General features: G+C 67.5%; 51 protein-coding genes (2 of these 51 only partly in view). 23 read left to right on the top strand and 28 right to left on the bottom strand.

All coding sequences use genetic code 11. The annotated features are described in order from the left end of the window. The 4 genes from C0J29_RS12850 to C0J29_RS12835 form a co-directional block, all read left to right on the top strand. A protein-coding gene (locus tag C0J29_RS12850) for an ABC transporter ATP-binding protein (protein ID WP_120792544.1) crosses the window boundary here: on the top strand, positions 1–810 show its 3' portion. Its footprint begins 132 nt before the window's first position; the window shows 810 of its 942 coding nt (coding positions 133–942); the start codon falls outside the window, past its left edge; the stop codon is at positions 808–810. Between the two features lie 59 nt (positions 811–869). Continuing rightward, a complete protein-coding gene (locus C0J29_RS12845) occupies positions 870–1,580 on the top strand; it encodes an ABC transporter permease (protein ID WP_120794707.1) in 711 nt (236 codons plus the stop codon). Between the two features lie 112 nt (positions 1,581–1,692). Then, entirely contained in the window at positions 1,693–2,568 is an 876-nt protein-coding gene (locus C0J29_RS12840) for a DUF559 domain-containing protein (RefSeq protein WP_120792543.1), read from the top strand. A gap of 146 nt (positions 2,569–2,714) precedes the next feature. Further along, positions 2,715–3,650, top strand: a complete 936-nt coding sequence (locus C0J29_RS12835) for a COX15/CtaA family protein (RefSeq protein ID WP_082978185.1) — start codon at positions 2,715–2,717, stop codon at positions 3,648–3,650. Here the strand turns inward: C0J29_RS12835 and C0J29_RS12830 are convergent. Then, entirely contained in the window at positions 3,600–4,415 is an 816-nt protein-coding gene (locus tag C0J29_RS12830; RefSeq protein ID WP_120792542.1) for a hypothetical protein, read from the bottom strand. The two genes, C0J29_RS12835 and C0J29_RS12830, sit on opposite strands and share 51 nt — an antisense overlap. Before the next feature lie 19 nt (positions 4,416–4,434). On the opposite strand from C0J29_RS12830, the gene C0J29_RS12825 reads away from it, so the two are divergent. Beyond that, a complete protein-coding gene (locus tag C0J29_RS12825; protein WP_120792541.1) occupies positions 4,435–5,412 on the top strand; it encodes a quinone oxidoreductase family protein in 978 nt (325 codons plus the stop codon). Here the strand turns inward: C0J29_RS12825 and C0J29_RS12820 are convergent. Together C0J29_RS12820 and C0J29_RS12815 are read right to left on the bottom strand one after the other, a co-directional pair. Continuing rightward, the gene (locus C0J29_RS12820) at positions 5,409–6,941 is read right to left on the bottom strand and encodes a PPE family protein (protein ID WP_120794706.1); all 1,533 of its coding nucleotides are present in this window, start codon (positions 6,939–6,941) and stop codon (positions 5,409–5,411) included. The two genes, C0J29_RS12825 and C0J29_RS12820, sit on opposite strands and share 4 nt — an antisense overlap. A 429-nt stretch (positions 6,942–7,370) precedes the next feature. Then, positions 7,371–8,318, bottom strand: a complete 948-nt coding sequence (locus tag C0J29_RS12815; RefSeq protein WP_370530851.1) for a heme o synthase — start codon at positions 8,316–8,318, stop codon at positions 7,371–7,373. A 269-nt stretch (positions 8,319–8,587) separates the two neighbouring features. Here C0J29_RS12815 and tkt point away from each other — a divergent pair, with 269 nt between their 5' ends. The 8 genes from tkt (at position 8,588) to C0J29_RS12775 (ending at position 17,730) form a co-directional block, all read left to right on the top strand. Next, positions 8,588–10,681 (top strand): transketolase, encoded by a 2,094-nt coding sequence (gene tkt / locus C0J29_RS12810; protein WP_120792540.1) that lies wholly within the window; start codon positions 8,588–8,590, stop codon positions 10,679–10,681. A 14-nt stretch (positions 10,682–10,695) separates the two neighbouring features. Next, positions 10,696–11,814, top strand: a complete 1,119-nt coding sequence (gene tal / locus C0J29_RS12805) for a transaldolase (protein ID WP_120792539.1) — start codon at positions 10,696–10,698, stop codon at positions 11,812–11,814. 97 nt (positions 11,815–11,911) lie between these two features. Continuing rightward, complete coding sequence (gene zwf / locus C0J29_RS12800; RefSeq protein ID WP_065046763.1) at positions 11,912–13,453, top strand: glucose-6-phosphate dehydrogenase; 1,542 nt, start codon at positions 11,912–11,914, stop codon at positions 13,451–13,453. 35 nt (positions 13,454–13,488) lie between these two features. Continuing rightward, positions 13,489–14,400 (top strand): glucose-6-phosphate dehydrogenase assembly protein OpcA, encoded by a 912-nt coding sequence (opcA, locus tag C0J29_RS12795; RefSeq protein ID WP_065046765.1) that lies wholly within the window; start codon positions 13,489–13,491, stop codon positions 14,398–14,400. Continuing rightward, a complete protein-coding gene (gene pgl / locus C0J29_RS12790; protein ID WP_065162560.1) occupies positions 14,397–15,134 on the top strand; it encodes a 6-phosphogluconolactonase in 738 nt (245 codons plus the stop codon). The genes opcA and pgl overlap by 4 nt, the downstream gene beginning before the upstream one ends. Positions 15,135–15,184: 50 nt before the next feature. Further along, positions 15,185–15,586 (top strand): ATPase, encoded by a 402-nt coding sequence (locus C0J29_RS12785; protein ID WP_065162559.1) that lies wholly within the window; start codon positions 15,185–15,187, stop codon positions 15,584–15,586. A gap of 4 nt (positions 15,587–15,590) precedes the next feature. Beyond that, entirely contained in the window at positions 15,591–16,874 is a 1,284-nt protein-coding gene (locus tag C0J29_RS12780) for a cytochrome P450 (RefSeq protein WP_231513202.1), read from the top strand. A gap of 70 nt (positions 16,875–16,944) precedes the next feature. Then, positions 16,945–17,730, top strand: a complete 786-nt coding sequence (locus C0J29_RS12775; protein ID WP_120792537.1) for a PIG-L deacetylase family protein — start codon at positions 16,945–16,947, stop codon at positions 17,728–17,730. A 6-nt stretch (positions 17,731–17,736) separates the two neighbouring features. Here C0J29_RS12775 and C0J29_RS12770 read toward each other — a convergent pair whose 3' ends face one another. Further along, complete coding sequence (locus tag C0J29_RS12770; RefSeq protein ID WP_120792536.1) at positions 17,737–18,558, bottom strand: DUF1206 domain-containing protein; 822 nt, start codon at positions 18,556–18,558, stop codon at positions 17,737–17,739. 30 nt (positions 18,559–18,588) lie between these two features. Further along, positions 18,589–21,408, bottom strand: a complete 2,820-nt coding sequence (ppc, locus tag C0J29_RS12765; protein ID WP_120792535.1) for a phosphoenolpyruvate carboxylase — start codon at positions 21,406–21,408, stop codon at positions 18,589–18,591. 151 nt (positions 21,409–21,559) lie between these two features. Here ppc and secG point away from each other — a divergent pair, with 151 nt between their 5' ends. After that, positions 21,560–21,793 (top strand): preprotein translocase subunit SecG, encoded by a 234-nt coding sequence (secG, locus tag C0J29_RS12760; RefSeq protein WP_055579472.1) that lies wholly within the window; start codon positions 21,560–21,562, stop codon positions 21,791–21,793. A 7-nt stretch (positions 21,794–21,800) separates the two neighbouring features. Beyond that, positions 21,801–22,229: a hypothetical protein gene (locus tag C0J29_RS12755; RefSeq protein WP_231513201.1), complete on the top strand. Its 429-nt coding sequence runs from the start codon at positions 21,801–21,803 to the stop codon at positions 22,227–22,229. Positions 22,230–22,265: 36 nt separating this feature from the next. Here the strand turns inward: C0J29_RS12755 and tpiA are convergent, their stop codons facing one another. Genes tpiA through gap form a run of 3 tightly spaced genes read right to left on the bottom strand, consistent with a single transcriptional unit; the run spans position 22,266 to position 25,308 of the window. Continuing rightward, a complete protein-coding gene (gene tpiA / locus C0J29_RS12750) occupies positions 22,266–23,051 on the bottom strand; it encodes a triose-phosphate isomerase (protein WP_120792534.1) in 786 nt (261 codons plus the stop codon). Further along, the gene (locus C0J29_RS12745; RefSeq protein WP_065162554.1) at positions 23,048–24,286 is read right to left on the bottom strand and encodes a phosphoglycerate kinase; all 1,239 of its coding nucleotides are present in this window, start codon (positions 24,284–24,286) and stop codon (positions 23,048–23,050) included. The genes tpiA and C0J29_RS12745 overlap by 4 nt, the downstream gene beginning before the upstream one ends. A gap of 2 nt (positions 24,287–24,288) precedes the next feature. Further along, positions 24,289–25,308 carry a type I glyceraldehyde-3-phosphate dehydrogenase gene (gene gap, locus C0J29_RS12740; protein ID WP_065162553.1) on the bottom strand — a complete coding sequence of 340 codons (1,020 nt, stop codon included), beginning with the start codon at positions 25,306–25,308 and terminating at the stop codon, positions 24,289–24,291. 399 nt (positions 25,309–25,707) lie between these two features. On the opposite strand from gap, the gene C0J29_RS12735 reads away from it, so the two are divergent. Next, a complete protein-coding gene (locus tag C0J29_RS12735) occupies positions 25,708–26,448 on the top strand; it encodes a beta-xylosidase (RefSeq protein ID WP_420872768.1) in 741 nt (246 codons plus the stop codon). A gap of 33 nt (positions 26,449–26,481) precedes the next feature. Here C0J29_RS12735 and C0J29_RS12730 read toward each other — a convergent pair whose 3' ends face one another. The 4 genes from C0J29_RS12730 to C0J29_RS12715 form a co-directional block, all read right to left on the bottom strand. Then, on the bottom strand, positions 26,482–27,900 hold the full coding sequence (locus C0J29_RS12730) for a phytoene desaturase family protein (protein WP_120792532.1): 1,419 nt from the start codon (positions 27,898–27,900) through the stop codon (positions 26,482–26,484). Then, positions 27,897–29,654, bottom strand: coding sequence for a DUF3556 domain-containing protein (locus tag C0J29_RS12725; protein WP_120792531.1), 1,758 nt, complete (start codon positions 29,652–29,654; stop codon positions 27,897–27,899). The genes C0J29_RS12730 and C0J29_RS12725 overlap by 4 nt, the downstream gene beginning before the upstream one ends. 136 nt (positions 29,655–29,790) lie before the next feature. Next, complete coding sequence (locus C0J29_RS12720) at positions 29,791–30,216, bottom strand: hypothetical protein (RefSeq protein ID WP_065162549.1); 426 nt, start codon at positions 30,214–30,216, stop codon at positions 29,791–29,793. Positions 30,217–30,305: 89 nt separating this feature from the next. Continuing rightward, positions 30,306–31,511, bottom strand: a complete 1,206-nt coding sequence (locus C0J29_RS12715; protein ID WP_371872488.1) for a PucR family transcriptional regulator — start codon at positions 31,509–31,511, stop codon at positions 30,306–30,308. 267 nt (positions 31,512–31,778) lie between these two features. On the opposite strand from C0J29_RS12715, the gene C0J29_RS12710 reads away from it, so the two are divergent. From C0J29_RS12710 to C0J29_RS12700, 3 genes are read left to right on the top strand one after another with little or no spacing between them, the layout of a single operon-like run. Beyond that, positions 31,779–32,534, top strand: a complete 756-nt coding sequence (locus tag C0J29_RS12710) for a 1-acyl-sn-glycerol-3-phosphate acyltransferase (RefSeq protein WP_065162573.1) — start codon at positions 31,779–31,781, stop codon at positions 32,532–32,534. 36 nt (positions 32,535–32,570) lie between these two features. After that, the gene (fadD12, locus tag C0J29_RS12705; RefSeq protein ID WP_174814895.1) at positions 32,571–34,172 is read left to right on the top strand and encodes an acyl-CoA ligase FadD12; all 1,602 of its coding nucleotides are present in this window, start codon (positions 32,571–32,573) and stop codon (positions 34,170–34,172) included. Further along, positions 34,169–35,437 (top strand): alpha/beta hydrolase, encoded by a 1,269-nt coding sequence (locus C0J29_RS12700; protein WP_065042593.1) that lies wholly within the window; start codon positions 34,169–34,171, stop codon positions 35,435–35,437. Before fadD12 ends, C0J29_RS12700 begins: the two co-directional genes overlap by 4 nt. Before the next feature lie 3 nt (positions 35,438–35,440). Here C0J29_RS12700 and C0J29_RS12695 read toward each other — a convergent pair whose 3' ends face one another. The 5 genes from C0J29_RS12695 to uvrC form a co-directional block, all read right to left on the bottom strand. Then, entirely contained in the window at positions 35,441–36,823 is a 1,383-nt protein-coding gene (locus tag C0J29_RS12695) for a WS/DGAT/MGAT family O-acyltransferase (RefSeq protein WP_065042594.1), read from the bottom strand. 163 nt (positions 36,824–36,986) lie between these two features. Beyond that, entirely contained in the window at positions 36,987–37,964 is a 978-nt protein-coding gene (whiA, locus tag C0J29_RS12690) for a DNA-binding protein WhiA (RefSeq protein ID WP_082977736.1), read from the bottom strand. Continuing rightward, complete coding sequence (yvcK, locus tag C0J29_RS12685; protein WP_065042596.1) at positions 37,961–38,989, bottom strand: uridine diphosphate-N-acetylglucosamine-binding protein YvcK; 1,029 nt, start codon at positions 38,987–38,989, stop codon at positions 37,961–37,963. The genes whiA and yvcK overlap by 4 nt, the downstream gene beginning before the upstream one ends. Then, a complete protein-coding gene (gene rapZ, locus C0J29_RS12680) occupies positions 38,986–39,870 on the bottom strand; it encodes an RNase adapter RapZ (RefSeq protein ID WP_065042597.1) in 885 nt (294 codons plus the stop codon). Before rapZ ends, yvcK begins: the two co-directional genes overlap by 4 nt. Continuing rightward, the gene (gene uvrC, locus C0J29_RS12675; protein WP_065042598.1) at positions 39,867–41,810 is read right to left on the bottom strand and encodes an excinuclease ABC subunit UvrC; all 1,944 of its coding nucleotides are present in this window, start codon (positions 41,808–41,810) and stop codon (positions 39,867–39,869) included. The genes rapZ and uvrC overlap by 4 nt, the downstream gene beginning before the upstream one ends. 186 nt (positions 41,811–41,996) lie before the next feature. Here uvrC and C0J29_RS12670 point away from each other — a divergent pair, with 186 nt between their 5' ends. Further along, on the top strand, positions 41,997–43,700 hold the full coding sequence (locus C0J29_RS12670; RefSeq protein ID WP_120792529.1) for a PecA family PE domain-processing aspartic protease: 1,704 nt from the start codon (positions 41,997–41,999) through the stop codon (positions 43,698–43,700). On the opposite strand, the gene C0J29_RS12665 is transcribed toward C0J29_RS12670, so the two are convergent. The 5 genes from C0J29_RS12665 to C0J29_RS12645 all read right to left on the bottom strand — a co-directional run bounded on the left by C0J29_RS12665 (position 43,697) and on the right by C0J29_RS12645 (position 47,272). Continuing rightward, positions 43,697–44,353, bottom strand: a complete 657-nt coding sequence (locus tag C0J29_RS12665) for a hypothetical protein (RefSeq protein WP_242460421.1) — start codon at positions 44,351–44,353, stop codon at positions 43,697–43,699. The two genes, C0J29_RS12670 and C0J29_RS12665, sit on opposite strands and share 4 nt — an antisense overlap. Further along, positions 44,353–44,763, bottom strand: a complete 411-nt coding sequence (locus tag C0J29_RS12660) for a PH domain-containing protein (protein ID WP_065042687.1) — start codon at positions 44,761–44,763, stop codon at positions 44,353–44,355. Before C0J29_RS12660 ends, C0J29_RS12665 begins: the two co-directional genes overlap by 1 nt. Positions 44,764–44,816: 53 nt before the next feature. Further along, complete coding sequence (ribH, locus tag C0J29_RS12655; RefSeq protein WP_065042600.1) at positions 44,817–45,299, bottom strand: 6,7-dimethyl-8-ribityllumazine synthase; 483 nt, start codon at positions 45,297–45,299, stop codon at positions 44,817–44,819. Continuing rightward, positions 45,296–46,573 carry a bifunctional 3,4-dihydroxy-2-butanone-4-phosphate synthase/GTP cyclohydrolase II gene (locus C0J29_RS12650; protein WP_065042601.1) on the bottom strand — a complete coding sequence of 426 codons (1,278 nt, stop codon included), beginning with the start codon at positions 46,571–46,573 and terminating at the stop codon, positions 45,296–45,298. The genes ribH and C0J29_RS12650 overlap by 4 nt, the downstream gene beginning before the upstream one ends. A 93-nt stretch (positions 46,574–46,666) precedes the next feature. Beyond that, on the bottom strand, positions 46,667–47,272 hold the full coding sequence (locus C0J29_RS12645; RefSeq protein ID WP_120792528.1) for a riboflavin synthase: 606 nt from the start codon (positions 47,270–47,272) through the stop codon (positions 46,667–46,669). Positions 47,273–47,347: 75 nt separating this feature from the next. Between C0J29_RS12645 and C0J29_RS12640 the strand changes: the two genes are divergently transcribed. Both C0J29_RS12640 and C0J29_RS12635 read left to right on the top strand, forming a co-directional pair. Continuing rightward, the gene (locus tag C0J29_RS12640; protein WP_082994103.1) at positions 47,348–48,067 is read left to right on the top strand and encodes an LppX_LprAFG lipoprotein; all 720 of its coding nucleotides are present in this window, start codon (positions 47,348–47,350) and stop codon (positions 48,065–48,067) included. 5 nt (positions 48,068–48,072) lie between these two features. After that, on the top strand, positions 48,073–49,710 hold the full coding sequence (locus tag C0J29_RS12635) for an MFS transporter (protein ID WP_120794702.1): 1,638 nt from the start codon (positions 48,073–48,075) through the stop codon (positions 49,708–49,710). On the opposite strand, the gene ribD is transcribed toward C0J29_RS12635, so the two are convergent. The 4 genes from ribD to fmt are packed head-to-tail and all read right to left on the bottom strand — an operon-like array spanning position 49,691 to position 53,778. After that, entirely contained in the window at positions 49,691–50,722 is a 1,032-nt protein-coding gene (gene ribD, locus C0J29_RS12630) for a bifunctional diaminohydroxyphosphoribosylaminopyrimidine deaminase/5-amino-6-(5-phosphoribosylamino)uracil reductase RibD (RefSeq protein WP_065162544.1), read from the bottom strand. The two genes, C0J29_RS12635 and ribD, sit on opposite strands and share 20 nt — an antisense overlap. Beyond that, positions 50,719–51,420, bottom strand: coding sequence for a ribulose-phosphate 3-epimerase (rpe, locus tag C0J29_RS12625; protein ID WP_120792527.1), 702 nt, complete (start codon positions 51,418–51,420; stop codon positions 50,719–50,721). The genes ribD and rpe overlap by 4 nt, the downstream gene beginning before the upstream one ends. A gap of 4 nt (positions 51,421–51,424) precedes the next feature. Next, positions 51,425–52,849, bottom strand: a complete 1,425-nt coding sequence (locus C0J29_RS12620; protein WP_120792526.1) for an RsmB/NOP family class I SAM-dependent RNA methyltransferase — start codon at positions 52,847–52,849, stop codon at positions 51,425–51,427. Next, a complete protein-coding gene (gene fmt, locus C0J29_RS12615) occupies positions 52,846–53,778 on the bottom strand; it encodes a methionyl-tRNA formyltransferase (RefSeq protein ID WP_120794701.1) in 933 nt (310 codons plus the stop codon). Before fmt ends, C0J29_RS12620 begins: the two co-directional genes overlap by 4 nt. A 139-nt stretch (positions 53,779–53,917) precedes the next feature. Here fmt and C0J29_RS12610 point away from each other — a divergent pair, with 139 nt between their 5' ends. Next, on the top strand, positions 53,918–54,742 hold the full coding sequence (locus C0J29_RS12610; protein ID WP_065164072.1) for a class I SAM-dependent methyltransferase: 825 nt from the start codon (positions 53,918–53,920) through the stop codon (positions 54,740–54,742). 20 nt (positions 54,743–54,762) lie between these two features. Here the strand turns inward: C0J29_RS12610 and C0J29_RS12605 are convergent, their stop codons facing one another. Further along, entirely contained in the window at positions 54,763–55,242 is a 480-nt protein-coding gene (locus tag C0J29_RS12605; RefSeq protein WP_065164071.1) for a MarR family transcriptional regulator, read from the bottom strand. A 172-nt stretch (positions 55,243–55,414) separates the two neighbouring features. Then, positions 55,415–56,709 carry the 3' portion of a primosomal protein N' gene (locus tag C0J29_RS12600; protein ID WP_065164078.1) on the bottom strand. 649 nt of this gene lie beyond the right edge of the window, so 1,295 of the gene's 1,944 nt are visible here — the last part of the coding sequence; its start codon lies off the right edge, out of view; its stop codon occupies positions 55,415–55,417.

Below are 56,709 nucleotides of genomic sequence, written 5' to 3'. Positions count from 1 at the left end.
CCCAACGGCGCCGGCAAGACGACCACGGTCGAAATGTGCGAGGGCTTCATCCGCCCCGATGCCGGCAGCATCGAGGTGCTGGGGCTGGACCCGATCGCCGACAACGCGCGCCTGCGCCCGCGCATCGGCGTGATGTTGCAGGGCGGCGGCGGCTACCCGGCGGCCCGCGCCGGCGAGATGCTCAACCTGGTTGCTTCCTACGCCGCCGATCCGCTGGACCCGAAGTGGCTGCTGGAAACCCTCGGCCTGACTGAGGCCGCGCGAACGACCTACCGCCGGCTCTCCGGTGGCCAGCAGCAACGGCTCGCGCTGGCATGTGCGCTGGTCGGGCGGCCGGAGCTGGTATTCCTCGACGAACCCACCGCGGGCATGGACGCCCACGCCCGGCTGCTGGTCTGGGAGCTGATCGATGCGCTGCGCCGCGACGGCGTCACGGTGGTGCTGACCACCCACCAACTCAAAGAGGCCGAGGAACTGGCCGACCGGCTGGTGATCATCGACCACGGGACGACGGTCGCGGCGGGCACGCCCGCGGAGTTGATGCGCAGCGGCGCCAAGGATCAGCTGCGGTTCAGCGCGCCACCTCGCCTGGATCTTTCGTTACTGACCGCTGCATTACCCGAGGGCTACCGGGCCAGCGAGTTGTCACCTGGCGAGTATCTGGTCGAGGGTGCGGTAGGCCCGCAGGTGCTGGCAACGGTGACGGCTTGGTGTGCCCGCATCGACGTGCTGGCTACCGACCTGCGCGTCGAACAACGCAGCCTGGAGGACGTCTTCCTCGATCTGACCGGCAGGAGCCTGCGATCGTGAGCGACGTCTTCCCGGCCGGAACCTTCACCCCGGACCCGCGTCCGAGTGCCGTGTCCCGGATGCTGGCCGCGCAGTTCAGCCTGGAGGCCAAGCTGCTGCTGCGCAACGGAGAGCAGCTGCTGCTGACGATGTTCATCCCGATCACCCTGTTGATCGGGCTCACGTTGCTTCCGTTCGGATCCTTCGGCGAGCATCGGGCGGCGGTGTTCACGCCCGCGATCATGTCCCTGGCGGTGATCTCCACGGCCTTCACCGGGCAGGCCATCGCGGTCGCCTTCGATCGTCGCTACGGCGCGCTTAAGCGACTCGGGGCGACTCCGCTGCCGGTGTGGGGAATCATCGCCGGCAAGGCACTGGCGGTGGTGTTCACTGTCTTCCTGCAGTCAATTGTCTTGGGCGGCATAGGTTTTGCGCTGGGCTGGCGGCCGCCGCTGGCGGCGCTGGCCCTGGGCGGCGCGGTGATCGCTTTGGGGACGGCAGGATTTGCGGCGCTCGGTCTGTTGCTTGGCGGGACACTGCGGGCCGAGATCGTGCTGGCGCTGGCCAACCTGTTGTGGTTCGCATTCGCCGGGTTCGGCGCGCTGACGCTGGAGTCGGGCATGATCCCGGCGGGCGTCAAATGGGCGGCGCGACTGACGCCGTCCGGCGCATTGACCGAGTCGCTGTCGCAGGCCATGAGCTTGTCGGTGGACTGGTTCGGGCTGGCGGTCCTCGCGGCGTGGGGCTTCGTGGGCGCGCTGGCGGCGCGGCGCTTCTTCCGCTTCACCTGACTTATCGCCGCGACACTGACACCAGGCACACGACGCGCCGTCGCGGCTGTGCGTAGCTTCAATCTCGTGGAACCGGTGCGCTATTCGGCCCATCCAAGCCCGGGTGGACAGAATGTGCATCGGCAGCGTGGCGTTGGAGCAGGGACGAGTCAGCCGGTACCAGCTACGAACTCAGTACCGAGCGATCTACCCCGACGTATACCTGCCGAACGACACGCAACTGTCGTTACGGGTTCGCTCAGAGGCCGCATGGTTGTGGACGGGTCGCCGCGGCATACTGGCCGGGCTCGCCGCCGCGGCCTTGCACGGCTCGGACTGGATCGACGATGACGAAGTCGTTGAATTGATGTGGCGCAATCCCCGGCCGCCCGCCGGAATCATCACCCGCAATTGCCAGTTGGGCATCGACGAAGTCACCCGGGTTGCCGGGCTGCCCGTGACCACAGCTGCCCGGACGGCTTTCGACCTGGGGCGGCAACTGGCCGCCGCCGATGCGATGCCACGCCTCGACGCATTGATGCGGGCTACGCCGTTTTCTACCGAGACAACGTTGATGTTGGCGACGCGATACGCCGGAGCCCGAGGGGTACGGCAGCTCAGGACGCTGCTCCCCAGGATCGACCCGGGCGCTGCATCTCCGAGGGAGACATGGCTTCGGATGCTGCTGATTGACGCTGGACTGCCAACACCGGAGACCCAGATTCCCGTTGTGGTCCATTACCGAACAGTGGCCCTGCTGGACATGGGTTGGGAGCGGTTCAAGGTCGCCGCCGAATACGACGGCGACCAGCACCGAACGAACCGGCGCCAATACGTGCGCGACCTGCGTCGATCGAAGGAGCTGGCCGAGCTCGGCTGGATCGTCATCCGTGTCGTCGCCGAGGATCGACCCGACCAGATTGTGCGGCAGGTATCAGAGGCACTGGGGCGTCGCGGCCACCGCGACATTGACACCACGCACACGACACGCCGTCGTGGCTGTGCGTAGCGCCAATCTCGCCGCAGGTAGCGGGAGGCCCGCTCGCCCAATAGATGAGGGCGAGGGCAGCTCCGCGCAGAGTCAACGCAAAACCCGGTTCTACTACGTGACGTAGTGGTCGTTACCATCGGGCGGTGGCCGTCGGACGAGCGCTGATGCGGTTGGTGGATCTGCTCCCCAACCCCAGCCTGCGTGTCCAGCGCGTCATTGCCGCCCTCGTCATCCTCACCCAGGGCGGGATCGCGGTCACCGGGGCCATCGTGCGCGTCACCGCCTCCGGCCTGGGCTGCCCCACCTGGCCCCAGTGCTTCCCGGGCAGCTTCACCCCGGTCGCGGTGTCCGAAGTGCCACGCATCCACCAGGCCGTCGAATTCGGCAACCGGATGATCACCTTCGCGGTGGTCATCACCGCCGCGATGGCCGTGCTGGCGGTGACCCGGGCACGCCGGCGCAGAGAGGTGTTGATCTACGCCTGGCTGATGCCCGCCTCGACCGTCGTGCAGGCCGTCATCGGCGGCATCACGGTGCGCACGGGGCTGCTGTGGTGGACGGTGGCGATTCACCTGCTGGCGTCGATGACGATGGTGTGGCTGTCTGTGCTGCTCTTCGTCAAGGTCGGCGAGCCCGACGACGGCGAGGTGCACCAAAGGGTCGCCAGGCCGTTGCGCTTGTTGACCGCTCTGAGCGCGATGAACCTGGCCGTGCTGCTGGTTACCGGCACGCTGGTGACCGCGGCCGGGCCACACGCCGGCGACAAGAGCCCGAGCCGGACGGTGCCGCGGCTCAAGGTCGAGATCAACACCCTGGTGCACGCGCACTCGTCGCTGCTGGTCTCCTACCTGTCGCTGCTGATCGGCCTGGGCTTCGGGCTGTGGGCGGTCCGGGCGCAAAGCGCGGTGATGCGGCGGCTGGGCGTGCTGGTCGCCCTCGTCATCGCCCAGGCCGGCGTCGGCACCGCTCAGTACTACACCGGGGTGCCCGCCGTGCTGGTCGCGCTGCACGTCGCCGGGGCGGCGGCCTGCACCGCGGCCACCGCAGCGCTATGGGCGTCGATGCGAGAACGGGCCGAGCCCGAGGCGCTCCAGAGCTGACTCGACGGCCAGCGCGAACTCGCGCTGAGCCGAGCCACGGGTTTCGGCGTCCAGTCGCAGCCACCCCAGCGACGGATCCACCAACTGCAATTCCAGCAGGCGCGCCCCGGCCAGGTGGGCCCGCGCATAGAGCGACTCACCAGGGACAACGTGCAGCGCGGCCGCTCCCACATCCCAGAGCTCGAAATCCGCCTCGCCCTGGTGGAGGCCGCCGTCCTGCACGGTGAACGCGTGCGACGGTTTGCCGCCGATGAAGATGAGCACGGTTTCTGGCGCGGAGTCGGACTGGATGAAGACGCTCTCGCGGCGCTCCTTGATGTACGCCTGCGCGTCCAACCGGTCGGTGAACCGCCTCAGGCCGGCGCCGCGGATGGCGCCGACGTAGACGGGGCCGTCAGACGGTAGCCGGACGGACTCCCCCGGCTCGCAGACCTGGCCCGGCACGGTGGGTATCCCCTGCTGTGCCAACTCGTCCAGGTAACCGCGCTCGGCGTTCCAGGCGATGACGGGCGCAGGGTTGAGCAGATTTTGCACGCGGCCGGTCCACGTCAGAAATTCGTCGAGTCGCCCCGCGTAGTCGCCGGCGTCGCGCAGAATCACCAGGTGCGCGTCGGAAGTGCCCGGGTCGTCCCAGGGCAACCAGCGTGCGTGCAGACCGCGGGTGCGCAGAGCGGCCACCAGCCCGGCGTCGTCGCCCGCGGCATGCTGCGCACCACCCGCCAATACGATGCGCGGATGGAAGGTGTCCGGTCGGGCTAACTTCATGCCCGGGCATGATATCGGCATGCATGCGATCGAAGTCAGCGAAACCGGCGGCCCCGAAGTCCTGAGCTACAACGACGTTTCCCAACCCGAGCCGGGCCCCGGCGAGCTGCTGATCCGTTCCGAAGCCATCGGCGTCAACTTCATCGACACTTACTTCCGCTCCGGGCAGTACCCTCGCCCGCTTCCGTTCGTCCTGGGTTCCGAGGTGTGCGGGACGGTGAGCGCGGTAGGCCCGGACACCGGGGGCGACATCAACGTCGGCGACCGGGTGGTGAGTGCCTCAGCCAACGGCTCCTATGCCGAATTTTGCACTGCGCCCGCATTTTTGACCGCCAAGGTGCCCGACGACATCAGCTCGGAGGTGGCCGCGTCGGCGCTGCTGAAAGGTTTGACGGCGCAGTATCTGTTGAAGTCGGTGTATCCGGTGCGAAGCGGAGACGCTGTGCTGGTGCATGCCGGCGCCGGGGGCGTCGGTCTGATTCTGACGCAGTGGGCAACGCACCTGGGGGCGCGGGTTATCACCACGGTGTCGACACCGGAGAAGGAGCGGCTGTCCAGGGAGGCGGGCGCCGCCGAGGTGCTTCCTTACCCCGCTGATGCTTACCAGTTCGGCCAGCAGATTCGCGGGCTTACCGACGGCGCCGGAGTTGCCGTGGTGTACGACGGGGTTGGCGCCAGCACCTTCGCCGCCAGCTTGGCCAGCCTGGCCAACCACGGGACGCTGGCCCTGTTCGGCGCGGCCAGCGGACCGGTTCCGCCGTTCGATCCGCAGCAGCTGAACTACGCCGGATCGGTGTACCTCACCCGCCCGTCGCTGGCTCACTTCATCCGCACCGGCGAGGAGTTCAGCTCGCGCGCCGCCGAGCTGTTCGACGTGATCGGCAGCGGGGCCGTCCGCGTCGAGGTCGGCCGCAGTTATCCGCTGGCCGAAGCCACCCGCGCCCACACCGACCTGGAGGGCCGTAAGACCACCGGCTCCGTCGTATTGCTGCCCTAAAGCTCCTCGGGCTGATCGGCGTCCCACGTGGTCGGGATCATCGGCAGTGTCGGTCCGCCACCGAACGGGTCGCCGGCCAGGGTGATCAGTCCGGCGGGTTGAGCCGTGGCTTGCGGGACGGTCCCGGCGAATCCGAGTGATCCGGCGCCCCGATCGGACGCTCCGATTTCCGGGCCGGAATCTGTTGCTATATCGGCGAATTCATCGGCATAGCCGCGCTGCGGTTCGCCCTGCTGCCGCCGTCTGCGTGCCTGTCTGCGTGCCCCTGCCGCTGCCGCTGCCGCCGCGCTGTCCGGCTCGGGCGCCTTGGCGCGGGCGCTTGCATTGCCGGTGCCGCGGTGCACCGGCCCGACGCCGGGGCCGGAGCCGGGGCCCATGGCGTAGGGCAGAAACGCGTGACCGGCCGGAGCGGGCGGTGATGGTGGCGGTGCACTCACCGTGCTCACCGTCGTCACGGGGGCACCGGCCGGTACTGCCGGTGACACCGAACCGGCCAGCGCCGGGGCGAAACCTGCCGGGACCGCGGTTGCGGCGGCGACCGGCGCGAGGACCGGCGCGACGACGGGCGCGGGGGCGGGTATGGCGGCCAGCGCGGCCAGTGCCGCCACGCTGGCGGTAGCCGCCACCGCGGGCAACGCCGCGAGCGTTGACCACAGCGGCGACGAGGCGATCGCCGCCGCCAGCACCGGATGGGCGACCAGGTAGACGATGATCTGCGCCGGGGTGATACCGCCGAGGGATTGCAGCGCCGCCACCGGATTGGTCAACAACAACTGGATCCAGTCCTGCAGACCCTGGAAGTCCTGGGCGAACAGGAACAGCCGGGAGATCCAATAACCCGGTTGACCCGGCACGGTGTAGGACGCGTAGGGGATTCCGTTGAGGGTGCCGACGGCCGGGTCCCAATTGATCCCGATGAGCCGCAGCGCGAACTGGAAGATCTGCTGCGGAATCTGCTGGGCCTGTTGCAGCGGGTCTGCGGCAGCAGCGGCCGGATTCAGAATCTGGGGCGCGGGCTGGTCCGGGGGGACCGAGGCCACCGCGGCGCCGGCCACGGCTTCGTAACCCGTCATCGCGGCGGCGGCCTGGATCCACATGCGGACGTAGTCGGCTTCGTTGACAGCGATCGGAATGGTGTTGATGCCGAAGAAATTCGTTGCCACCAGCACGCCGTGTACGGCGTGATTGGCGGCCAACTCGAGCAGCGTCGGCATGGCCGCCAGCGCGGCGGTGTAGGCGGCCGCGGCCGCCTCATGCTGCAGGGCCGTTGCGACACTTTTGGCGGCGGTCGCCGTCAGCCACTGCAGGTACGGCACGTGCGCGGCGGCATATTCTTGCGCGCTCGAACCCTGCCAGGACGCCCGCACGGAGGTCAGGATGGTGGCGAGTTCGTCTGCGGCTGAGGCATATTCGATGCCGAGCGCGTTCCATTCCTGGGCCGCGGCCAGTAGCGCGCCGGTACCCGGTCCGCTGCTCAGCGACGCCGAATGCACCTCTGGAGGCCAGGCCATCCAGATCGGGGCGGTCATCGTCAGCCGCTGCTGGGCGAATACCCGGTAGCCGCACAGGAGGTGCACGGCCTTGTGGGTACGACGCAGAACGTCATGCCGGACTCTCCTCTCGTCGTCGGGTACAACGAGATTCGATATCGCGACGGGCGGTATCGCAAATGGAGGATGCTGGACGGCGGGCATGAGACGTCGTTCCCTGCCGACTGAAAAGCGTTGACAGACAGCCCATTCCGGGCGCGGCCCGGCCTCGGGCCGCACACTGGCGGGGTTTGAATCGGGCTGGTTCTGGATCAGGCGGCACGACCCGTCGAGAGTGAAATGCACGACGGCCCCGCGGCGTGTCCCGTCGTGAAATTCACAGTCGGCACGGGGGCGAGGCTGCGCCGCGGCGCACGGGGGCGAGGCTGGGCCGCGGGGCGCTGCGCCGAATCCGGCGCGGCGCAAGCCTCAGAACAGGGTGGGCAGCGCGATCGCCGAGTCGACGGCCAGCGCGCAGAACACCAATGCCAGGTAGTTGTTGGACTGCAGGAACAGCCGCAGCGGCTTCACCGGCTCCCCCGCCCGCACACCCGCGTACAGCTGGTGGGCCATCGCGAGGAACCACACTCCGGCCACCACGGCCACCGCGGCATAGAGCCAGCCGGCTGCCAGAGCCAGAACGAACGTCGCCAGCACCGTCAACCAGGTGTAGATCACGATCTGCTTGGTGACCTGACGCTCCGTCGCCACCGCGGGCAGCATCGGCACGCCGGCGACTTTGTAGTCCTCCTTGTACCGCATGGCCAGGGCCCAGGTGTGCGGCGGAGTCCAGAAGAAGATGATCGCGAACATGGCCAGTGCGGGCCAGCCGATGGTCCCGGTCACGGCCGACCATCCGATCATCACCGGCATACAGCCGGCCGCGCCGCCCCACACCACGTTCTGCGCGGTGCGCCGCTTGAGCAGCAGCGTGTAAACGAACACATAGAACGCGATGGTGGCCACCGCCAACAGACCCGAGAGCAGGTTGGTGGTCCACCACAGCCAGCAGAACGACCCGACGCTCAACGCGAGGCCGAAGATCAACGCGTTGCGGGTCGGCACCGCGGCCCGGGCCAGCGGCCGTCGAGCGGTCCGCTTCATCACCTTGTCGATATCGGCGTCGGCCACGCAGTTCAGCGTGTTGGCGCCGCCGGCCGCCATCATGCCGCCGACCAGCGTGTTGAGGATCAGCAGCGGGTTAACCGAGCCGCGGTGCGCCAGCAGCATCGCCGGTATCGCGGTGACCAGCAGCAACTCGATCACCCGAGGTTTGGTCAACGCCAGATATGCCAGAAGGGTGCCGGTGATCCGGCCGGAAGTCCGGCCCGGCGCCTCGATTTCTGGGCGAATTTCTGGGCGCCCGCGAACGCTCACGCATTAACTCCTCGGGAAATCGCAGCCGCGCGCAGCTTCTACTACGCATGATGGTAGACCGCGCCAGCACGGCCACAGCCCCGCAGGGTCGATCTACCCGAAATTTCTCGACCTATCCGCCCTCCGCGGCGCTGATGAAAGCCACCAACCCGCGACACGATATTTTCACACAGGCTTCGGCGGGTACACGCAATCTGGGCCTGCATGCGCCAGCAATCCCGCACTAGGGTGGGATTGATCAGTTTGATGACCCCAGGACTGAGGACTGAATGACCACACTTGAAGAGATCTCCGAGCTCACCCGCCCGCACCACCCCGACGACTGGACCGAGATCGATTCGGCTGCGGTCGACACGGTCCGGGTACTGGCCGCCGACGCCGTCCAGAAAGTCGGCAACGGTCACCCCGGAACGGCGATGAGCCTGGCGCCATTGGCGTACACGCTGTTTCAGCGTGCGATGCGCCACGACCCCAGCGACGTGCACTGGCTGGGTCGCGACCGGTTCGTCCTGTCAGCGGGCCACAGCAGTCTGACCCTGTATCTGCAGCTTTACCTGGGCGGGTTCGGTCTGGAGCTCGAAGACATCGAGGCGCTGCGCACGTGGAAGTCCAAGACGCCCGGGCACCCGGAGTTCCGGCACACCGCCGGCGTCGAGATCACCACCGGGCCACTGGGCCAGGGATTGGCTTCAGCGGTCGGGATGGCGATGGCGTCACGCTACGAGCGCGGTCTCTTCGACCCGGACGCCGAACCCGGCACCAGCCCGTTCGACCACTTCATCTACGTCATCGCCTCCGACGGGGACATCGAGGAAGGTGTGACGTCCGAAGCGTCGTCGTTGGCCGGGGTGCAGCAGCTGGGCAACCTCATCGTGTTCTACGACCGCAACCAGATCTCCATCGAGGACGACACCAACATCGCGCTGTGCGAGGACACCGCTGAGCGCTACCGCGCGTACGGATGGCACGTCCAGGAAGTGGAGGGCGGCGAGAACGTCGTCGGCATCGAGGAGGCGATCGCGAACGCGAAGGCCGAAACCGGCCGGCCGTCGTTCATCTCGCTGCGCACCATTATCGGCTTCCCGGCACCGAACCTGATGAACACCGGCAAGGCGCACGGCGCCGCGCTCGGTGACGACGAGGTGGCGGCCACCAAGAAGATCCTCGGCTTCGACCCGGACAAGACGTTCGAGGTCCGCGACGAGGTCATCGCTCACACCCGCAAGCTGGTGGATCGCGGCAAGGAAGCGCACGCCAAATGGCAGACCGACTTCGACGCCTGGGCCGAGCGTGAGCCCGAGCGCAAGGCGCTGCTGGACCGGCTGACCGCCGAGGAGTTGCCCGACGGCTGGGACGCGGACCTGCCTCGCTGGGAACCGGGCGACGACGCGGTCGCCACCCGGAAGGCGTCCAACGAGGTGCTGAACGCGGTGGGACCCAAGCTGCCCGAGTTGTGGGGCGGTTCGGCCGACCTGGCCGGCAGCAACAACACCACCATCAAGGGCGCCGAGTCCTTCGGTCCGCCCTCGATCTCGACCAAGGACTACACCGCGTCCTGGTACGGCCGGACGCTGCACTTCGGGGTCCGCGAGCACGCGATGGGCGCCATCCTGTCCGGCATCGTGCTGCACGGCCCGACCCGGGCTTACGGCGGCACGTTCCTGCAGTTCTCGGACTACATGCGGCCGGCGGTGCGGTTGGCGTCGTTGATGGATATCGACACCATTTATGTGTGGACGCACGACTCGGTGGGCCTGGGTGAGGACGGCCCGACGCACCAGCCGATCGAACATCTCTCGGCGCTGCGGGCCATCCCGAATCTATCGGTGGTGCGACCCGCCGACGCCAATGAAACGGCGTATGCCTGGCGCACGGTTCTGGCCCGCGGCAACGGCAGCGGGCCGGTCGGCCTGATCCTCACCCGCCAGAACGTGCCGGTGCTGGAAGGCACGGACCTGGACGGCGTGGCGCGCGGTGGCTACGTGCTGGGCGGCACCGAAGGCGATGACGAGCCCGACGTGGTGCTGATCGCCACCGGCTCCGAGGTGCAGCTCGCCGTCGAGGCAAAGAAGTTGTTGGCGGACAAGGACATTCTCGCGCGCGTCGTGTCGATGCCGTGTGTGGAGTGGTTCGAGTCGCAGCCCTCGGATTACCGGGACAGCGTGTTGCCCCCCTCGGTGTCGGCGCGGGTCGCCGTCGAGGCCGGTGTCGCGCAGTCGTGGCACAAGCTGGTCGGCGACACCGGCAAGATCGTGTCGATCGAGCATTTCGGGGAATCCGCCGATTACAAGACGCTGTTCCGCGAGTACGGCTTCACCGCCGAAGCCGTCGCTGCCGCTGCGGAAGAAGCACTGGATAACTGAGAAAAGGTGATCAGATGACCCAGAATCCCAATCTCGCCGCGCTGAGCGAGGCGGGCGTATCCGTCTGGCTCGACGACCTGTCCCGCGACCGGATCAAGTCGGGCAACCTCCAGGAGTTGATCGACACCAAGTCCGTCGTCGGGGTGACCACCAACCCGTCGATCTTCCAGAAGGCGTTGGCCGACAGCGATACCTACGACGACCAGATCGCCGAGCTCGCCGAGCGCGGCGCCGACGTCGACGCGACCATCCGCACCGTCACCACCGACGACGTCCGCAACGCGTGTGATGTGTTGCGGCCGCAGTGGGAATCCTCCGACGGAGTCGACGGCCGGGTATCGATCGAGGTCGATCCGCGGATGGCCCACGACACCGATAAGACCACCGAGCAAGCCGTTGAACTGTGGAAGATCGTCGACCGGCCCAACCTGCTGATCAAGATCCCCGCCACCGAAGAAGGCATCCCCGCGATCGCAACGACTCTGGCGGAAGGCATTTCGGTCAACGTCACGCTGATCTTCTCCGTCGAGCGCTACCGCGCGGTGATGGGCGCTTACCTGGAGGGATTGGAGAAGGCCAAGCAAGCGGGCCATGACCTGTCCAAAATCCATTCGGTGGCATCGTTTTTCGTCTCCCGCGTGGACACGGAGATCGACAAGCGGCTGGAGAAGATTGATTCGGACGACGCCCGTGCCCTCCTCGGCCAGGCAGCCGTCGCCAACGCCCGACTGGCGTACGCGGCCTACCAGGAAGTCTTCGAGGGCGGCGAGCGATTCCAGGCGCTGCAGGCGGACGGAGCCCGGGTGCAGCGGCCGCTGTGGGCGTCGACCGGCGTCAAGAACCCGGACTACTCCGACACCCTTTACGTCACCGAGTTGGTCGCGGCGAACACGGTGAACACCATGCCGGAGAAGACAATTGACGCCGTCGCCGATCATGGCACCATCCACGGCGACACCATCACCGGCACCGCGTCCGAGGCCCAAGGGGTGTTCGACAAGCTCGATGCGATCGGGATCGACTTGACCGACGTATTCCTGGTCCTCGAAAACGAAGGCGTACAGAAGTTCGAGGAATCCTGGAGCGAGTTGCTCAAGGAGACGCAGGCGCAGCTCGACTCCGCCGACAAATGAGTCGCGCCTGCGACGACGCGAACCGTCGCGATGAGGTGGGGGCACGCCCCTACAAGTGGGAGGTAACCCCGCCCGCTCACGAGAGAGAACGGCGCCGATGAACACAGCCGGCGGCGCAGCGTGGCAGAACCCGTTGCGGGACAAGCTGGATAAGCGGCTGCCCCGAATCGCCGGGCCGTGCGGCATGGTGATTTTCGGGGTCACCGGCGACCTGGCCCGCAAGAAGGTGATGCCGGCGATTTACGATCTGGCCAACCGCGGACTGCTGCCGCCCACCTTCTCGCTGGTGGGATTCGCCCGACGGGACTGGGACACCGAGGATTTCGGCGAGGTGGTCCACGACGCCGTCAAGGAACACTGCCGGACTCCGTTCCGCCAGGAGAATTGGGATCGGCTGGCCGAGGGATTTCGTTTCGTCCCAGGCGCTTTCGACGATGACGACGCGTTCCAGCGCTTGGCCGAGACGCTGGAGAAGCTGGACGCCGAACGCGGTACCGGTGGAAACCACGCGTTCTACCTGGCCATCCCGCCCAAATCGTTCCCGCAGGTCTGCGAACAGCTGGAGAAGTCGGGATTGGCTCGCCCGCAAGGCAATCGGTGGAGCCGGGTCGTGATCGAGAAGCCGTTCGGCCACGACCTGAAGAGCGCGCAGGACCTCAATAAGACCGTCAACTCGGTCTTTCCGGAGGAGTCGGTGTTCCGCATCGACCACTACCTGGGCAAAGAGACGGTCCAAAACATCCTGGCGCTGCGCTTCGCCAACCAGTTGTTCGATCCGATCTGGAACTCCCACTACGTCGACCATGTCCAGATCACCATGGCCGAGGACATCGGCCTCGGTGGACGGGCGGGCTACTACGACGGCATCGGCGCCGCCCGCGACGTGATCCAGAACCACTTGATGCAACTGCTGGCGCTGACCGCGATGGAAGAACCGGTCAGCTTCACCCCGAAGGCGTTGCAGACGGAGAAGATCAAGGTGCTCTCGGCGACGCAGCTCGCGCAGCCGCTCGACGAGACCACCAGCCGTGGCCAGTACACCGCCGGCTGGCAGGGCGGTGAGAAGGTGGTCGGGCTGCTGGATGAAGAGGGGTTCGCCAAGGACTCCGTCACCGAGACGTTCGCCGCTATCACCCTCGAGGTCGATACGCGACGCTGGGCCGGGGTGCCGTTCTATCTGCGGACCGGAAAACGGTTGGGCCGCAGGGTCACCGAGATCGCGCTGGTCTTCAAGCGGGCACCGCACCTGCCGTTCGACGCCACCATGACCGATGAGCTCGGCACCAACGCCATGGTCATCCGGGTGCAGCCCGACGAGGGCATCACACTGCGGTTCGGTTCGAAAGTGCCCGGCACCGCAATGGAAGTCCGCGACGTCAACATGGACTTCTCCTACGGCTCAGCGTTCGCCGAGGAATCGCCGGAGGCCTACGAGCGGCTGATCCTCGACGTGCTGCTCGGTGAGCCGTCTCTGTTCCCAGTTAACGAAGAGGTCGAATTGGCTTGGGAGATACTCGATCCCGCTCTGGACAACTGGGCGTCGCACGGCAAGCCGGATCCGTACGAGGCGGGCACCTGGGGGCCCGAGTCGGCGTTCGAGATGCTGCGGCGCACTGGCCGGGAATGGCGGCGGCCATGATCGGCACTGCGACGATGCAGGAGTGGGTGGCCTAGATGATTGTCGAACTGCCCGACACCACCACCACGGCGGTCAATAAGAAGCTCGACGAGATGCGCGAGATGGCCGGCGTTGTCACCATGGGCCGGGTCCTGACGCTGATCATCGCGCCGGACAGCGACGCCGTCGTCGAAGATTCCATCCAGGCGGCCAACGACGCCAGCCACGAACATCCGAGCCGCATCATCGTGACCAAGCGGGGCAATGCGTATGCCGACGAACCACGTCTGGACGCGCAGATCCGGGTGGGCGGTGACGCGGGCGCCGGCGAGGTCGTGGTGCTGTCCCTGTCCGGGCCGTTGGCCGGGCATGCCGCCAGCGTCGTCATCCCGTTCCTGCTGCCCGACATTCCGGTCGTGGCCTGGTGGCCGGACAACGCTCCGGCGGTGCCTGCTCAGGATCCGTTGGGCAAGTTGGCAATTCGCCGAATCACCGACGCCACCAACGCCGTCGACCCGTTGGCTGCGATCAAGAGCCGGTTGCCCGGCTACACCGCCGGCGACACCGACCTCGCCTGGAGCCGCATCACGTACTGGCGCGCGTTGCTGACCTCGGCGATCGACCTGCCACCACACGAGGCGATCGAGTCGGCACGGATCTCAGGCCTGGAAACCGAACCCGCACTGGACATACTGGCGGGCTGGCTCGCCAGCCGGATCGACGGCCCGGTTCACCGTGAGGTCGGCGAGCTCACCGTGGAACTGGTGCGCAAGAGCGAGACCATCGTGCTGAGCCGGCCCCAGGACGGGACCACCGCGACGCTGAGCCGCACGGCCAAGCCCGACGCGCTGGTTCCGTTGGCGCGCAGGGTAACCGGTGAATGCCTGGCCGAAGACCTGCGCCGGCTGGACGCCGACGAGATCTACCACGCGGCCCTGGAGGGCATCAAGAAGGTGCAATACCAATGAGCGTTGACATCGAAGTATTTTCCGACAGCGAGGGTCTGGCGCGGGCTGCGGCGCAGCGACTGGTCGACACCATCGTTGCCGCGTCGGCGGCCCGGGGACGAGCCCTGATCGCGCTGACCGGCGGCGGCAACGGCGTCGCCCTGCTGCGCGCACTCGCTTCGCATCCGGTCGACTGGTCCACGGTGCACCTGTTCTGGGGGGACGAACGCTACGTCCCCGAAGACGACGACGAGCGCAATGAAAAGCAAACCCGTGAAGCCCTGCTCGACCACATCGACATCCCCGCCAGCCAGGTGCACCCAATGGCGGCCAGCGACGGCGAATTCGGCTCCGACCTCGAGGCGGCGGCCCTGGCGTACGAGCAGATCCTGGCAGCCAATGCCGGCCCCGGCGAACAAGCGCCCAGTTTCGATGTCCATCTGCTCGGCATGGGGCCCGAAGGGCACGTCAACTCGCTGTTCCCCGACACTGCCGCGGTGCGCGAGACCAGCCGTCTGGTGGTCGCGGTGGACGACTCCCCCAAGCCTCCGCCGCAACGAATCACGTTGACCTTGCCCGCGATTCAGCGTTCCCGCGAGGTGTGGCTGCTGGTGTCGGGCGAGGGCAAGGCCGATGCGGTGGCGGCGGCCGTCGGCGGTGCGGATCCGGTCTCGCTACCGGCCGCCGGGGCCATCGGTCGCGAGATCACCCGCTGGCTGCTCGACGAGGGCGCAGCGGGCAAACTTTCCCGTTGACACGGCCCGGCTGCTGACGGGGCTGTATCCCCGGTGTCAAGCGGGTAATAATGACCTTCATGGCAGACAGAAGCGGCGGTCGTCCGACCCCAGCTCGGCAGAGAATGAAGACGCTCACCCAAGCGGCATTGAATGCCGACAAGACGGTGGAGCAGGTCGAGGACGTCCTGGACGGACTCGGCACGTCCCTGGTGGAACTTAACAAGTCGCTGTCCGCGCTCGACGCGACCGTGACCCGGTTGGAGACGGGTCTGGACCACCTGGACCAGACCCTGTCCAGCCTCGACGATCTCGCAAAGCGACTGCTCGCGGTACTGCAACCGGTCGAGGCCATCCTGGAACGAATGGACAACATCGTCAGCTGGGGCGAGACGATGATGCTGCCGATCAACGCGACCGAGCACGTGATGCGCGGTGTGATGGACCGGCTCCGCAATCGGGGCGTGCGCTGACTCCGTGACGTACCCGGTTCCCGCCCCGCCGCTCGCGGACGGTACCGGCCTGCCGTGGGATGTCGCCGTTGAAGATGCGGTCGCCAGCATCGCCGCTGCCCGCGATCGGTGTGGCGACACGTTTGCGGTGGAAAGCGGCACCGACCGCTACCTGTTCACCTTCTCCCCCACCGGCGTCGAGTCCTTTTACGCCCTGCCGGAAGACAAAGCCAGCAAGGGCGTCGCCGACTTCCTGATGCTGCGCCGCAAGCTGCCTGAGGAGATCTTCGCCGGCCGACGCACGCTGCCCACCAACCTGTTTCGGCGCGACGACGTCGCCGGATATCTCGCGAACCTGGACACCGCGCTACGTCAGACGACCACCGAACTGGGCACGGCCGGCTCGGTGGACGTCTTCGATCTCACCCGCCGGCTCGGGCACCGGATGGGGCTCGCCTCGTGGGCCGGGCCGGGATGCTCCGACGGTGCGGCCTTCGACCGGCTGGTTCGTGCGTTCGACACCCTGGACGGCTCGGATGCGTTCGTCCACCCGGACCGGATGGCGGCGGTGGCCGCCTCGGACAAACGCGCCGAACGTGCCGCGCTGGACGATGTCACCGACACGGTCGCGGCCGCGGCGCAACGCTACCGCGCAACTGACGACGGACACCTGTTCGGCAGGATCGTTGCCGCATGGGCCTCCGAGCCCGACGAGATCCGGGCGCGCGGCATCGCACACGACGTCGCCCTGATTCACATCGCGTCCATGTCGAACCTGGCCGCCGCACTCGGCTGGGCACTGGTCGACCTGGTCGAACATCCGCAACATCAGCCACGAATCCGCGACGGCGACAACGACTTCGCGCAGCGCTGCGCACTCGAGTCCACGCGTCTGGCGCAGCGCTCGATCATGAGCAGGACGGTGTTGTCACCGGTGGAACTCAACACCGGCGACGTCACGTACCGCGTTCCGCCGGGCTGGACCATCGCCACCCTGCTGCCGTTGTTAAACACCGCTGCGGCGCCGGGACTGGACACCTGGGATCCGGACAGGTGGACCCGGCACCGGCTCACCGACCCCGCTGATCTGCCGTCGCCGATGCTGGTGACGGCGTTCGGCCACGGGCGGCATTCCTGTCCGGCTCAACCCTTCTCGCTGGCTGCGATGACGGCGGCGGTGACGCACTTGTTGCGCGAGTATGACCTGAGCGCGGGGTGGCCGGCGCATCCGCGGCCGGTCCCCGCTCAGATCGGCGGCGTGGCACGGGCAGCGGAGCCCTGCCCGGTCACCTACGCGGCCAGGCGCTGACGCTGGCACACACGAACGGGCCGGGCACACCGACGGGCCGGGCTCACCGAAACACCGATACGATCACGTCATGTCCACCGTCGTCGCCTTCCACGCCCACCCCGACGACGAGGTGATCCTGACCGGCGGCACCCTGGCCAAAGCGGCCGCGGCCGGTCATCGGGTGGTCGTCGTCACGGCCACTGACGGACGCATAGACAACGACGACGACCTCACCCGCTTGGACGAATTGCGTTCGAGCACCGGCATTCTCGGCGCGCAGCGAACGGAATGCCTGGGCTATGCAGACAGCGGGTATGGTCCGGAGTTTTATCCGGACCCGCCGGGCCGGGTGCGATTCGGGCGGGCCGACGTCGAGGAGGCCGCGCAGCGCCTGGCCGCGATCCTTCGCGCCGAGGATGCGCAGCTGCTGCTGAGCTATCAGGCGAACGGCGGGTACGGCCACCGTGACCATGTGCAGGTGCATCATGTCGGCAAGCGGGCCGCCGAACTGGCTGGCACGCCAAGGATTCTCGAGGCGACGATGCCGCGCGAGCTGCTGCGCCGGGTCAGCGACCTGTGCCGACTGCTGCGTCTGCCACCTCCGTACGAACAGGAGGTGCTGGACGATGCCTATGCGCCCCGGGCGGAAATCACGCACCGGGTCGACGTCCGCGCGATGGCCCGGCAGAAGCGGGATGCGGTGGCCGCTCATCGCTCGCAGCTGGGCACCGGTCTGGGCGCACGTGTCTATCAGGCTCTGCTGCGACTGCCACCGCAGGCCTTGGGCACGATATTCCGCCACGAATGGTTCGTCGATCCCGCGGCCGCGCCCGGGCCGTTGCGCGACAACATCTTTGAGGGCACGAGCTCCTGAGCGCGCCTACATCTTGGTTGAGCGGGCCAGCACAAAGCTGTACAGGCCATAGGTGATGATCCCGGCGCCGGCAGCGATCAACAGCACTACGCCATAGGGCTGAGCGCCCAAGGTCTTGAGGGCGCCGTCGAGTCCGGTGGCCTTGTCCGGCTCGGAGCGCGATGCGGCGACAACCACCAGGACACCCGCTGTGGCGATGACCACCCCTTTCCCGACGTAACCCGCCACGCCGAGTCGGCGCACCAGCTTGCCCGACCTGCCGTTGAGGTCGTCGACGAATTTGCGGCCGGCGCCTTTGTAGATGTGATAGCCACCCACCGCGACGATGCCGATCCCGCCCGCGATCAGTGCGATGGTGCCGGCGGTGCTCTGCATCAGCCTGGCGCTGATGGTCGAGCTCTGCTCTCCGGCGGATCTTCCGGCGCCCCGGGCGAATCCGAAAGTGGAGTAAGCGAACCCGAGATAGACAACGGCGACGCCGAAGGTCTTCGCCCGTTGCATTCCGCCGGGTGAGTCCTGCGAGTCGCGGTCGGCCGCACGGCCGAGAACCGTTTCGATGAGCCGCCACAGCCCGAGCGTCAGCAAGACGACAGCGGCGATCCACAGGGCGAAGGGCCCGCCAGGGCGCGACGCCAACGTCGCCAATGCCCCGGACTGGTCAGCGGTGCCGCCGTCGCCGAGCGCGATTCGGATGGCCAGGTAGCCGATGATCAGGTGCAGGATCCCGCTCGCCACGAACCCGGCGCGCGCGAACTTCTCGAAGACGCCGTTCTGGGCTACCTGCGTGGCGGTGACCGTCGGCCCTTGGTCATTCTTGAGGTCAGACATGGGGCTCCCTTCGCTCGAAGGGATTGCCCGTTATCCGCTGTTACGTAACGCGCTGGCGAGTCCGTTCATGGTCAGCAGGATGCCGCGCTGCATCAGTTCGTCGTCCTCGCCCCCGCGGTAGCGGCGCAGCAACTCCACCTGCAGATGGTTCAGCGGTTCCAGGTACGGGAACCGGTTGAACACCGAGCGTGCCAGCGCCGGGTTGTCGGCCAGCAGGTCCTCCTGGCCGGTGATGCGCTTGTACATCGCGATGGTGCGGTGGTGCTCGTCGACGATCTTGTCGAAAACCCTGCTGCGCAACGATTCATCGTCCACCAGCTCGGCGTAGCGGGCGGCCAGCCCGAGATCGCTCTTGGCCATCACCTGCGCCATGTTGGACAGCACGCTGCGGAAGAACGGCCACCGCTGGTAGAGCTCGTGCAGCACCGCGAGCCGGTCCTCTTCGCTGTCCGGTCCCGCGGTGATCCACTGCTCGAACGCCGTACCGGTGCCGTACCAGCCGGGCAGCATCACCCGGGACTGGCTCCACGCCAGCACCCACGGGATGGCGCGCAGGTCCGAGATCGATTCGGTCGGCTTGCGTGACGACGGCCGGCTGCCGATGTTCAACGACCCGATCTCGCTGACCGGCGTGGAGGCCTTGAAATACTCCACGAAACCCGGTGTGTCATGCACCAGTTCGGCATAGGCGCGCTGCGCCAGGGTGGCGATCTCGTCGAGCACCGCATAGGCCGGCTCCGCCGCGTCACCGAGGCCTTCCACGTCGAGCAGCGTCGACTCCAGCGTCGCGGCCAGCAGGCTTTCCAAGTTGCGCCGGGCCGCCTGCGGTTCGGCGTACTTGGCGGCGATCACCTCACCCTGCTCGGTGAGCCGAAGCGATCCATTCACCGCCCCCGGCGGCTGGGCCAGGATGGCCTGGTAGCTGGGGCCACCGCCGCGGCCCACCGTGCCACCGCGACCGTGGAAGAGCCGCAACCGGATTCCGCCCTTGCGGGCCGCTTCGACCAGAGCGAGCTCCGCCCGGTACACCGCCCAGTTGGCGGCCATATAGCCGCCGTCCTTGTTGGAGTCGGAGTAGCCGAGCATCACCTCCTGCATGTCACCGCGGGCGGCCACCATGGCGCGGTAGAGCGGAAGATCCAGCATCGCCTGCAGGATCGACGCCCCGTTGTGCAGGTCGTCGATCGTTTCGAACAGCGGCGATATGCCGACCGGGCAGTAGGGTTCGTCTCCCGACGCGTCCAGCAGGCCGGCCTCTTTCATCAGAATGGCTGCTTCGAGCACGTCCGACACCGACCGGCACATGGAGATGACGTAGTTGGGAACCGCTGCGGGACCGTAGGTTTGGATGGCGTAAGTCGCCGCCCCGATGATGTCGAGTTCTTTGCGGGCCAACTCCGACAGCTTGGCACCGGCGCGTACCAGCGGGCGTCGGGTGCCGAGTTCGGCGACCAACAACTCGACGCGTTCGTCTTCGGGCAACGAGGTGTAGTCGGGGTGCACGCCGGACCAGGCCAGCAGTTCGGCGACGACTTCCTCGTGCACGTCGGAGTTCTGCCGCAGGTCGAGGGCAGACAGGTGAAAACCGAAGACGTGCACGGCTTCCCGCAGCAACGCCAGCCGGTCATCGGCCAGGACCGCACTGCCTTGGGTGCGCAGTGAGGCGTCGATGGTGTCGAGGTCCGCCCGCAGCTCGCCGGGTGTGGCGTACGCCGGCAGGCCTAGGTCGAGGGTGTGCCGCGGTTGCTCGTCGAGGATGTCGGCAGCCGTGGCGCTCAGCCGGGAACGGATCACCCGCAGCGCGCGGCGGTAGGGCTCGTCGTCCCGTGCCTTGTCCTGGCACCCTTCGGCCAATTCGGCGAGTTCGGGCGTGATCGTGAGGAGCCGCGACGACATCGACAGCTCCTGCTCGAGCTGGTCGACTTCGCCGAGGTAGTGGGCCAGTGCGGTGTAGGCGGCACTGCCGGTGGCCAGCCGGACCACGTCGGCGGTGACATTGGGATTTCCGTCGCGATCACCGCCGATCCAGGAACCCGGCTGCAGCATCGGCCCGGACAGCAGGTCGGCGTCGGGCCAGCGGGCCCGCAGTGCCTCCCGGACTTCGGCGTTGACCTTGGGCATCACCTCGAAGAACGAGGCCGGGTAATAGCGCAGGCCGGCCGCGATCTCGTCGCTGATCTGCAGGCGGGAGAGCCGGATGATCGCGGTCTGCCAGAGGGTGAGAATCTGGCGGCGCAGTTCGGTTTCGATGCTGCGCCCGCTGTCGGTCTGGATGTGGCCCTCGGCATGCAGCCGCATCAGCTCGGTGATCCGGTGTTGGGTGACGAAGACGGTGCGGCGCCTGGTCTCGGTGGGGTGGGCGGTGATCACCGGGGCGACCAGCGCGCCCTCGAGGGCTTCGGCCACGGTCGCCGAGTCGAGTTCGCCCGACTCTTTCTTCGAGTCGAGTTTCGCGTAGGTGGCGGCCAGGCTGCTGTCCTGTGGCGGCTCACCGGCGGCGACGTGGATGCTGCGGCGCCGTTCGCGGTGGATGTCCTCGGCGACGTTGGCCAGCAACGCGAAATGGGTGAAGGCCCGGATGACCGGGATGGCCTGGCGGATGTCGATGCCGTCGAACATGCGTGAGACCTCGTTGCGGTCGATCTCCGATCGCCGCACCCGAAACGATTCCACCCGTGCGCGTTCGACGAGGTCGAACACCTCTTCGCCGTTCTGCTCGCGCACGGTGTCACCGAGGATGGCGCCCAGCATCCTGATGTCGGCGCGCATCGGCTCGGTCGCCTCGCGCCCCAGTTTGGTGCGATGGACGTCGCCGATCGGGTCCAGGGCGGTATCGGTCACGTCAACCATGCGTCTAAGTATCGGTGCAGACCTTCGAGTCGGCTATTTGGGCGTCGGCTATTTGGGCGTCGGCTATTTGGCGTCGGCCATTTGGGCACGGGTGCCGCCCCATCGCTTGCCGGTCGCGAGCCTTTTGCCTGCATTCGGTAGGCTGCCCGTTATGGAATTGGCTCTACAGATCACCCTGGTGGTCACCAGCCTGCTGGTGGTGTTGCTGGTGCTGCTGCACCGCGCCAAGGGTGGCGGGCTGTCGACGCTGTTCGGCGGTGGTGTGCAGTCGAGCCTGTCCGGGTCGACGGTCGTGGAGAAGAACCTGGACCGGTTGACCCTGTTCATCGTGGGTATCTGGCTGGTGTCCATCGTCGGCATGGCACTGCTGATCAAGTACCGCTAGGCACGTCATGAGCTGGCCGGCCCAGCAGGGCCAATCGTCGTGGCCGGCCGAGGGCGTCGTGATCACCACCCAGTTCATGCCGCTGTCGTTCATGCTGGCCTTGTTCAAGCCCAAGCTCCTGATAGACGGCTACGAGGGACCACCGTTGTCGTGGGGTCGCAACGTGGTGCCGGTGCGGCCTGGTCAGCACCGGGTGCACGTGCACGTGCCGTACTGGCTGCCAGCACAGATCGGGCCGGCCGACACCCTGGTCGACGTCTACCCGGGGCACTGGGTCGAACTCGAATACAAGGCGCCGGTCTGGGGGTTCAGCCCCGGTTCGCTCGGTGCGCCACCGCAGAGCTACAACGGTGTCGGCATCACCGTGGCGTTGATGGTCATATTGCTGGCCCTGGTGTTCGTCTTTCCCCTGCTGCTGTTGCTTATCGCAATCTGACGTAGGGCGCGAGCCACCCCAGGGACTCTCAGCCCCTTACGGCAGCGGTCCCCCGGCAGCGATCGCCGCCAGCGTCGCGAACTGCTCGCCGTCCAGCGATGCGCCGCCGACCAGACCGCCGTCAATGTCCTCCTGAGCGACCAGGTCGCCGACGTTCTTGGCGTTCATCGAGCCGCCGTAAAGCACCCGGACGGACTGGGCGATCTGTGGTGAGGCCAGCGCGGCAAGCTCTTTACGGATCGCCGCGCACACCTCCTGAGCGTCGGCCGAACTGGCCACCCGGCCGGTGCCGATCGCCCAGACCGGTTCGTACGCGATGACGACCTTGTCGATCTGCTCCGCTGACAACCCCGCCAGCGACCCGCGCAGCTGCTCGATGTTGTGCGACACGTGGTTTCCGGCCTCGCGGACCTCGAGATGCTCGCCGACGCAGACGATGGGGGTCAGCTCGTGCTTGAGCGCGGCGGCGGCTTTGGCGGCCACCAGCGCGTCGTCCTCGTTGTGGTAGGTGCGGCGTTCGGAGTGCCCGACCACGACGAAGCTGCATCCCAGCTTGGCCAGGAATGCCCCGCTGATGTCACCCGTATAGGCGCCGGAGTCGTGTTGCGACAGGTCCTGTGCGCCGTAGGTCAGGCGCAGTTTGTCGCCGTCGACCAGGGTCTGCACGCTGCGCAGGTCGGTGAACGGTGGGATGACCGTGACATCGACCTTGTCGAAGTACTTGTCCGGCAACGAGAATGCGATCTTCTGCACCAGCGCGATCGCCTCGAAGTGATTGAGGTTCATCTTCCAGTTGCCGGCGATCAACGGCTTGCGGCTCACGAGTCACCTCCGGTCGGCTGGGGCTCCCCGAGCACCTCGATGCCCGGAAGTGATTTGCCCTCAAGGTATTCCAGCGACGCACCGCCGCCGGTGGAAATGTGCGAGAACGCGTCTTCCGGAATTTTCAGAGCCCGCACCGCCGCAGCGGAGTCGCCGCCGCCGACGACGCTGAACGCGCCCTTTCCGGTCGCCTTGACGATCGCCTCGGCAACGCCGCGGGTCCCCTCGGCGTAGGCCGGGAACTCGAACACACCCATCGGTCCGTTCCAGAACACGGTCTTGGCGTTGGACAGTAGGGTGGTGAACCGCTTGACCGAGCCCGGGCCGATGTCCAGGCCCATCAGGTCGTTCGGAATCTCGTTGGCGGCCACCGTCTGTGGTGGTGAATCGGCCTCGAACTTCTCCGTCACCACGATGTCGACCGGCAACCGCAACACGTCGTGATAGGTGTCCAGCAGCTTGCGGCAGGTGTCCACCATGTCCTCTTCGAGCAGCGACTTGCCGACCGAATAGCCCTGTGCGGCAAGGAAGGTGAAGCACATGCCGCCGCCGATCACGATGCTGTCGGCCTTGGTGGCCAGCGACTCGATCACGCCCAGCTTGTCGGACACCTTCGACCCGCCCAGCACCACCGCGTAGGGCCGCTCGGTGGAACTGGTCAGCTGCTTCAGCACCTTGATCTCGTCGGCGACCAGCGTGCCCGCATAGTGCGGCAACAGCGTGGCGACGTCGTACACCGAGGCCTGTTTGCGGTGCACCACACCGAAGCCGTCGGAGACGAAGGCTCCGCCGGGCCAGACCAATTCGGCGAGCTGCCGGGCCAGGGCGAGGCGTTCGCCGTCGTCCTTGCTGGTCTCGCGCTTGTCGAAGCGGATGTTCTCCAGCAACAGAATGTCACCGTCGGTGAGCCCCTCGGCGCGGGCCAACGCGTCGGTGCCTACGACATCCCCTGCCAACTGCACGTGCCGGCCCAGTTGTTCGCCGAGCGCCGCGGCGACCGGTGCCAGCGAGTACTTCGGGTCGGGCCCGTCCTTGGGACGGCCCAGGTGGGCGGTGACGACCACCTTGGCGCCGGCCTCCAGCAGTGCCTTCAGCGTCGGCACCGAGGCGGTGATCCGCCCGGCGTCGGTGATGTTTCCGTCATCGTCCAGTGGCACGTTCAGGTCCGAGCGCACCAGCACGCCACGACCCGAAACACCTTCCGCGAGAAGGTCTTCCAGAGTTGGGACGCTCACGGCTAGAGCGACTTGCCGACGAGCTTGACCAGGTCGATGAGGCGGTTGGAGTAGCCCCATTCGTTGTCGTACCAGGAGACGACTTTGGCCTGGTTGTCGATGACCTTCGTCAGCCCGGAATCGAAGATCGAGCTGTGCGGGTCGGTGACGATGTCGCTGGAGACGATCGGGGCGTCGTAGTACTTCAGGATGCCCTTCATCGGCCCGTCGGCGGCGGCCTTCATGGCGGCGTTGATCTGCTCGGCGGTGCCGGGTTTGGCCAGCTCGGCGGTCAGGTCGGTGACCGAGCCGGTCGGGATCGGCACCCGCAGCGCGTAGCCGTCGAGTTTGCCCTTGAGTTCGGGCAGCACCAGTCCGATGGCCTTGGCTGCGCCGGTGGAGGTCGGCACGATGTTCAGCGCCGCGGCGCGGGCCCGGCGCAGGTCCTTGTGCGGGCCGTCCTGCAGGTTCTGGTCCTGGGTGTAGGCGTGGATGGTGGTCATCAGACCTTTGACGATGCCGAACTCGTCGTTGAGGACCTTGGCGATGGGGCCCAGGCAGTTGGTGGTGCACGAGGCGTTGGAAATGATGTTCTGGCTGCCGTCGTACTTGTCGTCGTTGACCCCGAGCACGATGGTGATGTCCTCATCGGTGGCCGGGGCGGAGATGATGACCTTCTTGGCCCCGGCGTCCAGGTGGCCCTTGGCCTTGGCGGCGTTGGTGAACAGGCCGGTGGATTCGACCACCACGTCGACGCCCAGGTCGCCCCAGGGCAGCGCGGCCGGTCCCTCGCGGACCTCCAGCGCCTTGATCTTGGCCGGGCCCACCACGATGGTGTCCTCGCCCTCCAGGCTCACCTCGTAGGGCAGCCGGCCGAGGATCGAGTCGAACTTCAGCAGGTGCGCCAGGGTGTGGTTGTCGGTGATGTCGTTGACGGCGATCACCTCGATGTCGGCGGTGCCCTGCTCCTGCTGAGCCAGAAGGGCCCGGTAGAAGTTGCGTCCGATTCGACCAAAGCCGTTGATGCCAACTCGGACCGTCACGTGTCTCTCCTCTTTCCTGGTGTCCGCTGGTAAGCGCTCGTGGTCAGCCTAGATCAGTGCAGAAACCGTGGCGCGGCCTGACCGGTGACCGCATCGTGATTTAACGATCACAACGTGTGGCAGGGACTAAACCATCCCGAACGTCACCATTTGGAAACGGCACGGTGCGGCGCGGTTCGCGTCTTGGATCGGCGTCTAACAATCGAACCGGTCATCGGGAATGGACCAGACGGATCTGCTGGAGCGCGAATAGAGGAGCTGACGTTGATGACGATCTTCGATCGATTCAACCTCAAGGTAATTGCTGCCGCCGCGGGGGTGTGCGGCGCCGCATTGTCGCTGAGCCCGACCGCGGTGGCGGTGCCGCTGAAGACCGGCGGTCACGCGTGCATCCAGGGAATGTCAGGCACCGCCGGCGCAGCGGACGGCGTTCCCGCGGGAGTTCCCGGCGCGGGCGCCCCTGGCGCGGCAGGCGCCGGCCCGGCAGGCGCGGGCGGTGCGCCGGCATGCTGCGCGTACGGCGGCCCGGCGGCGGGCGCGGCAGGCGCTCCGGCCGCTGGTGGAGCCGCTGGAGCCGGCGGAGTTCCGGCCGGTGGGCCGGCGGCCCCGGCAGCCGGGCCCGGTGGACCGGCACCCGCTGCAGGAACAACGCCCGTGGAGAACTGTGGCCCCGCGAGCGCGCCCATTACCGGTATGTCCGGTGTCGGTGCTCCCGTCGTGGTGCCTGGACCGGTGGGTGCGGCAGCCGTGCCCGCGGTCGCTCCGGTGGTGGTACCCGGGCCGGTAGCGGCACCGGTGCCCGTCGGCGCCCCGGTCCCCGTCGGCGCACCTGTACCGGTGGGCGCACCCGTCCCGGTCGGCGCTCCGGTCCCCATCGGCGCCCCCGTACCGGTTGGCGCACCAGTCCCGATCGGCGCTCCGGTTCCCGTCGGCGCACCCGTGCCGATCGGCGCTCCGGTGCCCGTCGGGGCCCCAGTGCCAATCGCCGGACCCGTCCCCGTCGGTGCACCCGTGCCGGCCGGTGTGCCGGTGGCCCCGATCACCACCATGTCCGGGACCGGGAAGGGCGCACCGACCGGTCCGGCGCCGACGGGTGGACCGGTGCCCGGCCAGCCGGTTATGCCCGGACCGAACGGCTGACCTCGTTGCAGGGGCGGCGCTGAGGCAGCCTCGTCAGGTCGTCTGGAGCCAGCGCAGCGCTGACTCGGCCGCGTGGTAGCCGCACAGTCCGTGAATGCCGGCTCCCGGCGGCGCCGATTGTGAGCAGAGATACACCCCCGGCACGCCGATGCGATAGGGATCGATCGCGATGCGTGGCCGGAACAGGATCTGCAGCTTGTCGTTGGCGCCGCCGATGATGTCGCCGCCGATGTAACTGGCGTTTCGGGCTTCCAGCTCAGCCGTGCCGGTGCTCACCGTGGCGATGATGCGGTCGCGGAATCCCGGCGCGAACCGTTCGATCTGATCGACGACCGCCGCGGTCGCATCGCCGGTGTAACCGAATGGCACGTGCGCGTAGGCGTAGACCGGGTTGATGTTGCCCGCCGATCGTGTCGGGTCAGCCAGATACTGCTGACCGAGCAACACGAACGGGCGCTCGACCATGGTGCCCTGCGCGCGCCGCCGTTCGGTGTCGGCAACCTCCTCGAAGCTGCCGCCGAGATGCACGGTCCCCGCTTTGGCACAGTCCGGATTCGTCCAGGGGATGTCGCCCTCGATGGCGAAGTCGACTTTGAATGCCGAGGACCCCTCGCGGTAACGGCTATAGGACCGTTTGATCCGGGTGGGCATCGCATCGCCGTAGATCCCCAGCACCTGGGCGGGGCTCAGGTCGAGCATGACGATGTCGGCGGTCGGGATGTCGCGACGGCGGGTGACCTTGACACCGGTGGTGACCCGTCCTCCGACGGCGTCCAGGGCCGCGGCCAGCGCTTTGGTGATCGCGCCGGACCCGCCTTTGGCGACGGGCCAGCCGTAACGATGCCCGCTGGCCAGGATCATCAATCCCAGTGAGGCGGTCAATGGCCGGTCCAGTCGGGTGTAGGCGTGTGCGGCCGCTCCGCCGAAGAGCGCTCGTGCCTGTTCGGTGCGGAAATAGCCGGCGACCGTGGTGGCGGGTAGCAGAGCGCGCGGACCGAACGACGCGAGCCGCAACGGATGCCGCGGAATGTTGATGACCGGCCGCAGCAGATCCTCGGCCAGGTCGTCGAATCCTTTCGCTAACCCGCCGACGGCGGCCCGCCAACGTCGGCGGTCGGCGCCCATTCCCTTGGCGGTCTTGGCAACCGACTGATACAGCATGCCGACGGAACCGTCGTCGAGCGGATGGGCGCAGTCGGCCTCCGGCCATTTCCAGGTCAATCCGTAGCTCAGCAGATCGATCTCCTGCCAGAACGGTGATCCGACACCCAGCGGGTGAAACGCCGAGCAGTGGTCGTGAATGACGCCGGGCACTGTCAGTTCGCCTGACTGTACTCCCCCGCCGATGGTGTCCTGGGCCTCCAGGACGTGCACATCGATGCCCTGGCGGGCCAGGTGAATCGCCGCGGCCAGACCATTTGGCCCGGCACCGACGATGATGGCTTTGGTCATGAGGTTCCGTGGACGACGGGCTCGGTGGTGACGTGCACCGGAAAGTCGTCGCCGGGTTCCGGCCACGGCTGGCGGGTCAGCATCTCGCTGACGTCCACGTAGCCGGATTCGATGAGACCGGACTTGGCATCGACGATGCGATACCACTGCTTCTGAATGTGGATCGGCTGACCCTCGAGGACGATGACGCGGACGTCGCCGTCCTCGAAGTCGCAGCGCCGCTGCAGTGCCTCCAACAGCTGTTCGTTGTGGAGGTGACCCTCGCCGAAGTTCCACCCGACCAGTGGCCCAGCCACGATTTCACCGTCCCGCACCCGGTAATCGGCCTCGTTGTCGATCGCTCGGGGCAGCAGGCCGTTGAGCGCGCGGCCGTGGGTGTGCATCGCCCGGAATGCCCCCACTTTGTCAGACATCACCTCGGCGGTCGGCGCGCCGTACAGCTTGGTGAGCTGATTGACAACCAGCGCAGAGCTTTTCACCACGTTGGCTTCGATTTTGTCCTCGGCGCCCGTGCGGAAACACCAGGTGCTGGTGGCCCAGTTTCCGGCGTAGTAGCGCATCGCGGGAAGGAACGAGATCTTCTCGGGGAACATGTTTCCCACGATGACGATGGCGACCGCGATCGCGATGAGGGCCAACAACAGTGGCTGTCTCAGGTCTGTGGCGCGGATCGCGCCGTAATGCCCGAACAGATAGAACAGCGAGAAGATGAAGAAAACGTTCCACTCCAACGGAACTCCCATCGGGAGGTTGGACAGGATGTTGAGGTGGAAGATCACCATGAATCCGATCAGGAACCAGCGCCACGGGTGATCGCCGGCGAAGAACACCAGCACCGTGGGAACGATGAATTCCGCTGTGGTGCCGCCGACGTGGGCCATGAACTTCGGCAGCCAGGTGGGCCGCAGATCGTTGACGTGGTCGCGGTAGAGCAGGTGCTTGACCGGTAGGAACAGTCGGCTGCGCAGTAATGCGTTGTTGCTTGTCATTACGGCCACCACGTAGGGGAAGTGGTGGTTGAGTTTGGAAGTCGCCGCGCCCCACCAGAGGAACAGCATGATGATCTTGAACGCGGCGATCTGATCGGTGAACGGGAAGAAGAACACGAACAGCTTCAGCCAGTAGTGTTCGCCGCGGGCGGCCAGGAAGATGGTTTTGTCGCGAAGACCCAGCAGCGCCAGGGCGACGATCGTCGGGACGACCAGAAGCGGGTCGATCAGACCGACATCACCGGCGGCCGTCGCCGGCACGCCGTGCCCCGGTGACAACAACGCCCACACCGCGCTACCCAGCACGACCGCGTACAGCGCGACGTCGACGATGCCGCGCGAGTCGCCGCGGGTCAGGGGCACCTTGTCGGGCCAGGCCGGCAGGCGAATCGTCTTGGGGCGCAACCAGTAAAGGACACCGCCGATCGGCGGCATGAAGCGCCCGGTGAGCGGCCCCGACCCGCAACCGAGCCCGAGAACCTCGAAGAGCAGGGTGAAGATGATGACCTTCTGGTACACGATCGGTTGCGTCCACCAGTCGGCGATGTGGCTAAGCCCGCCCAGACCGGGGGTCAGCGAGATGATGGCCGCCGGAGCCGCCACATACAGGCCGATCTTGAAGAGGTAGAGCAGATAGACCGCGTACGGTGTGCCGAAGCCGTTCTCCGCCCAGTGCCGGGTGACGACCTCGAGCCGCGTCGCCCGTGGCAGCGTCAGCCAAGTCTCGTGATCGACGTCGGGAAGGTCCGGTGAGATGAATCCCATGGCTGGCCCCATTCCAGGAGGGAGCGTTAGTGGCCAGTCCAATGTATCGGCACGATGCGGCCCACCCGAAGGCCTATCGGCCGAGTTTCGGAAGCCCGCTCCCAACCCGGTGAATGTTATTGGCTTATATGGTGATTCAGCGAAGCACCGGACCTCCCGCGCCTTCCGGGCCGGACAGCGCCGTCCGGTCGCCCGGCCGGACGCGGCGAACCGCCCCGGAAGCCTGCCAGCGGGAACGCCATCCGCGCGACCCCTCAGTGCGCACGGATGGCTTGCCCGCCGCCCCCAGCGACCGACTGCGGTCGCTGCCCACACACCGTGGACGCGGCGTGACTCGCGGACCCTGTAGACGTTGAATCAGCTCGTCCAGCAGCTGTCGGTCCTGGCGCTGCATCCCCAGGAACCGCCGAAGATCACGCACCCGGTCGGCGCGGCCTTCGGTCTCCGCGATGACAATCGCCCGTTGATAGATGTCCATCTGCAGATTGGTGCGCTTGCAGATCTGAGCGATCAGGCGCAGCACACAATCAGCCTGGCTGCCGGTGGCTGCGGGCCGGTCCATGTGTGCCTCTTTCGGTTGGCGCTTGACGTGGGCAAACGCTAACTCTCCGAAGCGATTGACCCGCTATGCGCCGAAACCGAAGTTAACGATCACTTTTGTGCGCGCAGCACAGCCGGGGCCATCCACCGGCACGCCTCCAGCGCGGTCTGGACCTTGAACACCGCATCGGGATCATCGAAATCCTGGCCGCAGAGTTCCATCGCTTGACCGACCCGGTACTGAATCGTGTTGCGGTGCAATATCATTGCGTCCGCGGTGGCGACGTAGCTGCGGTTGCGCACCAGGAATTCGCGCAACGTCTCGCGCAGCCATTCGTTGCGCTCGTCGGCGCCGGCGAGATCGCCGAGCACTTCACCGACGAACCGCCGCAACTCTTCCACGTCGCCGGCCATCAGCGCCACCGGCGCCACGTCGTCGTAGAAGACGACCGGCGCGGCGTGGCGGTCCCCGCCGGCCAGCACCACCGTCTTCACCAACTCGGCCTGCTTCATCGATGCCCGGAAACCGCGCAACCCGTCACCAGACCGGCCGCAGGCCACCCGTGCCCCGATGCACGCCGACTCGAAGGCGCCACGGACGCCCGACAGATCGGGGGCAGCGCCGACCGAGAACCACAATCGCGCCTCCCGCTCGTCGGTCGGCACCAGCAACGACCGGCCGGCCGCATCCAGCTCGGCCGCCATCAGGCAACGGACCTCATCGAAGCGCGCCACCACCTGGTCGATGGGCACCGAGCCATCCACCCACACCACCGCCGCGACATGGCGACCGTCCAGGCCGTAGCGCAACACCTTTTCGGCGCGCTGCACGTCGACCGGAGTTCCGGCCAGCACCTCGGTGACCCAGTGCTGCTGCATCCCGCCACGGCGGCTCAGCCAGCGATCGTGTTCCTCCTCGTACGCGAGGATCATCTGGTCGGCCACCAGATCGACGACGCGCGCCGAGCGGTTCACCAGGTCGATGATCGTGGGCACCTGCTGGCGCGGCTCGAGGCGCGACACGTATTGCATCGCCACCTCCAAGAACCGTGCGTGACCCAGCCGGTGCGCCCGAACCAACGGCGCCAGCGGTATATCCCGCTGCGCGGACGCCCGCGCATAGGCGAGTGCGGCGGCGGGCGCCTCGAGCAGCGCCGTTGGGGCGTCCCGTTCCAGGTAGTGCACCGCGGCCACGAAGTTCTCGGTGAGGCTCGCGTGCCACAGGTCCAGCATGCGGGGGTCGTAATTGAGACCCTGAATCTCACCTTTCATCATGTCGAACAGCTCGGTGGTGAAGGTGTCGCGAATAGCGTCCATCTGCCGGGCGATCACCGATACGCACCCGGAACCCACCGCACTTCCCGCCTCGGCCACCACGGGTGTCCCTTCTGCAGCCACGTAAACCTGGAACCCATGCACACTGTGCACCTTCGAAGGCTGGTACGGGACGGTTTCGCTCACGATGCCGGCACACAACCGCGAAGGCGGTCGCTACGATCTGAGGGACTCGACGGCAAGGGAGCCTCAGTGAGCAACGAGAACGACGATCCGAATGCGGGCGATATCGGGAAGTTCGATCCGGGAATGACCCGTCGCATGATCAGCGTCATGCGGCCGATCCTGAAGACCTACTTCAGATCCGAGGTGCGTGGCCTCGACGTGTTCCCGCCGGGCGGAGCTCTGGTGGTCGGCAACCATTCCGGTGGTCAATTCCCGATGGACGTCCCGATCTTCAGCACCGACTTCTACGACGCGTTCGGCTACGACCGGCCGGTGTTGACGCTGAGTCACGACATCCTGTTCATGGGCCCCACCGCGGACTTCTTCCGCAAGACCGGCTACATCCGGGCCAACCGGGAGAATGCGGCCGCCGCACTGCGCTCCGGCGGGGTGGTCGTCGTTTTCCCCGGCGGGGACTACGACGCCTACCGGCCGACCACAGCGGAGAACGTCATCGACTTCAACGGCCGCAAGGGTTATGTGCGCACCGCCATCGAGGCGGGGGTTCCGATCGTTCCCATGGTGGGCATCGGTGGCCAGGAGACACAGCTGTACCTCACTCGCGGTACCTGGCTGGCCAGAAACCTGGGAATCAAGAGGTTGCTGCGCAGCGACATCCTGCCACTGTCCTTCGGATTCCCGTTCGGGTTCAGCGCCGCCATCCCGCCCAATCTGCCGCTACCCGCCAAGATTGTCATGCAGGTGTTGAAACCTATTGATATAGCAGCGCAATTCGGTGACGACCCGGACATCGACGAAGTCGACGAGCATGTCCGGTCGGTGATGCAAGAAGGGCTCAACGAGCTCGCCGCCAAGCGTCGATTCCCGATTGTGGGCTGAGCCATGGCATCTCGTCTTGAAGAGGGCCTCGCAGAGATGCTGGGCGTGTTCACCACCCTGCGCCGTGCGGGCATGATCGCGCCTATGCGCCCTGACCGTTACGTGCGGATGGCCGCCGCGATGCGCCGCGAGGGCATCGGTTTCACCTCGGGCTTTGCCGGTGCGGCGCAACGCTGCCCCGACCGTCCCGGCCTGATCGACGAACTCGGCACCCTGACGTGGCGGGAACTCGACGACCGCGGCGATGCGTTCGCTGCCGCGCTGCAAGACCGGCCGGGTGGGCCGCCCAAGGTGGTCGGCATCATGTGCCGCAATCACCGCGGTTTCGTCGATGCACTCCTGGCGGCGAACCGGGTCGGCGCCGACGTCCTGCTGCTCAACACCTCCTTCGCCGGTCCCGCGCTGGCCGAGGTGGTGAGCCGGGAGGGTGTCGACGCGATCGTGTACGACGAAGAGTTCACCGCGACGGTGGATCGGGCGCTGGCCGACGCGCCGAACGCCGCCCGCATCGTGGCGTGGGCCGACGGACCGCACGAGCTGACCGTCGAGAAACTCATCAATTCCCACACCGGGCAGCGGCCCCGGCGGACCGGTGGCAAGGGCAAGTTGATCCTGCTCACGTCCGGAACCACCGGAACACCTAAGGGCGCCAAGCATTCCGGCGGCAGCGGAGGTATCAAGACGCTCAAGGGGGTGCTGGACCGGACGCCGTGGCGGGCCGAGGAGCCGATCGTGATCGTGGCGCCGATGTTCCACGCCTGGGGGTTCTCCCAGTTGGTGCTGGCCTCTTCGCTGGCGTGCACGGTCGTCACCCGGCGCAAGTTCGATCCGGAGGCGACGCTAGCGCTGGTCGACCGCCACCAGGCCACCGGGCTGGCGGTGGTGCCGGTGATGTTCGACCGCATCATGGAGCTGCCCGACGAGGTCCGAAATCGCTACAGCTGCAAGTCTTTACGTTTCGCCGCGGCATCGGGTTCCCGGATGCGCCCCGATGTCGTCACCTCCTTCATGGACCAGTTTGGCGACGTGATCTACAACAATTACAACGCAACCGAGGCGGGCATGATCGCGACCGCCACTCCGGCGGACCTGCGCGCGGCACCCGACACCGCGGGCACGCCGGCAGACGGGACCCAGATAAAGATCCTGGACTCCGATTTCAAGGAAGTGCCCACCGGTGAGGTCGGCACCATCTACGTGCACAACGGCAGTCAGTTCGATGGCTACACGTCCGGGAAGACCAAGGACTTCCATGCCGGCTACATGTCCTCGGGCGACGTGGGATACCTCGATGCGAACGGCCGCCTGTTCGTGGTGGGCCGCGACGACGAGATGATCGTCTCCGGCGGGGAGAACATCTACCCGATCGAGGTGGAAAAGACGCTGGCGGCCCACCCGGAGGTGGCCGAGGCGTCCGTGATCGGGGTGGACGACGAGCAGTACGGCCAGCGGTTGTCGGCGTTCGTGGTGCTGGAGCCGGGTTCTTCGGCAACGGTCGAAACGCTCAAGCAGCACGTCCGGGACAACCTGGCCAACTACAAAGTGCCACGCGAGATCACGCTGCTCGACGAGCTCCCCCGCGGCAGCACCGGCAAAATCCTGCGCAACGAGCTCAAGGCCCGGGTGAGCGGCTCATGAAGGTGCTCGAGCACCTGCGCCGCCCCCGGCCGCTGACCCGGGCAACGCTGGAACTCGTCAACGCCGCCAACGGGTTACGCCCGATCACCCGCAACCCCTACGCGTCACCGACGGTGTTCTCGTTCGGCTGGCCCACCTCCGAGGTACCGGGCCTGTACGCGTCGGTGTCCGCATTGGATGCCGTGCGCCGCGGCCGGCGGGGTGACTTCGCCGGGCCGAAAGGCAAACTGGCGCTGGCTCTGACGGCGGCGTCCTGGGCGATCCTGGCCGTCATCCGGTACCGCGGGATCACGACCCCCGGTCCGATTCTGGAAGCCGGGCTGACCGAGCAACTCGGCCCCGACTACGCCGACCAACTCAAGGCCCTGCCCACCGAGCCGACCCGTCGGGGTCGGCGCAATCTGCCGATGCGGACCACGGTGGCGCGGCGCCGCTTCGTCGACAAGCAGAACATCGTCTCTTACGGTCCGCACGGACGCGCCAACCTGGCCGACATCTGGCGCCGCAAGGACCTGCCGCTGGACGGGAAAGCGCCTGTCCTGCTGCAGATTCCAGGCGGTGCCTGGATGATCGGGTGGCGCCGCCCGCAGGCGTATCCATTGATGAGTCACCTGGTTTCGCGGGGCTGGGTGTGCGTGTCGATGAACTACCGGGTGTCTCCCTGGCACACCTGGCCCGCCCACATCGTCGACGTCAAGCGCGCGCTGGCATGGGTCAAGGAGAACATCGCCGCTTACGGCGGGGACCCGAATTTCGTTGCGCTCAGCGGCGGTTCGGCCGGCGGACACCTCACGGCGCTGGCGGCCCTGACCCCCAACGACCCCAAGTTCCAGCCCGGCTTCGAAGACGCCGACACATCGGTGATGGCGGCCGTCCCGTTCTATGGCCGCTACGACTGGTATTCCACCGAGGCCCCCGGACGCGCGCAGTTCGTGCAGGTGCTCGAAAGATTAGTGGTCAAGCACAAACTCGACACGCACCGGGAGATCTACGAAGACGCCTCCCCGCTGCGGTACGTGCATGTGGACGCGCCGCCGTTCTTCGTCCTGCACGGCACCGATGACTCCCTCATCCCGGTGGCCGAGGCGCGGGAGTTCGTCGAAGAACTGAGGTCGGTGTCGAAGGCGCCGGTCGCCTACGCCGAATTGCCCAACGCCCAGCATGCCTTCGACATCTTCGGATCTCCGCGGGCGAACAAGGCCGCCGAGGCGGTCGCCCGCTTCCTGTCCTGGGTCTACGTGACCAACTATTCCGGCGACCGCTAGCTACTAGAGTCCGGCAGCGCGTTCCAGCTCGGCCAGCGCCGGCTCGATGGCGTCGGCCATCTCGTCGATGTCGTTGGCCACCTCCGGCGTCGTCACGAATCCGAAGTCCAGGTACTTCTGGTAGGAGAAGCAGGTGATGTTGAGCGCGACGTCCATCACCGGCGGTCCCAGCGGGACCAGCGAGTCAAGCTTGGCCCCGGCCATGTACAGCGGGATGGGCGGGCCGGGCACGTTGGAGACGACGAGGTTGATCGGCGCGAGGTTGTGCGACAGACCGCTGGCGGTGTAGGCGCGCGCGGCCAGCTGCAGCAGCCCGGGCGGCGTGGTCTCGGTCAGGCCCATAATCTGATGCGCCGAAAGCGCTTTCGCCATTTCCTTGGCGTTCTGGGTGCTCTCGTGAATGGCCTTCAGCCGCTCGGCCGGGTCGTCGATGTCGGTGGCCAGTGACGCCGTCATCGAGCTGATCTGGTTGCCGACATCGTCCTTATTCTCTTCGGTGCGGGTGGACACCGGGATCTGGGCGATCAGCGGCTTGTAGGGCAGCTCGTCGCGCTTCTGCAGGTACTCGCGCGCGGCGCCCGCCACCAGCGCGAGCACCACATCGTTGAGCTTGACACCGAAGGCGTCTTTGACCGCCTTGACGCGGCTTAGTTCCACCCGGCAGCCGGTGATACGCCGGTGCGGCGACACCGGCGCATTGAACCGGGTCTTGGGGGCGTCGAAGTAACGCGGCGGCCGGGCGCCCACCCCCAGCGCGGCGATCTGCTGACGCACGGTCTGCTCCAGCAACCGGGCGATGCGGAACGGGGTCATGATGCCGACATTGATCAGCGCACCGAGCGCACGCCGCTCCAGGCCCGGGATGGTGAAGCCGACGAATCCCACCGTTTCCTTTTGCGGCGGGCGCGGTTCGACGGTGACGTCCAGCAGGATCTCACCGAGTCCGGCGCCCGAAACGCCGTCGACGATGGCGTGGTGCATCTTGGTCAGCGTGGCGATGCGGCCGCCTTCGACGCCTTCGATGACCCACAGTTCCCAGAGCGGCCGGGAGCGGTCCAGCTTGTAGGACATCAACCTGCCGACGAGTTCCTCGAGTTCGCGCCGGCCGCCGGGAGCCGGCACCCCGATGCGCCTGACGTGGAAGTCAATGTCGAGTTCCTCGTCCTCGACAAACCACGGCCGGTCCAGCCCAAGTGGCGCACCGGTCACCCGCCAGCGCAGCTGCGGTATTTCTGGCAGCCGCTCGATGAGCAGTTCGCGCAGGCGCTGAAAGCTGTAGTCGGGTGCCTTCTTGGGGTCGCAGATCGCCAGAGCACCGACATGCATATGCCAGCCGGCGGTTTCGGCAGACCAGAACGCCGCGTCAACACTCGAGAGCCGTTTCATCCCACGACCGTAGCCCGCAGCCACCCAACGAAGCCAACATTTCTTTCTCACAGCGCGCGTCAGTCTTTCTCACAGCGCGCATCAGTCAGGCCGAGCAGACGGAACCTCGCACGGAAACAACCGGTTTTGTGCGATTTTGCGCCTGCTCGGCGAACTCGCGTGTCTAGGCGTCTTCGAGCAGGTCGGGGGTCACCGCGGATTCGGTGTCCGGAATCCCGTCCACTTTCGCCTTACGGTCGGCCATCGACAGCAAGCGCCGAATACGGCCTGCTACAGCATCTTTCGTCATCGGCGGGTCGGCGAGCCGACCCAACTCCTCCAGCGACGCCTGCCGGTGTTCGACACGCAGCTGGCCCGCGGTGGCCAGGTGGTCGGGCACCGTGTCGCCGAGTATCTCCAGCGCGCGTTCCACCCTGGCGGCCGCGGCCACGGCGGCGCGCGCCGAGCGGCGCAGGTTGGCGTCGTCGAAATTGGCCAGCCGGTTGGCCGTGGCGCGAACCTCGCGACGCAGCCGGCGCTCCTCCCAGATCAGCCGGGTGTCCTGGGCGCCCATCCGGGTGAGCAGGGCGCCGATCGCCTCGCCGTCGCGCACCACCACCCGGTCGGCGCCGCGAACCTCGCGGGCTTTGGCGCTGACCCCGAGCCGCCGCGCCGCACCCACGAGCGCCAGCGCCGCCTCCGGCCCCGGACAACTCACCTCCAGGGCCGAGGAGCGGCCCGGTTCGGTCAACGACCCGTGCGCCAGGAAGGCTCCCCGCCAGGCCGCCTCGGCATCTCCGATGCTGCCGCCGACGACCTGTGCCGGCAGGCCGCGGACCGGACGTCCACGCATGTCGAGCAGGCCGGTCTGGCGGGCCAGTGCTTCGCCGTCGTTGGCCACCCGCAACACGTACCGGGTGCTCTTGCGGATTCCGCTGGCCGACAACACATGCACCACCGCGTTGTAGCCGTACAGGTCGAAGATGTCTTTGCGCAGCCGCCGCGCGATGCTGCCCAGGTCCACCTCGGCCTCGACGACGACCCGGCCGGCCACGATGTGCAGCCCTCCGGCGAACCTCAGCAGGGACGTGACCTCCGCGCGCCGCGCGCTGACCGACTTGACCACCAGGCGGCTCAGCTCGTCCTTGACTTCGGTCGTCATCGCCACGCGTCGTCACCCCTCGGTCGTGCACCGTCGCTCGGTATCTCTTCGGTGGCCTTCACCGCGGGCGCCGCCGGATCCTTTTCTCGCACACGCACCCCGTCCAGGACTGCCGCCAGCTTGCCCGGGTCATGTAAAGGTGTACCAGGTCGGGCCACGTCGGCGAAGTGGACCTCGGCCTGCAGCAGTGTCGCGGTGCGTCGCAGTTGGTCACGCTCGCGGTCGCTGGGCACTCGTTCGGCGTCGATGATGATGTCGTCCACGGTGAATCCCGGTGCATGCTGGGCTAGCACGTGCAGATGCCGTTCCACCGAAAAGCCTGCGGTCTCCCCCGGCTCCGCGACAAGATTCAGCACCAGCGCCTTGCGGGCTTCGGTGGCCTGCAGCGCCTGGTGCAGCCCGGGCACCATCACGTGCGGGATCACGCTGGTGAACCAGGAGCCCGGTCCCAGCACCACCAACTCGGCCGACATGATGGCGTCGACGGCCTGCCGGGTAGCCGGGGGGTCGGCCGGCAGCAACCGCACCCGACGCACCTTGCCGGGTGTCGACGCTATGGCGACCTGGCCCCGGAGCACCCGGAACATGCGTGGGTCGGACTCCAGCCCGGACACGTCGGCCTCGATCTGCAGGGCGATCGGGCACATCGGCAGCACCCGTCCTTTGACGCCGAGGATGCGCCCGATCTCGTCGAGGGCCGCGACCGGGTCGGCGAGCAGCTCGGACATTCCGGCCAACAGCAGGTTCCCGATCGGATGCCCGGCCAGCGCGCCGCTCCCGCCGAACCGATGTTGCAGGATGGTCGCCCACAACCGGCCGTGCGGACTGTCAGATGCCAACGCGGCCAACGCCATTCGCAAGTCGCCCGGTGGTACCACGTCCAGCTCGCTGCGCAGCCGGCCCGAGGAGCCGCCGTCGTCGGCGACGGTCACGATGGCGGTGACGTGCGGTGTCAGCCGGCGCGCCGCCGACAGCGTCGCGTACAGGCCGTGGCCGCCGCCGAGCGCGACGATGTTGTCTGTCATTCGCGGCCTAGATCCCGATGCAGCGCCCGCACCGTCAACTGCGGATCGGATCTCAACAGGACCATCAGCGCCTCGGCGATCGCCACACTGCGATGCTTGCCTCCGGTGCAGCCGATGGCGACCGTCATGTAGCGCTTCCCCTCCCGTCGGTAGCCGTCGACCACGAGTGACAGCAACCGATGGTAAGTCTCCAGGAACTCGGCCGCGCCCGGTTGGCTCAGAACGTAGTCGCGTACCGGTTCGTGCTGACCGGTCAGCGGGCGCAGTTCGTCCACCCAGTGCGGGTTGGGCAGGAACCGGACGTCCATCACCATGTCGGCATCCATCGGCAGGCCGTACTTGAAGCCGAAGGACTCTACCGTGACGCTGGTGGTGGCGCCCCCGTTGCCGCCGAAGGCCCGCTCGATGCTTTCCCGCAGTCCGCGCACCGACAGTGTCGACGTGTCGATGATCAGGTCCGCGGTGGCTCGAACCGGGGCCAGCATCCGGCGCTCGGCGGCGATGCCTTCGGCCAGCGTCTGCTGGCCCTGCAGCGGATGACTGCGCCGGTTGTTCTCGTAGCGGCGCACCAGCATGTCGTCGGATGCCTCCATGAAGACCACCCGGGGCGTGATGTTGCGGGTGGCCAGTTCATTGCGCACCTCGTCCAGATCCCCGGTGAATCCGCGGGACCGCACGTCCATGACGACCGCCAACTGGGTGATCCGGGACCCGGCGGCCAACCCGAAATCCACCATGCGGGTGATCAACTGGGGCGGCAGATTGTCGGCCACGTACCAGCCGAGGTCCTCGAGCACCTTGGCCGCCGTGCCTCGTCCGGCACCCGACAACCCGGTCACCAGAACGACATCGATGCCGGCGGAGGTGTCGCTGTTCGTCATTCCGAAGCTCCCGTCGCGTCAGGCCGTAATGCTTCGAGTACGGCGGTCGCGGTGGCGACGCCGATACCCGGAACGGCGGTGATCTGGTCGACGGTGGCCTCCTTGAGGCGGGCTATCGATCCGAAGTGGGTCACCAGTGCCTTCCGCCGGTGCTCGCCCAATCCAGGCACGGAGTCCAGCGCCGACGCCGTCATTCGCTTGGATCGCTTGCTGCGATGGTAGGCGATGGCAAAACGGTGCGCCTCGTCGCGCACCCGCTGCAACAGATACAGACCCTCGCTGTTGCGGGGCATGATGACGGGGTCGGGCTCCGCGGGCACCCAGATCTCTTCCAGCCGCTTGGCCAGACCGATCACCGCGACGTCGGTGATGCCCAGTTCGTCCAGCACGGCGCTGGCCGCGTTGACCTGCGGTGCGCCGCCGTCCACCACGTAGAGGTTGGGCGGGTAGGCGAACCGGCGCGACTTGCCTTCCGCGGTAAGCACATTGGGGTCGCTCTGGTCACTGAGGTGTCGCAGGAACCGGCGCCGCGTCACCTCGGCGATGGACGCCACGTCGTCAGAGCGTCCCTGTCCCGCGGCCTCGCGGATGCCGAAGTGCCGGTAGTCGGATTTGCGCGGCAGGCCATCCTCGAAGACCACCAGCGAGCCGACGACGTCGGTGCCCTGCACGTGGCTGATGTCGACGCATTCGATGCGCAGTGGGGCGTCGGCCAGACCGAGAGCATCCTGAATGTTCTGCAGCGCGGCCGATCTGGCGTTGAAGTCGCCGGCGCGCTTCAACTTGTGTTGCTGCAGCGCCTCTTTCGCATTTCGTTCCACCGTTTCGGCGAGCGCCCGCTTGTCACCGCGCCGCGGCACCCGCAGGGTGACCTTCGCGCCGCGCAGCCCGGACAGCCAACTTGCCAGTTCGTCGTGGTTGGACGGCAGGCATGGCACCAGCACCTCGCGCGGCACCGGGTTGACGGACTCGTCGGCGGCACCACCGAGCTCGGCCTGCTCTCCGTAAAATTGCGTCAGAAACTGCTCCACCAACTGCTCGGCACCGGAATCTCCCGGGTCACCGGACTTTTCGACGATCCAGCCGCGCTGGCCGCGCACCCGTCCGCCACGGACGTGGAAAACCTGCACGGCGGCTTCGAGGTCGTCGTCGGCGAACGCGACCACGTCGGCGTCGGTGCCGTCGCCGAACACCACCGCCTGCTTCTCCATCGCCCGCCGCAGCGCGCCCAGGTCGTCGCGCAGCCGGGCTGCCCGCTCGAAGTCCAGCTCGCCCGACGCCGCGTGCATCTGTTGTTCCAGCTCGCGCGCGAAGCGCTCGGTCTTGCCGGACAGGAAGTCGCAGAAGTCCAGGACGATCTGGCGGTGTTGTTCGGCGCTGACCCGCCCGACGCACGGCGCCGAGCATTTGTCGATGTAGCCGAGCAGGCATGGACGGTCGATCTGGTTGTGCCGCTTGAAGACTCCGTTGGAGCAGGTGCGGGCCGGGAAGACCCGGGTGAGCAGGTCCAGCGTCTCGCGGATCGCCCACGCATGGGAATACGGCCCGAAATACCGCACTCCCTTACGTCGCGGTCCGCGGTAGACCATCAACCGCGGGTACTCCTCGTTCAGGGTGACGGCCAGCACCGGGTAGGACTTGTCGTCGCGATAGCGGACGTTGAAGCGCGGGTCGAACTCCTTGATCCAGTTGTATTCCAGCTGGAGGGCCTCGACCTCGGTGTTGACCACCGTCCACTCGACCTTTGCCGCCGTGGTCACCATCTGGCGGGTTCGTGGGTGCAATCCGGCGACGTCGGCGAAGTAAGACGTCAGCCGGCTGCGCAGGCTCTTGGCCTTGCCGACGTAGATGACGCGGCCATGGGTGTCCCGGAACCGGTAGACGCCCGGCTCGACCGGGATGGACCCGGGCGCAGGACGGTAGGTAGCGGGATCTGGCACGTGTCCAGGCTAATGGTCGGCGGAAGCCGACTTCGAGAGACCGTAGCTCTGTTGCGCAGGCAGTACGGCAGCCGGAGGGATTTTAAGACTTGCTCGAACTCCCATGAAACACAAACGGAGTGCTGGTCTTTCTTTATATCTTGGATGGGCCAGGGGGCATGCGCGTAGCACTGCGTGGGGGGTCAAATGTCGTTTCTTACAGTCGTGCCGGACATCGTGACGGGCGCGGCGGCCGATGTCGCCGGCATCGAATCGGCGATTCGCAGCGCCAATCGGGCAGCCGCCGCTTCCACCACTGAGGTGGTGGCCGCGGCCGGCGACGAGGTGTCCAGGGCGATTGCCGATCTGTTCTCCGGTCATGCCCTGGATTACCAGGCGCTCAGCGCCCGGGCAACGACATTCCAGAGCGAGCTGGCGCGGGCGCTGAATGCGGCGGCGGGCCAGTACGCGGCCGCTGAGGCGGCCGCCGCCAGTGATATGTCGGCGCAGAGCATCGAGCAGGGCCTGCTTGACATCATCAATCTGCCCACCAACGTGCTGGTGGGGCGGCCACTGATCGGGGACGGCGCCGGCGGCACGACCAACGCACAGGGGGTTGGAACGCCCGGCGGAGGCGGTGGCCTGCTGTTCGGAAACGGCGGCCGCGGCGGTGACAGCATCGCTGTCGGAGTCGTCGGCGGCGCCGGCGGTCCGGCGGGGTTGCTGGGTACGGGCGGCACCGGCGGCATGGGCGGCTTCGGCGCCGCGGGCGGGACCGGCGGCACCGGGGGCTGGCTCTACGGCAACGGCGGAATGGGCGGCATCGGCGGTCCTTTCAGCGTCGGCGGCGCCGGCGGCAGCGCGCTGTTGTTCGGCGGCGGCGGAACGGGCGGCCTGGGCGGGGCACTCGGCGGCGCCGGCGGTGTCGGTGGTCGCGGCGGATGGCTGATCGGAGATGGCGGCGCGGGCGGCACCGGAGGAGTGTCCGGCGGACCCGGCGGGGTGGCGGGCGGTCCCGGTGGCGCGGGTGGTGCCGCGACCGTGGGCGCACCGGGAGCCACCGGCGCTACCGGCGGCGCTCCCGCCGTTCCGGTGCTGGTGGACCAGCAGCTGCACCGGCCGTACGTCAACGTGTCCATCGGTGGCGGTCCGATGTCGCAGGTGGTTCTCGACACCGGGTCGGTGGGGCTGATCGTCCCGCCGCAGGCTGTGAACTTCGCGTCTCTGGGCCCGGTCACTCACGCGGGGTACAGCATCACCTACGGCGATATCGCCAATCAAATCACCGAGACGTATGACACTTACGCGACGACAGTGAATTTCGGAAACGGGATCATCACCGCGCCCACCAATATCGGGGTGATCACGTCGGTAGCGCAGACAGTCAATGGTGTGACCACCATTCTCCCGACGTCAGCTGGGGTGCCAGTGCTCGGCATCGGTGCAAACCAGTTGGGCGGGTCACCCATTGCCGGTCCGGTACAGGCACTTCCGGGCACCTTGAACCAGGGCATCCTGATCAACGAGCCCGCGGGATCCGTTCAGTTCGGCGCTAACCCGGGCACCGCCTTCGCCGTCTCGAATGGCGCTCCGGTCACCAACCTGCTGGTGAGCGTCAACGGAGGCGCCCCGCTACCGGTCTTCAGCGCGTACGTCGATACCGGTGGTCTGTCGGGTCTCCTGCCCTTCTACCTGGGGACCGGAGCTGTCAACGGGTTGGTACCGGCCGGCACCCACCTGACGGTCTACAACGACGGCGGCGTGCTGTTGTATCAGCAGACCGTCGGCGCGGGGTCCGACGCGCCGCGCGTCGGGTTTTTGAGTATGAATACCGGCAACACTCCCTTTGAACTGATGCCGATCTATTTCTCCTACAGCACACCGGCGGGAACGATTTTCTACAATCGCTAGATGGCGCGACTGTTCAACTGCGCCTTGCGTTTTGCCGCCCACTCGGCCATCGGGAAATCTGGCGAGGAATTGCACGCCGCGATCACCAGCACGACCTTGGGCACGGCGGCCACACCGTAGCTGCAGGTCCAGTCCGGGCGCCCCATACTCCAGGTCATCACGTCGTCCTGCGGCGCGCCGAACTCGGTGACCCGCATGGGTTCGAAGTCACCGCGCGGGCTCTGCCCGACCGCGTCGCCCCGGCAGTCGGAGACCTCGCTGAATGCCCGCCAGGCCACTCCGTAGGGGTTCAGTTCGTAGTCGTACACGCTGATCGACTCGGCATACATCGCCGGGGCGCCGAACGGGTAGGCCGACTCGGCGTAGTCCGCGGCATCCGACGGCCGCAGCGGTGATCCCCGGAAGAGCAAGGCCGCCGCGCATTCTTTCGGCCGGACACTGGTGAAATGGTTGTCGCTTACGGGGGCCGCACTGGCTGGCCCCCAAGGCGTTTCATCCCCGTTGCGGAGCAGCAGGTCGCGAGCCGACGCCGCGCGGGCTGACTGGCCTGACGCTCGCATGGCGTGCCCGTCGACCGAATGCGTGCAGCCGACCAGCATCAAGGCCGCGAGACCGGGCACGACCAGAGCCCGGCGTTGCCGGCGGCGTGCCATCAGCGAGCGTGCAGGTCCGGCCGGTAGCGGGCCAGCTGCTCGCGAACGGCATCCATCGCATGCACGGCGCGCTCCTTGTCCACCGCCTGGATCGCCATGACGGGGATGTACTCGTCGTCGGGCAGATCGACACGGGCCCACCGGCTGCCTACCGGAAAGGACACACCGACCACGTCGGCCCACGGTATGAGCTTGTCGCTGAACACATTACGCACCGAGAGCCCGGACGCGCCGACGCGCAACCGGGGCCGGGTGAATAGCAGTGCCAGGCCGGCCAGGACCACGCCCAGCACACCCATCGCCACCTGGTCGGCCGTCTGGAAGACCACGCCGGTGGAGCCGATCTTGAGCACCAGGCCGATCGCGATGTGAGCCACCACGAGCAGAACCGCCGCCGCGTAGGCGAACATCGGGGTCAGGTGGGCACGGCAGACCAGATCCCATTCGCCGGAGTCGGATTTGGTCACGATTGAGCGCGCAGGTCGCGCAGGGTCAGCGCGGTGGTCAGGGCCGCCGCGGCCGCCTGGGCGCCCTTGTCTTCAGCAGACGACGGCAGGCCGGCCCGATCCAGCGCCTGGGCCTCGGTATTGGTGGTCAGCACCCCGTTGGCGACCGGTGTCGAGGCGTCGAGCGAAACCCGCGTCAGGCCCTGGGTCACGGCGTCGCAGACGTAGTCGAAATGCGGTGTCTCACCACGGATCACCACCCCGAGCGCGACGACGGCGTCGTGATTGCGGGCCAATTCCTGTGCGACGACCGGAATCTCGATCGCACCGAGCACCCGCACCACCGTCGGATTGTCGATGCCGGAGTCGGTTGCCACCTTGCGGGCACCGGCCAACAGGGCGTCGCAGATCTTGTCGTGCCAGGTGCTGGCGACGATTGCCAACTTGGTACCCGACGCGTCGAGTACCGGCATGTCCGGCACGCCGGCGCCACCGCTCACAGAGCACCGCCGAATTCGCCTGGCAGATGCACGGATTCGTGAAAATCGTCCAGGCCGGCCAGGTCGTGGCCCATCTTGTCGCGTTTGGTCATCAGGTAGCGGATGTTCTCCGCGTTGGCGCGCACCGGCAACGGCACCCTCTCGATGATGTGCAATCCATAACCGTCCAGGCCGACACGTTTGGCCGGGTTGTTGGTCAGCAGCCGCATCGAGCGCACACCGAGGTCGACGAGTATCTGCGCACCGATGCCGTAATCCCTTGCGTCAGCGGGCAATCCGAGCTTGAGGTTGGCATCCACGGTGTCCTCGCCGGCGTCCTGCAGCTGATAGGCCTGCAGCTTGTGCATCAGGCCGATGCCGCGGCCTTCGTGCCCGCGCATATAGAGCACCACCCCGCGTCCCTCGCGGGCCACCATCGCCATCGCGGCGTCCAACTGAGGACCGCAGTCGCAGCGCCGCGACCCGAACACATCGCCGGTCAGGCACTCCGAGTGCACACGCACCAGCACGTCATCGCCCTCACCGGTCGGCCCGACGATGTCACCGCGGACCAGCGCGACGTGTTCGACGTCCTCGTAGATGCTGGAGTATCCGATCGCGCGGAACTCGCCGTGACGGGTCGGGATCCGGGCCTCGGCGATGCGCTCGATGTGCTTCTCGTGCTTGCGTCGCCATTCGATCAGGTCGGCGATGGTGATCATCGCGAGTCCGTGCTCGTCGGCGAACACCCGCAACTCGTCGGTCTGGGCCATCGCGCCTTCGTCTTTTTGGCTGACGATCTCGCAGATCGCGCCCGCCGGCTGCAGCCCGGCCATCCGGGCCAGGTCGACCGCGGCCTCGGTGTGGCCCGGGCGGCGCAACACCCCACCGTCCTTGGCGCGCAACGGAACGACGTGCCCGGGCCGGGTGAAATCTGCGGCGATGCTCGCCGGATCGGCCAGCAGTCGCATCGTGGTCGCCCGGTCCGATGCCGAAATGCCGGTTCCGACACCGATTCTCGCGTCGACGGTGACGGTGTAGGCGGTTCCGTGCTTGTCCTGGTTCACCGCGTACATCGGCAGCAGGCCCAGCCGGTCGCAGATCTCGCCGTCCAATGGCACACACAGATATCCCGACGTGTAGCGCACCATGAAGGCGACCAGCTCGGGGGTGGCCTTCTCGGCCGCGAAGATCAGATCGCCTTCGTTCTCGCGTTCCTCGTCATCGATGACGACGACGGCCTTGCCCGCCGCAATGTCGGCAACCGCCCGTTCGACGGAGTCCAACCTCGTCATCTTGTTTCCTCACCTGGCTGCTGTTGCTCTCAAGTATGAACCACCGCAGGCCCGTAGTTATTGCCCGTGCTCGTTGAGCGGGACCCGCACCTGTCAGCTCCCGGCTTGCAGGAGCCGTTCCACGTACTTCGCGATCACATCCACCTCGAGGTTCACCTGGGTGCCGACGGGCGCAGAACCGAGCGTGGTCAGCTCGCGGGTGGTCGGGATCAACGAGACCTCGAACCAGTCCCGGGGTTCGGCGCCCAGACCGGAGATGGTCAGCGAAATGCCGTCGACCGTGATCGACCCCTTCTCCACCACGTAACGCGCCACCGCGGCGGGCATCTCGACCCGCACCACTTCCCAGTGCTCGGAGGGGGTGCGGGCGACGATCTCCCCCGTGCCGTCGACATGGCCCTGCACGATGTGCCCACCCAGCCGGCTGTTGATCGCCGCCGCACGCTCCAGGTTCACCCGGCTGCCCGGGCGCAGCTCGCCCAGGTTCGACCGGTTGAGTGTCTCGGCCATGACGTCCGCGCTGAACTGGCCGTCCGGCAATACCTCCACGACCGTCAGGCAGACCCCGTTGACGGCGATCGAGTCCCCGTGGCCGGCATCGGAGGTAACCGTGGGACCGCGGATGATCAGTCGCGAGGCGTCGGCCAGGGCGTCGCGGCCGGTCACCTCTCCGAGTTCCTCGACAATTCCGGTGAACATCGCACCAGGTTAATGAGTGTCCTGACGCCCCTGCACCCGCCTGGTTCCCCGGCCGGGTCAGGGGCACCCTCTACGATGCAGGGTATGCAAAAATCCCGCCGCCTTCTGGCTGTCCTGGCTGCGCTGGTCGTCGCGATCACGTTCGCCGCAGGGTGCTCGATCAAAAAGAAAGACAGCGGCGGACCACTTCCGGACGCCAAAGCCACCCAGACGCTGGTCACCCAGGCCACCGAAGCCAGCAAGGCCGTCAAGAGCGCGCACATTGTCCTGACGGTGAACGGCAAGATTCCCGGCCTGTCCATCAAGACACTGACCGGTGACCTCAACACCGAGCCCACGGCCGCCAAGGGCAACGTCAAGCTGACGTTCGCCGGCTCCGACATCGACGCGGACTTCGTGGTGATCGACGGAATCCTCTACGCCACGCTCACCCCGAACAAGTGGAGCGACTTCGGCAAGGCCTCGGACGTCTACGACCCCTCGCAGATCCTGAGCCAGGACAAAGGCGTGGCCAACATCCTGGCGAACTTCAGCGAGGCGAAGGCCGATGGGCGCGAGAACATCAACGGCCAGAACACCGTCAGGATCACCGGGAAGACGACACCCCAGGCCGTGAACGCGATCGCACCGCCGTTCAGCGCGTCGGACCCGGTGCCGACGACCATCTGGGTTCAGGACGGCGGTGATCACCAGCTGGTGCAGGCGAAGCTGGAGCGCGGTACCGGGAACTCGGTGCAGATGACCCTGTCCAACTGGGGCCAGCAGGTCCAGGTCACCAAGCCCCCGCTGAGCTGATGACCATGCGGGGAGGACGACGGATCGCAATCAGTGCGGGCAGCCTGGCGGTGCTGCTCGGTGCCCTCGACACCTATGTCGTGGTCACGATCATGCGCGACATCATGAACAGCGTCGGCATCCCGGTGAACCAGCTGCAGCGGATCACCTGGATCGTGACGATGTACCTGCTCGGCTACATCGCCGCGATGCCGCTGCTGGGCCGCGCCTCCGACCGGTTCGGTCGCAAGTTCGTGCTGCAGGCCAGCCTGCTCATGTTCATCGTCGGCTCCGTGGTGACCGCGTTGTCGGTGCAGATCGGCAACTGGACGATCGAGGCCGGCGACTACATCCTGCTGTCCCCCGACCCGAACCGGGCATTCCACGTGCTGATCGTGGGCCGCACCATCCAGGGCATCGCCAGCGGCGCCCTGTTGCCGGTGACGTTGGCGCTGGGTGCCGACCTGTGGTCGGAGCGCAACCGCGCCGGCGTCCTCGGCGGCATCGGCGCCGCACAGGAACTGGGCAGCGTGCTGGGCCCGCTGTACGGCATCTTCATCGTCTTTTTGTTCCACGACTGGCGCCACGTGTTCTGGATCAACGTCCCGTTGACCCTCATCGCCATGGTGATGATTCATTTCAGCCTGCCCTCGCACGATCGCAGCGAATCGCCGGAGAAGATCGACATCACCGGCGGTCTGCTGCTCGCACTGGCGTTGGGTCTGGCGGTGATCGGCCTGTACAACCCGAACCCGGACGGCAAGCAGGTGTTGCCGAGTTACGGGTTGCCGCTGGTCATCGGTGCGGTGCTCGCCGCGGTGGCATTCTTCGCCTGGGAGCGTTTCGCCCGCACCCGGCTCATCGAACCGGCGGGTGTGCACTTCCGTCCGTTCCTGTCCGCGCTGGGCACCTCGGTCTGCGCCGGGGCCGCCTTGATGGTGACGCTGGTGAACGTGGAGCTGTTCGGCCAGGGCGTGCTGCAGATGGACCAGAATCAGGCGGCGGGTCTGCTGCTGTGGTTCCTGATCGCACTGCCGATCGGCGCGGTCCTCGGTGGGTGGATCGCCACCAGGGCGGGTGACCGGGTCGTGGCCTTTGCCGGGATGCTGATCGCGGGCGCCGGCTACTGGCTGATTTCGCACTGGCGCGGCGACCTGATGCAGCGCAAGCACGACATTCTCGGGCTGATGCTGCCGGCGGTGCACACCGACCTGCTGGTCGCGGGCCTGGGCCTCGGTCTGGTGATCGGGCCGCTGTCGTCGGCGGCGCTGCGGGTGGTGCCCTCGGCCCAGCACGGCATCGCCTCGGCGGCAGTGGTGGTCGCGCGGATGACCGGCATGTTGATCGGCGTAGCGGCATTGAGCGCGTGGGGGCTGTACCGGTTCAACCAGAACCTGTCTCACCTCTCGGCGACCATTCCCCCGGACGCCAGCGTTCTGGAGCGCGTCAGCATTCAGGGGAAGCAGTATCTGCAGGCGTTCGCCGATATGTACGGCGACATCTTCGAGGTCACCGTGGTGATCTGCGTGGTGGGTGCGCTGCTCGGGCTGCTGATCGGCGGCCGCCACGAGCACGCCGACGAGCAGGAAGTCCCGGCGCAACCGGCCCAGGAGCCGCAAGCACCTCAGCCGGTTCGGGAACCCGCTAGCGAGCCACCAGGCTGAGCAGCAGGTCCGGTCCGACCTGCTCGACGCTGTCGAACTGCCAGCGCAACGCGTGCGCCATGCTGGACACGCCGACGTCGTCGACGGCGGTCACCGGACCACCCAGCAGGATCGGCGCGACGTAGGCCAGGATCCGGTTGATCGCCCCGGCCCGCAGGAACGCCCCGGCCAGCGTGGGGCCGCCTTCCAGCAGGACGTCGGTGCGGTCCGCGAGCGCCCGGAGCACCTCGACGGGTTCGTGGGTGCGAATCACCATGGTGCGCGAATCGTCGTTCAGCACGTTGGCTTCCGGCGGGATTTCGCGTCTGCCGACCACCACCCGCAGCGGCTGCTGCGGCGACAACGAGCCGTCCGGCCGCCGGGCGGTCAGAGTGGGGTTGTCGGCGAGGACGGTGCCGGTGCCGACCACGATCGCGTCCGCGATCGCCCGGCGACGGTGCAGGTCTGCGCGGGCGGCCTCGCTGGATATCCACTGGCTCGACCCGTCGGCCGCGGCGCTGCGACCGTCGATGCTGGTCGCGTACTTCCACGTCACGTGCGGATAGCCGGTGCGCTGCTTGTGCAGCCACTCCCGCAGCGGACCGGCCGCCACCTGGTCGGCCATGATGCCCGACCGCACCTGCACACCCGCCGCATTCAGCCGGCCGGCCCCGCCGCCGGCGATGCCGTTGGGGTCGTTGAGGGCGTAGATCACCGTCCCCACCCGGGCCTCGATGAGCGCATTGACGCACGGCGGCGTCTTGCCGTAGTGGTTGCACGGCTCCATGGTGATCACCGCGATCCCGCCGGCGGCCAGACCGCCGGCCCGGCGCAACGCGATGACCTCGGCGTGGTCGCCACCGGCGGGCTGGGTGGCGCCGACGCCCACAACCCGGCCTTCCTGATCCACGATCACCGCGCCTACCGGCGGGTTCGGGTAGGTGGTGCCCTTGACCTGGTAGGAGTGTTCGATGGCCAGCTTCATGGCCTCTTCGATGCTTTTGACCTGCTCCGGAACGTTCGGGCCGGTCATGACCGGTACCCCAGGTGGTGCGACGCCGCGCCGGCCTGGCGGCGCAGCGCCTGGACCGCGGCGGCCGGGTCCTGCGCACCGTAGACCGAGGATCCCGCCACGAAGCAGTCGACACCGGCTTCGGCGGCCTCCTCGATGGTGTCCTCGTTGATGCCGCCGTCGATTTCGACCAGGATCGTCAGCTCCCCCGCGTCGACCAGCTTGCGGACCGTACGCACCTTGCTCAGCACCTCCGGGATGAAGCTCTGACCGCCGAAACCGGGCTCGACGGACATGATGAGCAGTGTGTCGAACTGGGGCAGGATTTCCAGGTACGGCTCGAGCGGGGTACCGGGCTTGACGCTGATTCCGGCTTTTGCTCCGGCGGCCCGGATGTCGCGGGCCACCCCGACGGGGTTGTCGGTGGCTTCGGCGTGGAAGGTGACGTTGTAAGCGCCGGCCTCGGCGTAGGGCGGCGCCCAGCGATCCGGGTTGTCGATCATCAGATGGCAGTCCATCGGGATGCTGGTGGCCGCCAGCAAGCTCTCCACCACGGGCAGACCGATCGTCAGGTTCGGCACGAAGTGGCCGTCCATCACGTCGACGTGCAACCAGTCGGCGCCGTGCACCGCGGCAGCTTCGTCGGCAAGCCGAGCGAAGTCAGCCGCCAGGATCGACGGCGCTATCAGCGGACCCCCCGTACCAGGCATGTGCGACAGACTACTAATCCTCCGGCAACCGGCGCAGGGCAGCCGCGAACATGGCGTCGGTGCCGTGCCGGTGCGGCCACAACTGCACGTAGGGGCCTTCTCCCAACCCGACGTCCAGTCCGTCCACCGGTTCGAACAGCGGCCGGGTGTCCAATGCCGCGACCGGGTGGCGGCGCAGCGCGTCGGCGACCACTCCTACTGTCTCGGCGAGGTGCGACGAGCAGGTCGCGTACAGCACCACCCCACCCGGCCGGGTGAGCGAGATCGCGGCACCCAGCAGTTCGCGTTGCAGCCTGGCCAGGGCGGGCACGTCGGACGGCTGCCGGCGCCAGCGTGCCTCCGGCCTGCGGCGCAGCGCACCCAGCCCCGTGCAGGGCACATCGACCAGAACGCGGTCGAAGCCCGGCGTCAGCCCGGAGTCCCGCCCGTCCACCCGCAGTACCTCGACCGGCAGCCCGCGGGTGTTCTCCACGACCAGGTCTGCCCGATGCTCGGCGGGCTCCACGGCGGTCACGGTGGCTCCCACTTGCGCGCCGAGGGCGGCCAGCAGTGCGGTCTTGCCGCCCGGCCCGGCACACAGGTCCAGCCAACGCCCGGTGTCGCCGTCGACCGGAGCCAGGGTCAGCGCCCTGGCCACCAACTGGCTGCCCTCGTCCTGCACCAGCGCCTGCCCTTGGCGCACCGGTTCCAGCTGCCCCGGGTCGCCTCCTGGTAGGTACACCGCGTAGGGCGAGTACCGCCCGACGGTGCCGTGCACGGTCTCGGCGAGCTCGGCGGCGGTCAGCACCCCGGGGCGGGCGGCCAGATGGACCTGGGGACGTTCGTCGTCACTGGCCAGCACCGCGTCCAGTTCGCCGGCCGAGGCCCCGAGCGCGTCGGCGAAGGCCTGGGCGATCCAGCGTGGGTGGGCGTGCACGAAGGCCGAATGGCCGACCGGGTCGTTGCGGGGTGCCAGCTCCTGCACCCAGGACTGCTCGTCCCGGCCCGAGATGGTGCGCAGCACGCCGTTGACGAAACCGGCTCGCGCCGAATCTAATTCGATGCCCGCCTGGTCCACGGTGGTGGAAACCGCGGCATGGGCGTCCACCCGGGTGCGCAACAGCTGATAAGCCCCCAGCCGCAGCAGGTCGAGCAGCACCGGATGGATGGTGTCCGGCGCCCGGCCCGCGGCGGCACCGATGATCACGTCCAGCAGGCCGGCGCTGCGGCATGTCCCGTAAGTGAGCTCGGTGGCGAAAGCGGCGTCGCGGCCGGTGATTTCGCGTTCGCGCAGCAGCGCGGGCAACACCAGGTTGGCGTAGGCATTGCGCTCGCTGACCGCGCGCAGTGCGTCGAACGCGGCCCGGCGCGCGGGGTCCAGGGGCTTGCGGCGCGGTCGGTATTGAGGCTTCTGGGGTTTGCGATCGGGTCGCTTTCGGTAGGGCCGGTCCTGGCTCATGATGCCCGGATCTCCGGGTCGAGCCGAGCACCCCGCGCCCAGTCGGCGGCGTTCATCGGCTTCTTCCCGGGCGGCTGTATCTGGCCCAGCCGGACCGGTTGCGACGCGGTGCCTACCCACACGCTCTTGCGGTCGACCTGAATCGCGCCGGGCTGCAACGACTCGGGCGCGTCCGAATCCAATTGCACCGGGCCAACTTTCACGCGTATGTCGCCGATGAGGGTCCAGGCGCCCGGGTTCGGCGTGACGGCGCGGATCCGCCGCTCGACCACCTGTGCAGGCAGGTCCCAGCGCACCCGGGCCTGCTCAACGGTGATCTTGGGCGCCAGACTGACCCCGTCGGTGGGTTGCGGGCGCGGGGTCAACGCCTGATCGGCGATCCCGTCCAGGGTGCCCGCCAGCAGCTCCGCGCCCGACACGGCGAGTCGCGCCAGCAGGTCGCCGGCCGTGTCGGTCGGCCTGATGGTCTCGGTGACGATGCCGTACACCGGTCCGGAGTCCAGGCTGGGCTCGATCTGGAAGGTGGTGGCCCCGGTGATGGTGTCGCCCGCGGCGATCGCGGCCTGTACCGGCGCCGCACCGCGCCAGGCCGGCAGCAGCGAGAAGTGCAGGTTCACCCACCCGTGTGGGGGCACAGCGAGCAGGGCATCGCCGAGGAGCGCGCCGTAGGCCACCACCGCGCAGCACTGCGGCGCCAGCGCCGCCAGTTCGGCAACGAACTCCGGCGAGTTGGGCCGCGCCGGGCGCAACACCGGGATGCCGCGATCCAGCGCCTCGCGCGCCACCGGCGACGGTTCCGGCCTGCCACGCCGCCCGGACGCCGCATCGGGCCGGGTCAACACGGCAATGACCTCATGGCGGGGCGAGTCGATGAGACGACGCAGAGCGGGCAACGCGGGCTCGGGGGTTCCGGCGAAGACGATGCGCACCGGCACAGTCTATGAACCTCCCTGTTTGAGGGCCGGACAGCCCGACAGCGAAATCACAGGCACTTACAAACTTGCCTATGCATACTGTGTCTGTACGAAACAAAATGAGATCGTCGCTCCGTCGATAAGGAGATCCGCTATGACAATCGATACCGCACTCTGCGCAGATCAGACACTCGCGGCCACCCACCGGGCCATGTGGGCACTCGGCGATTACGCCCTGATGGCCGAAGAGGTGATGGCACCACTGGGCCCTCTGCTGGTGGCCGCCGCGGGCATCGGACCAGGTGTCAGAGTGCTCGATGTCGCAGCCGGGTCCGGCAACATTTCCCTGCCCGCGGCCAGGGCCGGCGCTACCGTCACCTCCACCGACCTCACCCCGGAGCTGCTGCAACGTTCCCGCGAACGCGCGGTGGCGGAGGGTCTGAGCCTGCACTACCAGGAGGCCAACGCCCAGGCACTTCCGTTCGGCGACAACACTTTCGACGCGGTTATCTCGGCAATCGGGGTGATGTTCGCTCCCGATCACCAACAGGCCGCCGACGAACTCATCCGGGTGTGTCGGCCAGGCGGGACGATCGGCTTGATCAGCTGGACCCACGAGGGGTTCTTCGGCCGCATGCTCGCGACCATTCGGCCGTACCGGCCGAGCTTGTCGTCGGCCCTGCCGCCGTCAGCGTTGTGGGGACGCGAGGCGTACATCGCCGGGATGCTGGGAAGTCGCGCGGTTGGCGTAGACAGCGGGCGGGGGTTGCTGGAGGTAACACGGTTCGACACCGCTCAGGAGGTCCACGACTACTTCAAGAACAACTACGGCCCGACGATCGAGGCCTACGAGAACATCGGCGGAAATCGGGTGCTGGCCGCCGAACTCGACGCTCAGCTCGTCGAACTCGCCGACGAATATCTGACGAGCGGTGTCATGGAGTGGGAGTACTTGCTGCTCACCGCTGATAAGCGCTGATCGGCGGAGCGGACCGGCGCTTATATCTCGTGGAAGTCGACGTGAGCGTCGGGTTCGCCGCCCGCGGCGGTGAAGGCGGTGAGCGCCCGGACCAGCCCCTGGCGCTCGGCCGCCGGCATCTTCTCGACGATGCGGGCAATCTCGCTGCGCCGGTTCGCAGTCACCTTCGAAACCACCTCACGCCCCCGCTTGGTCAGGGACGCGAGCAACTCCCGACGGGAGGTCGGATGCGGCAGGCGGTCGATCAATCCGGCACTGACCAGACGGTCGACCATGCGACCGGTGGCCGACGGTTGCACACCCAACGACGTCGCGAGCGTCGCCAGGTTCACCGGACCGCGATTGGACAGGATGACCAGCGTGCGGAACTGCGGGATGGTGATCGTGTCATCCACTGCCGCAATAGAACTCGCCGAAATCCCGACCAACAGCCGAGACGCTGTCAGCAGTGCGTCGGTGATCATGTCCAGCGACTCGGTCGTCGTGTTCTCTGTTGCCATCGCAGCCCCCTTCCCCGGTGCCTAGCTAGAGCAAAGAAATTGTAACAGCCTCCTATAATCGAATATCTTAATTGTTGCCTAAACACATAATTGCTGACGGATCTTGTTTGCGGCTAGTTCGGGCGACTCCGACCCCACAGGAGATGAGCCGACCAGGTACGCCAGTGATCTCTCACCCGATATGCAATGGGTCGATCTGCACCCGAACCGGCTCGTGGGTTTGCCGGGCGCTGATAACCCCGACGGCGGCGCGCAGCGCCGCGGCCAGCCGCAATCCGTCCGCACGGCGCACCCGCACCAGCATCCTGGTGACCGCCGCATCAGCGGCGATGCCGGCCGGTCGCCGTGCCCCCGCCGGCAGATCCACCGGGCCCAGCAGCTCCGCATCATCGGGTAGCCGCGCTTCATCGAGCAGGGCGGCCACCGCGTCGGCGGTGCCGTCCAACGCGGCGATGTGCACACTCGGCGGCAGGCCCACCTCGGCCCGCGCCGCAAGCTCGGCGTCGGCGTGGCCCACCGGATCCCAGCGGATCAGCGACTGCACCGTCGGCAGCGCCGACTCAGCAACCACGGTGACCACTCCGCCCGCACTGCGGGGCCGCACCAGGGCAGCGGCGTTCATCCAGCGCCACAGCGCGTCCTCAGCCGCGCGCAGGTCCTGGCGGCCCAGCAACGCCCAGGTGTCCAGCAACAGCGCGGCCCCGTAACCTCCCGAGGCACACGGTTCGGCCCCGGGAGTGGCCACCACCAACGCCGGCCGGGCCGGGACCTCCGACACGATGACGTCGCCCGCCGAGGTCACCACCGGCGTGCCCGGGAATGCCCTACCGAGTTCCTCCGCGGTGCGTCGAGCGCCGACCACCACCGCACGAACCGCATCCGACCCGCAGCGGGCACAGCGCAGTGCCGGGTCCACCCGACCACACCACCGGCACATCGCACCGCCGCCACGATCGGTCAGCGCCAGCGGGCCGGTGCATTGCCGGCAGCGCGCGATGGCCCGGCAGCGCCCACACGCCAGCGACGGCACATACCCGCGCCTCGGTACCTGGACCAGTACCGGCGCCCCGGCATCCAGCGCGGACCGGGCGGCACGCAGCGCGATGGACGGCAGGCGCGCGGTGTGCGCGGCGGGGTCGCGTTCGTCGGCGTATCCGCTGTCGTCGAGGGCCACCACGCGCGGCGTCCGGGCCCGCACCACCGGCCGGGCCGCGACCACGTCCTGCGCCCATCCGCTGCGCACCAGCGCCTGAGCCTCGGCAGTCCGTGAGTAGCCGCCGATCAGCGCGGCACAGCGCGCCTGATGTGCACGGAGCATCGCCACTTCGCGGGCGTGCGGATAGGGCGCCCGGGGCTCGGCCAGGCTGTCGTCGGCGTCGGACCAGACCATGACCAGCCCCAAATCGGTGACCGGCGCGAACACCGCACTGCGGGTGCCGATCACCACCCGTGCGCTGCCGCGAAGCG

The organism is Mycobacterium paragordonae (assembly GCF_003614435.1).
GTDB classification, from domain to species: Bacteria; Actinomycetota; Actinomycetes; order Mycobacteriales; family Mycobacteriaceae; genus Mycobacterium; species Mycobacterium paragordonae.
This window is presented reverse-complemented; position numbering and strand designations above follow the sequence as displayed.

What these genes read in the sequence shown, in the direction of transcription:
- whiA (WP_082977736.1), bottom strand. Translation starts at nt 37,964, where the DNA reads ATGACGACCGAAGTCAAGGACGAGCTGAGCCGCCTGGTGGTCAAGTCG.
- C0J29_RS12715 (WP_371872488.1), bottom strand. Translation starts at nt 31,511, where the DNA reads ATGGACGCTATTCGCGACACCTTCACCACCGAGCTGTTCGACATGATG.
- ppc (WP_120792535.1), bottom strand. Translation starts at nt 21,408, where the DNA reads ATGGTTGACGTGACCGATACCGCCCTGGACCCGATCGGCGACGTCCAT.
- opcA (WP_065046765.1), top strand. Translation starts at nt 13,489, where the DNA reads ATGATTGTCGAACTGCCCGACACCACCACCACGGCGGTCAATAAGAAG.
- C0J29_RS12770 (WP_120792536.1), bottom strand. Translation starts at nt 18,558, where the DNA reads ATGTCTGACCTCAAGAATGACCAAGGGCCGACGGTCACCGCCACGCAG.
- C0J29_RS12650 (WP_065042601.1), bottom strand. Translation starts at nt 46,573, where the DNA reads ATGACGAGGTTGGACTCCGTCGAACGGGCGGTTGCCGACATTGCGGCG.
- tal (WP_120792539.1), top strand. Translation starts at nt 10,696, where the DNA reads ATGACCCAGAATCCCAATCTCGCCGCGCTGAGCGAGGCGGGCGTATCC.
- tkt (WP_120792540.1), top strand. Translation starts at nt 8,588, where the DNA reads ATGACCACACTTGAAGAGATCTCCGAGCTCACCCGCCCGCACCACCCC.
- rapZ (WP_065042597.1), bottom strand. Translation starts at nt 39,870, where the DNA reads ATGACGAACAGCGACACCTCCGCCGGCATCGATGTCGTTCTGGTGACC.
- C0J29_RS12695 (WP_065042594.1), bottom strand. Translation starts at nt 36,823, where the DNA reads ATGAAACGGCTCTCGAGTGTTGACGCGGCGTTCTGGTCTGCCGAAACC.
- C0J29_RS12720 (WP_065162549.1), bottom strand. Translation starts at nt 30,216, where the DNA reads ATGGACCGGCCCGCAGCCACCGGCAGCCAGGCTGATTGTGTGCTGCGC.
- C0J29_RS12660 (WP_065042687.1), bottom strand. Translation starts at nt 44,763, where the DNA reads ATGTTCGCCTACGCGGCGGCGGTTCTGCTCGTGGTGGCTCACATCGCG.
- C0J29_RS12825 (WP_120792541.1), top strand. Translation starts at nt 4,435, where the DNA reads ATGCATGCGATCGAAGTCAGCGAAACCGGCGGCCCCGAAGTCCTGAGC.
- ribD (WP_065162544.1), bottom strand. Translation starts at nt 50,722, where the DNA reads ATGACCGGCCCGAACGTTCCGGAGCAGGTCAAAAGCATCGAAGAGGCC.
- C0J29_RS12620 (WP_120792526.1), bottom strand. Translation starts at nt 52,849, where the DNA reads ATGAGCCAGGACCGGCCCTACCGAAAGCGACCCGATCGCAAACCCCAG.
- C0J29_RS12845 (WP_120794707.1), top strand. Translation starts at nt 870, where the DNA reads ATGCTGGCCGCGCAGTTCAGCCTGGAGGCCAAGCTGCTGCTGCGCAAC.
- pgl (WP_065162560.1), top strand. Translation starts at nt 14,397, where the DNA reads ATGAGCGTTGACATCGAAGTATTTTCCGACAGCGAGGGTCTGGCGCGG.
- secG (WP_055579472.1), top strand. Translation starts at nt 21,560, where the DNA reads ATGGAATTGGCTCTACAGATCACCCTGGTGGTCACCAGCCTGCTGGTG.
- C0J29_RS12840 (WP_120792543.1), top strand. Translation starts at nt 1,693, where the DNA reads ATGTGCATCGGCAGCGTGGCGTTGGAGCAGGGACGAGTCAGCCGGTAC.
- C0J29_RS12670 (WP_120792529.1), top strand. Translation starts at nt 41,997, where the DNA reads ATGTCGTTTCTTACAGTCGTGCCGGACATCGTGACGGGCGCGGCGGCC.
- yvcK (WP_065042596.1), bottom strand. Translation starts at nt 38,989, where the DNA reads ATGACAGACAACATCGTCGCGCTCGGCGGCGGCCACGGCCTGTACGCG.
- C0J29_RS12830 (WP_120792542.1), bottom strand. Translation starts at nt 4,415, where the DNA reads ATGAAGTTAGCCCGACCGGACACCTTCCATCCGCGCATCGTATTGGCG.
- C0J29_RS12735 (WP_420872768.1), top strand. Translation starts at nt 25,708, where the DNA reads ATGTCAGGCACCGCCGGCGCAGCGGACGGCGTTCCCGCGGGAGTTCCC.
- C0J29_RS12635 (WP_120794702.1), top strand. Translation starts at nt 48,073, where the DNA reads ATGCGGGGAGGACGACGGATCGCAATCAGTGCGGGCAGCCTGGCGGTG.
- C0J29_RS12710 (WP_065162573.1), top strand. Translation starts at nt 31,779, where the DNA reads ATGACCCGTCGCATGATCAGCGTCATGCGGCCGATCCTGAAGACCTAC.
- C0J29_RS12640 (WP_082994103.1), top strand. Translation starts at nt 47,348, where the DNA reads ATGCAGGGTATGCAAAAATCCCGCCGCCTTCTGGCTGTCCTGGCTGCG.
- C0J29_RS12835 (WP_082978185.1), top strand. Translation starts at nt 2,715, where the DNA reads ATGCGGTTGGTGGATCTGCTCCCCAACCCCAGCCTGCGTGTCCAGCGC.
- C0J29_RS12725 (WP_120792531.1), bottom strand. Translation starts at nt 29,654, where the DNA reads ATGGGATTCATCTCACCGGACCTTCCCGACGTCGATCACGAGACTTGG.
- C0J29_RS12755 (WP_231513201.1), top strand. Translation starts at nt 21,801, where the DNA reads ATGAGCTGGCCGGCCCAGCAGGGCCAATCGTCGTGGCCGGCCGAGGGC.
- C0J29_RS12645 (WP_120792528.1), bottom strand. Translation starts at nt 47,272, where the DNA reads ATGTTCACCGGAATTGTCGAGGAACTCGGAGAGGTGACCGGCCGCGAC.
- fadD12 (WP_174814895.1), top strand. Translation starts at nt 32,571, where the DNA reads ATGCTGGGCGTGTTCACCACCCTGCGCCGTGCGGGCATGATCGCGCCT.
- C0J29_RS12665 (WP_242460421.1), bottom strand. Translation starts at nt 44,353, where the DNA reads ATGGCACGCCGCCGGCAACGCCGGGCTCTGGTCGTGCCCGGTCTCGCG.
- C0J29_RS12730 (WP_120792532.1), bottom strand. Translation starts at nt 27,900, where the DNA reads ATGACCAAAGCCATCATCGTCGGTGCCGGGCCAAATGGTCTGGCCGCG.
- C0J29_RS12605 (WP_065164071.1), bottom strand. Translation starts at nt 55,242, where the DNA reads ATGGCAACAGAGAACACGACGACCGAGTCGCTGGACATGATCACCGAC.
- C0J29_RS12785 (WP_065162559.1), top strand. Translation starts at nt 15,185, where the DNA reads ATGACCTTCATGGCAGACAGAAGCGGCGGTCGTCCGACCCCAGCTCGG.
- C0J29_RS12700 (WP_065042593.1), top strand. Translation starts at nt 34,169, where the DNA reads ATGAAGGTGCTCGAGCACCTGCGCCGCCCCCGGCCGCTGACCCGGGCA.
- C0J29_RS12820 (WP_120794706.1), bottom strand. Translation starts at nt 6,941, where the DNA reads ATGACCGCCCCGATCTGGATGGCCTGGCCTCCAGAGGTGCATTCGGCG.
- C0J29_RS12610 (WP_065164072.1), top strand. Translation starts at nt 53,918, where the DNA reads ATGACAATCGATACCGCACTCTGCGCAGATCAGACACTCGCGGCCACC.
- zwf (WP_065046763.1), top strand. Translation starts at nt 11,912, where the DNA reads ATGAACACAGCCGGCGGCGCAGCGTGGCAGAACCCGTTGCGGGACAAG.
- C0J29_RS12775 (WP_120792537.1), top strand. Translation starts at nt 16,945, where the DNA reads ATGTCCACCGTCGTCGCCTTCCACGCCCACCCCGACGACGAGGTGATC.